Origin of the sequence: Alienimonas sp. DA493, assembly GCF_043951915.1 — a bacterium.
Taxonomy (GTDB): Bacteria; Planctomycetota; Planctomycetia; order Planctomycetales; family Planctomycetaceae; genus Alienimonas.
Window position 1 is genome coordinate 1 of sequence record NZ_JBINJD010000023.1, and the last position, 47709, is coordinate 47709.

Genomic DNA, 47709 nt, shown 5'->3' on the forward strand with positions numbered 1-47709 from the left:
CCCCTCGGGCCGCGACCGCAGAGGGACGCGCCGTGACGGTCGCGGCTCCCGGCCGGCGGCGGCGCGTCGGCTCACGGCAGTTTCGAAGCCTCGCCGCCGGCGACGTTGTGCTCCTGGGCCTGAATCATCCAGAGGTGCTCTTCCACCTGCTGGCTGATCGCGATCAGCAGGTCTTCGGTCATCGGGTCCGGGTCGGCGACGGTCTTCCGGGCGGTGCGGATCGTCTCGACGGCGGTGTGCAGCCGGTCGCCGACCAGGTGCAGGGCCTCCGGCACGGGCTGGAAGCCGGTGGGGTAGTTCTCCAGCGGGCTGCTCTCGGCGACGGTGTTGCGGCGCCCGTCCGGGGCGATACCGAGCTGGTTCATCCGCTCCGCGACCTCGTCGCTGCTCATGCGGGCGGTCTCGACGATCGCGTCCAGCTTCTCGTGCAGGCTTTGGAAGTCCGGACCGTACAGGTTCCAGTGCGCCTGCTTGCCCTGCAGGCCGAGGTCGATCAACGAGACGAGCACGTCCTGCAGCGCGGAGCAGACGACCTCGGCGTCGTCCTCGGGCAGGATATTCCGTTTCCAGAACGTCATGGCGGAGCTTTCGATAGGGGGGTGAGCGTCCGCGGCGGGGGGCCGGGGACGGCAATAGTTCAGGAGGACTGTAGAGCCGCCGCCCCGTTCTTCACCGGGCGGTCGCCGACGCGCCGGATCGGGAAGACGCCGAGAACTGCGGGGCGCTCCGCAATGCCGACCGGGCCGCGGGGCGCCGGACGGGCTGACGGACGGGACGACGGGGGCCGGTCGCGGTCGGCGCCGGGGCCTCGGCGGTCGGCACGTAGCTGCGGCCCCGCCACGCCGCCGGCCGGCCGAGCAGCTTGCGCCCCAGCGCGTACCACTGCACGATCAGGAAGAAGGCGACGCCGAACGGGTGTAGGGCGACCCCCCGCCACGGCTGCCGGTAAGCCAGCGCCAGCGCCGCCCGCGTGCCGAACGACAGCCCCGCCGCCGCCCACAGCGCCGCCGTCGCCCCGGCGGAGACGTCGATCAGTCCCAGTCCCCCGGCGATCAGCAGCGGAACCGGCGCGACCTGCCCGAGCCCCAGCACGAGCGTGAAGAACCCGATCAGCCCCGGGGCGGCGACGCCCTCGGTGGCGTTCTTGGCCAGGCCGGCGAAGGTCTCCGCGGCCCCGTGGTACATCCGGCAGACGGCCAGCTCCGCGGCGTCGACCACGTCGGTCGTCCGCCCCGCGGTCCGGTAGGCCCGGGGGAGGGTCAGCCCGTCGTGCAGGCTGGTCTTCACCGCGTCGTGCCCGCCGACGGCGGCGTAGGCGGAGCGGGTCGTCAAAAACAGTTGTCCGCACCCCGCCGCCCAAGCCGGTCCCCGCAGCCGCCGGGCGACGGCGATCGGCAGGAAGCCCAGCAGGACGAAGTGAATCAGCGGGATCACCGCGGCCTCGGTCGGCGTGCCGCAGGCTTCCCGGGGGAACCCGCCCAGCAGGCCGACGTTCTTCCGCGCCCGCTCCGCACAGAGCGTTCGCAGGGCGTCGGGGGCCAGCCGCACGTCAGCGTCGATGAAGCAGAGCAATTCCCGCGACGGGTCGGCCCGTTCGGCGAGCGTGCGGCAGGCCCACTGCTTCCCGCACCACCCGGCCGGCAACGGCGGGGCCTGCTCCAACCGCACCCGGCCGTCCTCCCGGGCGGCGGCGGCGACGATCTCCCCGGTGCCGTCGGTGGAGTGGTCGTCCAGCACGACCACCTCGAAATCCACCCCCTCGCTGCTCAACGCCGCGTGCAGGCACTCGCCGATCCCCGCCGCCTCGTTCCGGGCCGGGATGAGCAGGGAGACCCGCGGGAGGCGGGGCGAGACCGCGGGCAGCCGACGCTCCCCGTTCGCCTCGTCTCGCTTCGCCTCATCGCGCTTCGCCTTCGGGGCCCGGAAGGCGAACAGGTTCAGCAGGGTCAGCCCGGCAGGCAGCGCCGCACAGGCCAGGGCGCCCCAGGCGAGCCAGTCGGTCGCGTCCCGCGGCTCGAAGCCCCCCGGCGCGGCGGCGAGCGGCGGAGCGAGCATCGACATCGCGGACCGGGGCGGAAGAGCAAGGAGAGTCGGTCGGGAACCGGCGGGGCGGGGCGCCGGCGTCACGGCCCCCGTGGGAGGGTGCGAAAGCGGGCGGGATCGCGGGACGCGGACGCCCCGGCGAGGGCGTCCAGCATCGACTCCAGCCGACGTTCGAGGAACCGGGAGCAGTCCCCGACGTTCACGGGGGCGTTCCCCGCCGCGGCGCTCCGCCGCGGCTCCTCGCCGCTCACGTCCGCCCGCCGCACCGGCTCGCCGACGGCCAGCAGCAGTTCCGGGCGGCGTTCGGTCCAGAAGTCGTACCGCACCGCGACCGGCACGCAGGCCAGCGCCGGGTCGCGGCTGAGCAACCGGCCCAACCCCGGGGCGAACCGAAGTGGGCGCCGGTCCGGCGGGGCGAACGTCCCCTCCGGGGTGAGCCACAGGTCGCAGCCGGGGGCGTCCAGCGTCGCCCGGGCGGTCCGCAGAAACGCCTTCGCCCCGGCCGCCGTCGCATTGCCGGCGGCGTCCCGCTCGACGCCGAACATCCCCAACCAACGCAGGATCGGCGCCGCCGAGAGCACGTCCGCGTCGATCGGGGCGATGGGCACGCGGCCCGGCCGCAGATGCTCCGCCAGCGCCGCCGCCGCCAGAGGGTCCCACCAGCCGGGGTGGTTGAGATAGAACGCCCGCCGATCGTCCGGGCCGCCGTCGCTCAGCCCCTCCGGCAGCGGTTCGAGCAGCCGCACGGCGTGGAAGTTCCGGGCCAGCATCCCCCGGCCGAAGGGGAACCCGCCCAGTACGTACCGCCGAAACCCCCACCGCAGGAACCGGGAGGTGCGGGGCGGTGAGGTCATGCGGGACGGGGCGAGCGGCGGGACGTCAGTCCTCCGGCGGGGAGGCGTCCCCCGATTCTTCCCCCGCAACCGGGGGTGACGACCCCAGGAACTGGCCGACGCACGCCAGCGTCGCCAAGGCCGGGACCGCGATCACGAGAGGCCACGGCACGAGGACGCGCTCGCCGATCGCGTCCGGCCCGGCGAACAGTCGCGGCCAGCGGGATGCTTCGAGGGGCGAGATGGCGGCGCTCTCCACCCAGATTCCTGCGGACCAGCCGGATTCGTCCGGGTGGGGGGCGACAACCAGAACCGCCCCCAGCGCCGCCGCCGACCACAGCCACGCCCGCCCGATCCGGACAGCCAACCGCCGCTGCGGGGACGGCTCGGGGAGTCGGTTCGCCGCGTCGTGCGTCCACCACAGCCGCACGGCCCCGATCGCCAGCCCGGCGCCTAGCAGTATCCAGACGGGGACGGTCGCTGCCGTCGTCTGCGTGCCGCGGGCGGCCCCGAACCCGACGTACCACGCCGAACCGAGCCGCAATCCGGTCCACTCCTCCTCATAAATCCAGTTCCCGCTGCCGCGGGGGTTGGGGGCCGACCGGTCGTAGGCGTGGTGAACGAGCCTCAGGAACCGCGGCGGGGCGGGGACCCGCCCACGGTCGCCGGTGACGGCGGCGGTGGCTTCTGCCCCGCCGAACGCCGGCAGGAGGATCAGGGCGACGGCGATCGCCGCCAGCACGACGGCGACGCCCTCCGCCAGCACGAGCGCGGTCCGGCGGAGGCGATCGAACGAGGTGAGGCTACGGTGGTCCGCGCTCATGCGGAGCAGCGTACCGATCCAACTGCTCCCACGCGTTCCCCGGTTCGCCGGCGGCTCCCCGCGTACTACCGAATCAGCTGGAACAGGCGGGCGAAGTTCGGCAGGAAGGGGACGCCGTGTTCCTGGTAGCTGGTCACGATCCGGCCGTCGGTGCCGACGTGGTAGAACCAGCGGTTCAGGCCCGGGATGTCGGCGGCCCAGCCGCGGGTGAAGCCGTCGCCCACGCCGTCGCCGTCGTCGTCCGCTTCGAACCAGATTGGCTCCCCGTGCGGCCAGTAGATGGCGAAGGCGGTGCCCACCAGGGCGTCCCGCGGGACGGCGTGCCGCCGCGGGGCGCCGCGGGTGTTCGACCACAGCCGGCTGTCCAGACTGCTGGGCGAGTTGTCGCCGAGCATCAGGAACTCGTCCGGGCCGAGTCTCATCTCGTACACCCGGGGGTCCACCCGGGGGTCGCTCGCCAGCAGCGTGCTGCGGTAGCGGCGGGCGTAGGCCAGCGGGTCGTCCGCCAGCGAGGCCAGCTCGCTGAGCCGGCCCTCCTCCACGTCGTCGAACATCAGCCGACGGCCGCGGCCGTCCGTCTTGCGGCCCGACGGGCCGAGGTCGTCCGGGTCCCGGAAGCTGCCGCGGTAGTAGAGGTCCCGACGAATCGTCATCCCCTCCGCCCGGGCCGAGGCGTTCTTCACCGCGAAGCCGGCCGGGGTGAAGTCCCGTTCGGTCGGCTCCTGCACGGTCGTGGCGGTGTAGGGCGGGTAGGGAACCTGCTCCACCGCCCCGGCCCCGTCGGCGGGGACGAAGGCCACCGGTTCCCCGTCCACCCACAGCGTGAGGGCGTCGTCCACGTTGGCGAAGACGAGCTGGTACGCCCCGGCCTCCGCCACCTCGCACGGCCCCTCGGCGAGGACCGATTCAATGTCGGACAGCCGCCCGTCGGAGGCCGCCGCCGCCCGCTCCGCCCCGGGCAGGGTGTCGTAGTAGCTCAGCGTCGCCGTGCCGGTCGTCGCGTCGATCCGGCAGCGGTAGGTGCGGTCCCCCTCGACCAGTTCCAGCAGGACCCCGGCGCCGTCGGACAGGTCGGACAATTCCAGGTCGAGGGCCATCTCCAGATCGCCCACCCAGAAGGCGCCGTCCGGCTGCAACACGTCCGGGTTGTAGGCGCAGTGATCGAGAATCAGCTTCGGCGAGACGTCCTCCACCCGGGCGCCGACGATCGCTTGGCGCCACTGTTCGGCGGTGGGGCGGAGGTGGCGGTAGCGAATCCAGTCCCACTCCTCCCCGGCGCCCCCGTTGCCCGCGCCCGGGCTGCGACGCAGGGCCCGGGTCTCCGGCAGGGCGGTCCAGCCGGTGGCGTCCTCCACCCAGCCGGCGATCGCCCCGGGACCGGCGCTCTCCCCGCGGTAGCGCACCGGGGCGAACCGCTCCGGCACGCCGGCGGCCAGCAGCTCCGGGGCGGGACGGGCGTGGTCGTAGACCGGCAGGGTCATCGCCCGCTGCTTGGCCGGTTCCTTCCGCAGCATCTCGGCGACGCCGGCGGCCGGTCCCCCGTCCGGGCCGTTCGTGATCCGATACAGATCGCCCTGCCGCAGGGTCAGCGTCTCGCCCGGCAGGCCGACCATCCGTTTGACGTAGTTGGTGGTCGGGTTCTCCGGGAACTTGAAGACCGTCACGTCCCAGCGATCCGGCTCGCCCAGCAGGAAGGGCCATTTATTGACGAGGATGCGGTCCCCCGCGAACGGCGGCAGCGGGGTCAGGTCGACCGGCCGGTTGCAGTTCGGGCATTTCGCGGAACGGACCCGTTCCGTCGGCACCGGTCCGTCCGGGCCGCCGCGGACGTACAGGTAGCCGGCGTCGTCCACCTCCTGGCTGGCGCCGACGGCCCACTCCGTCCCGCAGCCGGGGCACTCGACGTCCTTGTGCCGGCCGTAGAGCGTGGGCGCCATCGACCCGGTCGGGATGACGAACGCTTCCGCCTCGAAGGTTTTGAACAGGAAGCAGAACACGAACGCGATCACGATGGACTCCATCGTTTCGCGCGTGCCGTCCTTCTTGGGCGGGGCTTCGGCTTCGGTCGGCTTCTCGGTCATCGGGGGGCGGGCTCGTCGAAAATCCAAGACCAAGAACTCAAGAACCAAAACGGTTCCGGGGCGTGATTGTAGGCGGGCGGGCAGTATGGGGCCGGGCGGCGAACGGTGCGAGACCGACTCCGCCGGCCCGTTTGGTGCTTGATTTCTTGGCGCTTGGAGCTTTCCGCCCCCGTCAACGGACGTACCGAATCCTCGCCGGGTCCGGGATGCGGACGGTCGTGGAGGCGTCGCCCCAGCTCAGCGTGCCGGGCTTGCTGGGCAGGTGCACGATGAAGGGTTTGCCGACCAGCAGGCGCTCCGGCACGGCGCCGTCGTTCCAGCCGCGGCTGTCCAGGCTGACCGGGCTGTTGTCGCCCAGCACGAACAGTTCGCCCTCGCCCAGGCGGTAATCCTCCTCCACCCCGTGCACCGCCCGGCCGCGGGTGTAGTGGACGTCGCGGTAGAGCATCAGGTCCGTGACGGCGACGGCCCCGCGGCCGCCGAGCAACGCCGGGCCGGGGCCCGGCGGGGGGGCGTCGTCGGGGCGGTCGAACTCCACCGGGGCGAACGGCTGCACGCCGTTCACCGCGGCGACCGCCTGCCGGTCGAACAGGCTGAACTCCAGCTCCACCGGCCCCGCCGCGACCGACGCCGGCAACGCGACCGACCGCAGCGCCGCTCCGAGCGGCCGGCCGGCGGCGTCCAGTTCGAACAGCGACAGCGTGCCGGTCGGGCGGCGGTCCCGGTCGGCCCGGTCGGCGACCAGCAGGAAGGTGCGGTTCCCGTCGGTCAGTTGCAGCGCCAGCGCCGCGTCGGGATCGCGGGAGAGGTCGGCGGAGAGGCTCAGGGCGAAGTCCAGCGCCCGGGCCTCGAATCGCGGGTCCGGGGCGTGGTTGTAGCCGTAGTCGTCCGTGATCGGGGCGAAATGACTGCGGGCGGCCAGTTCCTTCACCGCGTCCCGCCAGCGGGGATCGCGGGAGAGCCGCCGCAGCCGGCAGGCGTCCGCCCCGCTCAGCACGCCGCGGCAGGAGAGGGTGTTGGTGATCGGGTCGAAGTCGTAGGCGACCGGCAACCGGGGCTCGTCCCACTCGAAGCTCCGCGGCGGCGGATCGACCTGGACCGCGGTCTCGTGCGTCCCGCCGGCGGCGAGCACGTGGCGGTAGCTCAGCCGCCGCCATTCGGCGCGGGACGGTCCGTCCGCATCGGCGTCGGCCTGCGGGGCGGCGGCGTCGGGGGCGGCGTCGTACTCCGCGGTGGCGAACCGCACCGTCGGGGCGTCGCCGTCGGGCAGTTCCGTCCGCACCCAGCCGTCGCCGCTCCAGCGGGGTTCCGGGGCGTCGTCCGGACGGGGGGCGTGAGCGGGGTCGTAGACCGGGATTCGCACCGCCCGCTGGGTCGTCAGCGGCTTGCGGCACAGTTCGCCGTTCGCCCACACGTCCCCGCCGGCCACGCGGATCGCCTCCCCCGGCAGCCCCACGACCCGTTTGACGTACGCCTGCCGGGCGTCCTCCGGGTGGCGGAACACCACGACCTCCCACCGCCGCGGGTCCCGCCAGGCGAAGGCGTGCTTGAGCACGAGCAGTTGGTCGCCCTGGGTGTCCGGGGCGGCGGAGACGTCGATCTCCGGCTGACCGCAGTTCGGGCAGTGGGCGAAGGTGACCGGCCGGGCCGGGGTCCCGTCGCCGTCGCCCTCCCCGGCGGTCATGCGGCCGGGCAGGCCGGCGACGCCGTCGAAGCTCACCCCCCGGGCGAAGGAGTGCGTGCAGGAGGGGCAGGTCACCCGCTTGTGGTAGCCGAACAGCCCCGGGGCCATCGACCCGCTGCTGATCACGTAGCCCTCCACCAGGAAGGCGTGGGCGACCATCACCGCGACCGCCAGCAGGGCGAGGGAGTCCGCCGCCGTCCGGGCCGTCAGCGCCCAGCCGGAACGCGGCCGGCGCGCGGCCGGTTCGGGACCCGGCCCGGGCGCGCCGACGCGGGTCGTGGGCGGCGGGGGCGAGGCGGTCATACGCCCCCAGTGTAGTTCCCCGGCCGAACCGCGGGGAACCCGTCCCGCCGTCGCGTCCTCTTCCCCCGCCGTCGCGTCCTCCTCCCCCGCCGCGGCCGGGGCGGGTTCAATCCGGATCGGACAGCGTCAGCTCGATCGTGCGGCCCTCCCCGGCGGCGTTCCCGCCGGGGGGCGCCCCGTCCGTCGCCTCGCCCGCCGCGTTCTCCCCGCCGGCGTCGGTCAGGGTGAGGTCCGCGTCGAGGAACCCGCCGGCGTCGTCGTACCGCACCCGCAGCAGGCCGGAGGCCCGTTCGCCGACCGCGTCGTAGTAGTAGACGTCCCAAGGGGTGTCGTCGGCGTAGGTGCGGTCTTCGTTCACCGTCACGGCGGTCAGCGGCCCCAGGGCCTCGGTCGCGGCCGGCTCCGCGGCGAGCGCGGCCCGCACCCGGTCGACGTCCAGCTCGACCGCCGCCGTTTCCAAGTCCTCGAAGGCGTCGGCGGCGTCCTCCACCGCCTTCGCCCCCCACGCGACCGCGAACACCACGCCCCAGACGACCGACGCCGTCACCAACCCGAGCGTCGCGCCCGTCAGCAGCAGCGCCGCCCCCTTCCACGGGTTCGGCGGGGCGGGAACGTAGACCACCCGGTCCGCCGGCAGGACCGGCTGCATCGGGCGCCCCCCGACGGACGCCCGGACCGGGGCGCCGGACGGGCCGCGGACGGAGTCGTCCGCGAACGGGTCGGCGAAGTCGTCCCCGGAGCGGTCGTCGTCGGGGTCGGCGAACAGGTCGGCGGGGCGGGACATCGGGCGAACTCGGCGGTCGGCGGGCGGCGGTCAGTCTCGCGGCGCCGGGGCCGGCCCGGCGGGGGCGAGGTCCCCGCGGAGCCATTCCAGCAGCCGGGGCCCCGCCCGGTCGAGCGTCGACCCCTGGTTCCCCGACGCCACCCGCTGTTCCGGCACGACGGCCCCGGATCAGGGCGGCGGAGGATTTACTCCTCGATCGCCTGGTCGGCCACGCCGCGCTCCAACTCCGAAGGCTCGGCCGCGTCGGCTTCGAGCTCCGGCAGGTCGTACCGCAGCGTCGGCGGGGCCGGCGTCGGGGCGGGCGCCGGGGGGACGGCGCCGTCCTGCGGCGCGGGGGCGGCGTGCGTCCGGGCCGGCCCGGCAGTCCCGGCGTGGGGACCGCAGTCGACGCCGCAGCCGCCGACCGGCACGGCCTCCCACTTGCAGACGCAGCGTTCGCCGCATTCGTATTCGTGGGTGTCGAGGGTGTTCACGCAGCGAATCCCCCCGCAGCAACCGCGGCCGTGGTCGCACAGTTTGGCGAGCCACCCGGCCTTGCGGGGACGGCCCCCGTGCAGGCCGCAGCCGCCGTCGCAGCCGGCGGCCGTGCAGCCGTCGGCGCCGCAGCCGTGACCGTGGCCGCCGCGGGACTTTTTGCCGCGGAACAGGTCGCGGACGCAGTCGAACGGCGAGGTCGTAATCGGCGGGATGCAGACCGCCTCCGGTTCAATGAGGTAGCACTCCTTTTCGATCGGCTCGGTCTCCACCGTCACCCGGCAGGCGTAGCGGGCGGGGCGGCGGCAGGCGTCGGCGGAGCAGCGGCCGTCGGCGTCGCAGGGCGGGCCGGCGAGGGCCGCCGGGGCGAGGAGGCCGGACAGCAACGCCGCCGGGAGCGACGAGGAGAAAACGTGGATCAGGCGAACGAACATCCGTGCGGCTTGGGGAGAGGGGGAATTGTGCGGGGAAAGAAGCGGGGCCGGCGGCCCGGCGAAGATTTAGAAGTCCACGCGGAAGCGGACGCCGAGGATGTCGTAGCGGCTGTCGATCGGCTCGCCTTCGCCGCCGTCGCCCTCGACGACCGAAGAGTCTGTAATATTGCCGTTCACCCAGTTGAACTGCATGCCGGCGTTGTCGTTCCAATACCAGTTCAAGCCGAGGGTGAAGCTGTCCGCCGTGCCGCCGAAGACGTCGGCGTCGTTCAGGTCGAGGTAGGAGTATCGGGCGGCGATCTGCCAGGCGCCCCACCCGCCGCCGACGTCGCCGTGGCAGGTGTTGACCAGGAAGAAGTCCTCGTGCGGCTTAATGCGCCCCAGCGTGCCGCTCTCGCGGCTCCAGGGCATATGTTCGCCTGTCAGGAAATAACTGACGTACGTGTAGCCGCCCCAGAAGTCGGCGTCCTCCGAGCCATCGTTCCGGTTGTTCCACAGGCCCTGCACCTCCGTGACCCACTGCACCGGGCCGTAGTTTAAAACATGCTCCACGCCGAGCAGACCGAATCGCTCCACGTCGTCGATGCGCCCGGTGTTGAGCCAGCGGTCGCCGGTGCGGGCCTCGGGCCGGGTGCGGAAGCGGGCCTCGTTATTATTGAGCGGCCCGCCGGTCTCGTCCGGGTCGGCGACCGTACCGGCGACGGCGAAGTGGCCGTAGCCGCGGCCGTCGGAACACTCGTCCCACCAGTAGGTCGTGGCCAGCCGGCCGGCGACCTGCAACTGATAGGCGTCGCCGACGTAGATGCCGTCGTCCTGGATCCGCTCCAGGTTATAAACTCCGTAGCGCCAGTTATAGCGGAGGTCGTCGGAGACGCCGTAGACGACCGCACCCAGCCGGCGGGCGTCTTCGTTGAACGCTTCGATGACGTTCGGGCGAGCGATAAAGACGTTGTACCGGCTGCTGTTCAAGTGGTCCAAGCCGTACGGCCGCTTCTGGTTCCCGATCGTGAAGGACTGGGTGGACCCGTCGAAGCTGGGGATGTCGCGGAAACCGAAATAGACGTCGCGGATTTCGAAGTCGTTCACCGAGGCGAACTCCGTCTCCATCTTATAATACATGTTTGTGCGGACGTCCCCCTGCACCCCGATCCGCAGCCGGCGGAACAGGAAGCGGTCCTGCGGGTTTTCTCCCTCGAACCGGGCGGCGCCCTCGTCCGTGCTGGGGAAGGCGTAGTAATCCGCGTGCAGCCGGCCGAATAATTTGGCGGTGGCGTTGGAGGTGCCGCGGGTGACGAAGTCCGGCAGCGTGTCCTCGACCTCGCCGAGCCGCTCGTCCAGCGCCACGAAGCGGTCGGCGACCTCGCCGCCGTCGTCGTCGAATAACTCTTCCAGGTCCCGCAGCCGGGCGTCGAATTCGGCGTTGAAATCCACGTCGTCGCCGGGGCCCTGGTTCGCCTCGTCGGGGACCTCCAGCGACTGATCCGCCACGCCGCGGTCCGGGGGGCTCGGGTCCTGGAAGGCGGTCGTGTGAAACAGCGGGGCCGGCGGGAGGGCGTCCCGTTCGGCGGGGGCGAAGGGGGCGTCCAGCCGGCCCCGCAGCGAGCGGACCTCCGCCTCGGCCCGGTCGAGCCGCTCGACGAGGGCCCGGAACTCCGCGGCGGAAATCGCGTCGTCAGCCCCGGGCTTGGCCGCGGCGATCGGCGGGGCGGCGGGCTCGGGTTCGGCGGCGACCCCAACGGAACAGAGGGCGGCGGGGGCGAGAAACGCCCCGCGGGCGATCCAGCGCGCGGGCGAACGGGACATAGGGGAACGACCTCCTTGCAGGGCGAGTACGTACGACCCTCCTGGTCGCACCGCCGTGAACATCGGTCGCGTCCCCCACGACCCAAACCGCCGGCACGGGCGTTCCCGCGGAAAGTGCGGTTCGCCCTCTTCACAGTCGCGATCCACCGGCGCCGCCGGCACAACCGGACCGCCGCAATCGTTCGCCCCCGAACCGCCGGGGCCGTCCCCGGCGCCGACCGCCGGGACCTCCACTAAGAAACGATGAAAGCGGAGAGGGGGGGATTCGAACCCCCGGTACCCATGCGGGCACACCGGTTTTCGAGACCGGCCCGTTCGACCACTCCGGCACCTCTCCGGGGCTCCGCGCGGCGAACGGGCGTTCGACGCGACGGGAAGTGGGGACGAAGAATACCCGCCCGCCGGACACGCCCCAAGTCCGCGGCGTTCGCCGGGCGGCGGATTTGACGGTCCGAGCCGTTCCCCCGACGTCCGCTACCATGTCGCCCCGCCCCGTCCGGCTCCCCCCGCAGGTCCCGCGAACTGCATGTTGAACGCCGTCATTCGCACCGCCCTGCGGAATCGGGCCGCGACGCTGGCCCTCGCCGCGGCGCTGCTGGTCATCGGCGGCTGGCAGACCGCGCACCTGCCGATCGACGTCTTCCCCGACCTCGACCGCCCCCGCGTGGTCGTGCTCACCGAGGCCCCCGGCATGGCCCCGGAGGAGGTCGAAGCCCTCATCACCTTCCCGCTGGAAACCACCCTCAACGGGGCGACCGGCGTGGAGGCGGTCCGTAGCAGCAGCGGCGTGGGCATCAGCGTCATCAACGTGGAATTCGCCTACGGCACGGACGTCTACACTGACCGCCAGATCGTCACCGAGCGCATCGCCGCCGTCGCCGACCGCATGCCGGAGGGCGTCGAACCCTCGCTGGCCCCGGTCAGTTCGATCATGGGGCAGGTGCTGATCCTCGGGCTGTGGGCGGACCCGGAGGAAGCCGTCGGCGGGGACGCCACCGATCCGCTGGAGCTGCGCACGCTGGCGGACTGGGTGATCCGGCAGCGCCTGCTGACGGTGCCCGGCGTGGCCCAGGTGTTCACGATGGGCGGCGGGCGGTTGCAGTATCAGGTCCTCGTCGACCCGGACGCCCTGCGGACGCACGGGGTGACGCTGGAAGAGGTCGTCGCCGCCGCCGAACAGGCCAACCGCAACGCGACCGGCGGTTATCTGGACGACCGGGGGCCGACGGAGCTGCTGGTCCGCGGCCTCGGCCGGGCGACGACCGCCGAGGACCTGCGGCTGGTGCCGGTCGCCACCCGCGGCGGGGTGCCGGTCACGCTGGGGGAGGTCGCCACGATCACCACCGCCGCCCAGGTGAAGCGGGGCGACTCCGCCGCCTTCGTGCGGGTCGCGGTCGAGGGGGAGGAGAGCGACGAAGAGGAGAGCGACGAGCCCGCCGACGCGGGGGCGTTCGAGGGCGGTCCGGCCGTCGCCCTGACGGTCACCAAGCAGCCGGGCGCCGACACCCGGGCCGTCGCCGCCGCGGTCAACGCGGCCCTGGCCGACCTCGCCCCCACGCTGCCGGCGGACGTGCGGTACGAGACGGTCTATTCGCAGCGGTCCTTCATCGACCGGGCGGTGGAGAACGTCGCCGAGGCCCTCGCCGACGGCGGCACGCTGGTGGTGGTGATCCTGTTCGCCTTCCTGCTGAACCTGCGGACGACGCTGGTCACGCTCACGGCGATCCCGCTGAGCGTCGTGGCGACCGCGACCGTCTTCGCCGGGTTCGACCTCGGCATCAACACGATGACGCTCGGCGGGTTGGCCGTTGCCGTGGGCGAACTGGTGGACGACGCGATCGTCGACGTGGAGAACGTCCACCGCCGGCTCAAGGAGAACCGGCTCCGACCGCCGGACGACCGGCTCCACCCGTTGCGGGTGGTGTACGGGGCGAGCGCGGAGATTCGCGGGTCGATCGTCTACGGCACCGCGGTGGTCGTGCTGGTGTTCCTGCCGCTGTTCGCCCTGCAGGGGATGGAAGGCCGGCTGTTCGCCCCGCTGGCGGCGGCCTACGTGGTGAGCATCCTGGCCTCGCTGGCGGTCTCGCTGACCGTCACGCCCGTGCTGTGCTCCCTGCTGCTGATCGGGCGGGCGGGCTGGCTGGTCGCCGCCCCGCTGCTGGGGTTGGCCCTGAGCGCCGCGTCCTTCCACTGGATCTTGCCCCGGGCGGCGGAGATCACCGGGCTGCACGGGCTCGCGTTCGACGATCCCTGGTGGTGGACGCTCGCGGCGGCGCCGGCCTTTTGGCTGGGGGCGTTGGCGCTGGACGCCGTGCTGGGCGACGCCGGCGAGGGGCCGCTGCTGCGGGGCCTGCAATGGGCGGCCGGGGGAGTGATCCGATTCTCCACCGTGGCGGCGGGGCCGGTGCTGCTGATCGCCGCCGGGGCGGTGATCGCCGCCGGGGTGGCGGTCAGCCGGTTGGAACGCGACTTCCTCCCGCCGTTCAACGAAGGCGCCGTGCAGGTCAACGTGCTGCTGGCCCCCGGCACGAGCCTGAAAAGCAGCGGCGAGATCGCCGAGGCCGTGGAGAAACGCCTGATGCGCGTCGAGGGCGTCCACACCCTCGTCCGCCGCACCGGCCGGGCGGAGCTGGACGAGCACGCCGAGGGGGTGAACGTCTCGGAGATCATCGTCGAGATGGACCCCGAGGCCTCCCGCGAACGGGTGCTGCACGACCTCCGCGAGGCGATCGCCGACGTGCCCGGGGCCGTCGGCAGCGTGGAGGGACCGCTGGCGCACCTCATCTCCCACATGATCAGCGGGGTGAAGGCGCAGGTCGGCATCAAGCTGTACGGCGACGACTTGGACACGCTTCGCCGCCTCGGCGAGCGGATGCAAACGGCGATCTCCGACGTGCCCGGCCTGACGGACGTCGTCCTCGAACCGCAGGTGACGATCCCGCAGCTCCGCATCGAACTGGACCGCCCGGCCCTGGCCCGCACCGGCCTGACGCCCGGCGAGGTGATGGCGTTCGTGGAGACGGCGATGAACGGGGAGGTCGTCTCCGAGATCCTCGTCGGCCAACGCACCTTCGACCTGGTCGTCCGGCTGGACGAACCGTTCCGCGAGGACCTGGAGGCGGTCCGCCGGCTGACGCTCGTCGCCCCGGACGGCGCCGAGGTGCCGCTGGGGGCGGTCGCGGACATCTATCAGGGCGGCGGGCCGAACACGATCAACCGGGAGAACGTCCGCCGGCGGATCGTGTTGGCCGCGAACGTGGAGGGCCGCGGGCTGGTCGACGCGGTGACCGACGTGAAGGCCCGCCTCGCCGCGATCGAGCTGCCGCCGGGCTACTTCATCGAATACAGCGGCCAGTTCGAGAGTCAGCAGAGCGCGACGAACCGGCTGGCGGCGCTGACGGCGGCGGCGGTGCTGGGCGTGTTTCTCACGCTGAACACCCTGTTCCGCAGCGCCAACTTCGCGTTGCAGGTGATGGCCGCCCTGCCGGCGGCGTTCGTCGGCGGGGCGGTGGCGCTGGTCCTCACGGAGCAGACGCTCACCGTGGCGGCGCTGGTCGGGTTCATTTCGCTGGCCGGCATCGCCAGTCGCAACGGGATTCTGCTGCTCTCCCACTACCTCCACCTCGTGCGGGAGGAGGGGGAGGATTGGACCCGCGACATGCTGGTGCACGCCGGCCGGGACCGCCTCGCCCCGGTGCTGATGACCGCCCTGACCAGCGGCATCGGGTTGGTCCCGCTGGCGCTCAGCGCCGGCGAGCCCGGCAAGGAGATTTTGTACCCGGTGGCGACGGTGATTGTCGGCGGGCTGATCAGCAGCACGGCGGCGGAGTTCGTCGTGCGGCCGGCGCTATTCTGGGCCGTCGGCCGCGGGGCGGGGCGGAAGCTCACCGCCGCGGACGCGGCGGCCGACCCGCTGGCGTAGGGTCCGCTCCGCGGACCCTCCTCGGAGACGCCGCCGGTGCGTGGGCGGTCCGCACCGCGGACCCTACCGCTTGCCCGGACGCCGCTTAGACTGAGCGATCCCCCCGTTCCCGATCTTCGGAAGGAGTCGTTCATGCGTCGTTCGCCCCTGTTCCCCGCCGCTCTTGCGCTCTGCGGCGCCCTGACCCTCGGCTGCCAGTCCGAGAGCGAAGATATGGACGCCGTCGGCACGCCGGGCGTCGAAGCCCCCGACGACCACCCCCACGACGACGACCACGCCCACGACGGCCACGACGATCACGACGGCCACGACCACGGCGACGAGCACGCCCACCCGACAGAGGGCCCCCACGGCGGGGAGTTGATCGAACTGGGCGCCGAGGAATACCACGGCGAACTGCTGCACGACGAAGCGGCCGGGACCGTGACCGTCTACCTGCTGGACGGCGCCGCGACCGGGGCCGCGACCACCGACGCGACGGAGTTGACCGTGAACCTGTCCCACGAGGGCGAGCGGAAGACGTTCGTCCTCGCCGCCGAGCCGCAGGAGGGCGACGCGGAGGGCCGCAGCTCCAAGTTCGTCTCCCGCGACGCCGCCCTGGGCGAGGAACTCGACCACGGCCACGACGACGCCAAGCTGATGGTCAAGATCGACGGCCGGGCCTACTCCGGCTCGATCCGCCACAACGAGGCCAGCCACGACGTGGACCACAGCGACCACGATCACGAATAGGCCGCTTTTCCGTTTGCCGCCGCCGTGGGCCGCGCCAGCGTCCCGGACCCTGCAAGGGTCCGGGACGCTCCGTTTTCGGGGCGATCGGCCCGCTCAGTCGTAGCTCAGCTGGGCGGTCGCCGTGGCGTCGGCGTCGGCGGTGACGCGCACCCAATAGGCGTGGAACGCCTCCGGGAACGTGTGCTCCGCCGGGGCGTCCGGCGTCACGCGGAAGGTCTCGTACGGCAGCCACGTGCCGTTGCCGGCGACGTCGACCTCGACGGTGATCTCCGTCGGCCGGTCGGCGGAGAGCGTCAGCGATTTGCGGTCGTAGCCGGTCATCAGGTACGGGTCGGAGGGCTCGCCGGCGGTCACCGGCGTGTTCTGCCACGGCCCGCCGCGGCCGACCGGCTTGCCGAGCTTCCACGCCTCGTCGATCGCCCCGACCCACACCGCCGCCTTGCCGTCGGCGCTGCGGAGGACCCGGGGGTTCTCGCCGGCGTCCGCCAGGTCGATCCCGGAGAGGACGAACAGGCCGCGGTAGCTGCAGTAATCGTGAATCCGCCGGCCGTGGGTGGCGACGGGGCGAACCCGGGCGAAGCCGCCGGCGTTGCGGGCGGGCAGCTCGTAGAAGGTGCCGTGGCAGTTGAAGAGGTCCCGCTCCGTGGCGACCTCCCGGGCCAGCCGGCCGAAGCCCGTGCCGCCGAACGCCGCGGGGCCGGGCTTGGCGAAGCGGTCGTCCTTCGGCAGGCGGTAACGCGAGCCGTCGTCGTCCACGTACAGCACGCTGGCGGCGTCGACCGTGAGGATGCCGGTGCGGTCCGGGATCGCCGCGTTCTTCTTCAGATAGGCGACGGCCTTGGGGTCTTCCTCGTGGGTGAGGTTCATGTCGGCGTCCAGCACGTAGTGGCCGGGGTCGCCGTCCCCGTCGTCGGCGGCGATGTGCAGGGTGCGCTCGTTGCCGCCGCGGGCCCGCATCACCCCGGCGGTGACGCGTTCATCCCCCGGCTTCGCCAGCCCGGCGAACAGGGCGGCGTCGCCGGCGGGCAGCTCGTCGGCCGTCGGTCGGTCGTCGCGGTTCGCGTATTGGAATTGGGCGGTGACGGTCGCCGGTTCGCTCAGACGCACGCGGATCCACTCCCCGTCGGCGTCCGCCGGGAAGCCGTGCCACGCGGCGCCGTCGACCTTCACGCTCTCCAGCGCGGTCCACGCGCCGGTCCCGTGGCGGTCGATTTCAAACGTAAAGGTCGTGGGCCGGTCGGTCGCCAGGTGCACGCCGCGGCGGTCGTAGCCGGCGAACAGGAAGGGGGCGGACGGCTCGTCCGCGGCGATCTCCTCGTTCATCCAAACCGCCCCCCGGCCCAGCGCCGGGCCGAAGGCGTCGAGGGCCTCCGGCTCCACGAACCAGAGGTTCGACTGACTCTGCGGGGCGGCGATCTCGCCCTTCGCCCGGCGCGTGTTGAGGAACTCGTTGTGGGCGGTGTCGTCGCAGCCCATCACCACCCGATCGCCCCAGCGGCAGAAGTCGCCGATCACCTTCAGGTAGTTCGACCGCGGCCGAATCCCCGCGGCGTTCCCCGGCCGAAAGCCCTTCGGAAAGGTCCAGAAGGAGCCGTGCATGGTCATCAGCAGGTCGTCGCCGGTCCCGATCTCGCGGATGCGGGGCCACTCCGTGTTCCAGCCGTGGGCGCCGTCGTAGCTGTGCGAGGCCTTCGGCAGCCGGTAGGTCGTCCATTCGCCGCCGTGCAGGACCATCAGGATCAGCGATTTGGCGTCCCAGCCGACCGTCCAGACGGGGTCGGTGGCCGGGTCCGGGTTCCCCTCGATGCCGCCGGGGCCGGTGACCTCCGTGAATTGATTGCGCCGCACCAGCGTCCAGGCGTCGTCGCCGGTCGCCTTGCCGTCCCAGGTGGCCAGCGCCCCGGAGGGGGTGGTGGGATCGCTCTGGGCGGCCCGGCCGTGCTCGCCGTTGTTGGCGTAGATCACGCGGCCCTGACCGGAATACAGCCCCTTGCCGTGGTAGCCCGGCAGGTCCATCCGCGGGCCGGGGGTCTTGTCGGCTTCGTCCCGGAACAGCGGGGTGACGGCGAGGGTGTCGACGTCAATTTCATAGAGGGCCTCCTCCATCGAGGCGCAATAAATCTTGCCCGCCGGATCGAACAGGTGCCGGGCGTTGCCGGTGGGGCGGCCGAACATCTCCGTGTAGGGGACGACCCGCACCTCGCCGTCGCCGCGGATGGCGTAGGGGCCGATGAACAGTTGGTCGCTTTCGCGATGAATCATGCGGTTGGCGGGGGTGCCGCCGATCGACTCGGGCCGCACGATCTGTTCGAGGTCCGGGGTGAACTCGTACAGCTTGTCCGAGGAGCCGCGGGGCGAGTGCGGGGCGTAGGTGACGGCCCACAGCCGCCCGGCCCAGGGCACGACGGCCCCGGTGCCGCATTCGCCCTCGTTATTGAAGTAGGCCAGGTGCGGATAAATCCCGCCGAACTCCGGCCGGTCGATTGCCTCGTAATCGGGAACCGCCGCGGGGGCCGGATCGGCGGCGGGGGCCGAGGCGGCGGCGAGGGCGAGGCCGCCGAGGGCGAGAACGAAACGACGCATCAACGAAACTCCGGGCGACGGGCGAGCGGTCGGACACGATGCCCGCCCGCCGCCCGGCTCACAACTGCCCGGCCGTCCCGCGGGCGCGGCGGAGGACGAGATGGCGACGGTTCGGCGGGGTTCTCACAATCGACCGGTTCGCCCCGCTCGCCCCGAAACGCCGATGTTCGCCGCTTCCCTCCTGCTCGCCGGCACGCTGACGGCCGCCGCCCCGTCCCCGGACGCCCCGCAGCCGGCCGCCGATCCGCCGCCGAACGTGCTGCTGATCTGCATCGACGACCTCCGGCCGGAGCTGGCCAGCTTCGGGGCGGACTGGATCGAATCGCCGAACATCGACGCCCTCGCCGCCCGCGGCCGGGCGTTCCACCGGCACTACGTGCAGGCCCCCACCTGCGGGGCCTCGCGGTACGCCCTGCTGACGGGCAATTACGGCCCCGCCGGCAACGGGGCCCTGTTCCAGCGGGCCAGGAAGCTGCGGGAGAACCCGGAGGCCGTCTCCCCCAGCCTGCCGGCCTGGTTTCGGCGGCACGGCTACACGACGGTTTCGGTCGGGAAAGTCTCCCACCACCCCGGCGGCCGCGGCGGGGGGAACTGGGACGACGACGCCCAGCCGGAGATGCCGGATTCCTGGGACCGCCACCTCATGCCGACCGGCCCCTGGCAGCACCCCCGAGGGGCGATGCACGGACTGGCGAACGGCGAGATCCGCACCAACGCCGGCAAAATGGCCGTGGTGCAGTCGACCCCCGGCCCGGACACCACCTACCCCGACGGCCTGACCACGGACGAGGCCCTCGCGCAGCTCGATCAGCTCAGCGAAGCCCGCACCGCGGAGGGGACGCCGTTCTTCCTCGCCGTCGGCCTGATCCGCCCGCACCTGCCCTTCGGCGCCCCGGCGGACGACATGACGCCCTACGCCGACGCGACCCTCCCGCCCACGCCCCACCCGGAGAAGCCGGCCGGCAAAACGACCTGGCACGGCTCCGGCGAGTTCATGAAGTACGACCGCTTCGGCCGGAACCCCAACGAGGACCCCGCCTTCGCCGAGGCCGTCCGCAAGCACTACGCCGCCTGCGTGACCTACGCCGACCGGCTCGCCGGCCGACTGCTCGATCGGCTGGACGAGGCCGGGCAGCGGGAGAACACGATCGTCGTGCTGTGGGGCGACCACGGCTGGCACCTGGGCGAGCACGCGATCTGGGGCAAGCACGCCCTGTTCGAGGAGTCGCTGCGGTCGCCGCTGATCGTGGCCTACCCCGGCCTGCCGCAGCCCGGGGAGCCGTCGCGGGCGATCGTGGAGTCGATCGACCTGTTCCCCACCCTCTGCGACCTCGCCGCCCTGCCGGCGCCGACGGGGGAGGACGGCGAACCGTTCGTCGACGGCCAATCGCTGCGCCCGTTGCTGGAGGACCCCGCCGCCGAGCCGCCCGGGGGCGGTTCCGCCTGCGCCTACACCGGCCGGGCAGAGACGATCCGCACCGACGCCTACCGCCTGATCGCCCACCGCGACGGCCATCTGGAGCTGTACGACCACCGCACGCCGGAGGCCGAGACGCAGAACCGCGCCGAGGCCGAACCGGAGACCGCCGCCCGCCTGCTCGCCCGGCTCCGCGAGCGGCTGGCGGACCGGTAAAGCGCCGTTCGACGAGGCGTCGCGTCGAGTACCAGCCCGGAGCGCAAGCTCCGGCCGTGCATCGTGCCGCCTGACGGCGGCGACGGCGGCCGACGCTTGCGCGTCGGGCTGGTATAGAACCCGCATCGGGGCGGAGGTTCCGGGAGCGGCGGCCAGTCACTAGAGTGCCGGCCGACTGTTCGACGGATCAACGTTCAGAACCGCGCTCGCCGCGGCCCGCCCCCGCCATGACGGCCCCCAGTTCGCCGCCCGCCCCGTCGGCCCCGGACCGGCCGCGGTTCGGCATCGTGACGCCCAGTTACAACCAGGGGGCGTACCTGCGCGAAACGATCGAGAGCGTGCTGTCCCAAGAGGGCCTCGGCACGGAGTTCGACCTCGACTACGCCGTGATCGACGGCGGCAGCACGGACGGCTCCGCGGAGATCATTCGCGAATACGAAGACCGCCTCACCTTTTGGTGCAGCGAGAAGGACCGCGGTCAAAGCCACGCGATCAATAAGGGATTCGACCACGTCACCAAGGACCCCGCCGCGATCGCCGCGTGGCTCAACAGCGACGACGTCTATCTGCCGGGGGCGTTGAAGAAGGTCGCCGCCTACTGGCGGGAACACGCCCCCGACGCCCTGATCGGCCACGGCCGCAAGGTGGACGCGGACGGAACCGTCGACACCGAAACCCGCTTCGGGGACTACTCCCGCGAGGGGCTCATGGACTGGGGCCAGAACTCGTTCATGCAGCCGGCCTGCTTCATGTCCCGCCGGGTGTGGGACGACGTCGGCGGGCTGGACGAGTCCCTGGATCAGTGCCTGGACGTGAACCTGTGGCTGCGGATCGCGGAGCGGTATCGGTTCGAAACGCTGCGGGAACCGCTGGCGGAGGCGAAGGCCCACGCCGCAGCGAAGACCTCCAACGCCTGCACGGCGGCGGAGGGGTTCGCGGAGCTGTCCCTGATGATCCTCCGCCACGGCGGCGAGGACGTGGTGCGACGCAAGCTGGCCGAGCACAACCTCCGCCTCCGCCTCCTCGACATGGAACTGCGCACCGCGAGCGCCCTGCCGGTCCTCGGCCTGATCGTGCGGGCGGCCCGGCGCATCGCTCGGGGGCGGTTGGCCCGGGATCCGCGGTTCCGCCGGCCCGGCGGGGCGGCCGCGGCGGGAGGCGGGACCGATGGCGGCTGAGCCCCTCCGCGTCCATCACCTCTCCCGCGAGGCCCCGCTGCACACCGTCGCGGAGATGGTCCGCGGGCAGCGGCTCGTCGGGCTGACGACCGGCATCGGCCGCGAGCCGCTGGCGGAGGGCGCCGCCCCCTGCGACGCGGACGTCGTCCACCTGCACTGGCCGGAGGAACTCGTCGGCTGGGGCCGGCCGGTCACGGCGGAATCGATCGCCGCCGCCCTGCGGGCGGTCGACCGGGCGGCGGGCGGGGCGAAGGTCGTGATGACGGTGCACAACCTCGTCCCGCACCACCCGACGCCCCTCGGAACTGACCTCTACCGGGCGTTTCTGGAGCGGGCCGACGGGCTGGTCCACCTGGGCGAACGCTCGATCAGGCTGACCGCGGAGGCGTTTCCCGGCGTCGCTTCGAAGCCGCAGGTCGTCGTCCCCCACCCGAACTACGACGGCCTGCGGACGCTGTTGGAGCCCGAGGAACTGCCCGGCGGCCCGCGGCCGGGGGGCGATCCGGTGGTGATGTCGTTCGGGGCGATCCGGTCGGCGGCGGAGGAGGCGTTCCTCCGGGACGTGCGCCGCCGGCTGAAAACCCGCGGCGCCCGGGCGGTGCTGCACGTCCGCACGTTGGAGGGCCGCCTGAAGCCGCTCCGCCGGCTGCGGCGCCGGCTGCTCAGTCTGGGGTGCGGGCCGATCGAGTACCGCGACGGCTTCGTCCCGGACGAGCAGGTCCTCGCCACCTTCGCCGAGGCCCACGCCGTGCTGCTGGGCCGGCGGGGGCAGCTGAACTCCGCGGTGGTCCCGCTGGCCTTCACCCTCTCCCGCCGAATCGCCGGCCCGGACGAAATGGTGATCGGCGAACTGCTGCGGGCCGGCGACAACGCCCCGTACCCGCCCGGCGACCCGGCCGCCGCCGCGGAGGCCGTCGACCGCCTGCTGGCCCTGCCGGACCCCGATTCGCCGGTCAACCGGGCGCTGGCGGACGAATGGTCCGTGGAGCGGAACGGGGCCGCCCACGCCGCGTTCTACGCCGCGCTGCTGGGCCGGGAGTGGACCCCGTCCCCCGCCGGCGCTCCGACGGCGGCGAGCGCATGACGGCCGGGCCGGTCACCGTCGTCGTCCCCAACCGCAACGGGGTTGCGTTCGTGGAGGAGGCCGTGGGCAGCGCCCTCGCGGACCCCGCCGTGGGCCGGGTGGTGGCGGTCGACGACGGTTCGACCGACGGCAGCCTGCGCGTGCTGGACGCCCTGGCGGAACGAAACCCGGACCGGCTGCGGGTCCTCCGGCAGGCGGGCGGCGGGGCCTGCGTCGCCCGCAACGCCGGGCTGGCCCTGGCGGAGGGGCCGCTCGTGAAGTTCCTCGACGGGGACGACGCGCTCGAGCCGGGCGCCGTCAGCCGACAGGTCGAACAGATGGCGGCGTTCGCCGGGCAGGCCGTCAGCGTCTACGGGGACGTGCGGTGGGTGAACGAGCGGGGCGAACCGCTGCCGGACCCGTCCCCGCCGGCGGCGTCGTTGTCCGATCTGCCGGAGGCGGTGCGGATGATCGAACACCCCCCGCTGACCGCCGCCCCGCTGCACCGGGCGGAGGACGTGCGGCTGGTCGACGGGTTCGACCCCCGCGTGCCCCGCGGGCAGGAGCACGACCTGCACCTGCGGATGTGGCTGGCGGGCGTGCGGTTCGAACACCGTCCCGGCGTCGTCTATTCCTACCGGCAGCACGGCGGCGGGCGGATCAGCGACGCCGACGGGCAGGCCGCGGTCGCCCGTGGACGGTACGAGGCGCTCTCCCGGCACGTGGCGACGGCCCGGAAGACGCTGGGCGAGCCGTTGGCCCCCGAGGTCGCCGCCGCCTTCGGCCGGCAGTTCTGGCGGGTCGGCCGCCGCTGTTTGCAGACCGGGGCGCCCGCCGCCGCGGCCGCTCCGTTCTTTCACGCGGCGAAGGAGCTGGCCGGGGATGGGGCGATCGTCGGCGGCCGCGCCTATCGGGCGCTCTGCCGGGTCGTCGGTCCGACGCTCGCCGAACGCCTCGGCCGGCGGGGGTGAGGCCGGATCGAACCGCTCGTCCCGCCGCCGCGACTCCCGGCGATCCGGCTGGCCGCCCGCGGCCGGCCGGCGCTAGCCTCCCGACCCGCCCCCGATCGCCTCTCCGTACGATGTTCGCCGGCCTGACTTTTCCGACGCCGCCGGGGTTCCCGACGTCGATGTGGTTCCCGACGCCGACGGGGTTCCCATGGTGAAAGCCCGATTGTCGCGGATCGCCGACCGCGCCCGGGTGCTGGCCGGCGGCCGGCCGCACCCGCTCACGAAGCGGCTGGTGGTGAAGGGGATGGCGGGGCTCGGCAACCGCCTGTGGTACCTGCTGACGGCCAAGGCCTTCGCCGACCGCTGGGGGCTGCAGCTCTGCCCGGACTGGCGCGAGGGCTGGTACGGGCCGGTCGGGGAGAACGCGTTCTTCGACCTGTTCGAACTGGACGGCGCCGGCGAACCGCCGGCGGACTTCGGTCCGGTCTACCCGTCGTTCTGGGAGGGCCGGACGGACCGGACGATCTACGAGTGCATCGCCGCCGTGCAGCAGGACCGCGGGGCGCCGGTCTCCCCGGACGACATGATGTGGCCGCTGTACCGCGTCCTCCTGGAGCGGCCGGCGGCGGAGTCGTTGTTCAACGTCGGCTGGGGCGAACTGCCGGACGACATGCGGGTCGCCCGCGTCCCCTACGACCGCCGTGCGGTCGGCGCCGCCCTGCGGCCGAGCGCCCGCTGCCGGCGGGTGATCGCGGACGAACTGCCCCCGCTGGCCGACTGCACCGGGGTGCACGTCCGCCGCACCGACGCCCCCGGTCAACTCCCGTTGGAAAATTACTTCCGGCACGTGGGGGAGGACGACCGGCCGATCTTCGTCTGCACCGACGACCACGAGGTCGAAGCGGCCTTCCGCGAGCGCTACGGCGCTCGGGTGCACGACGTGCCGCGGTACTACCACGAGGACGGCGCCGCCCTGCATTACGGCGCCCTGATCCGCGAGGAGCCGGACGGGGCGGCCCCGCCGCCGGACCGCGGCCGGCTGGCCGCCGAGGCGGTCCGCGACCTGTTCGGGCTGGGCGGCTGCGGGCGGATCGTGCACGCGGGGAACTCCTCGTTCAGCCGCTTCGCCGTGCAGGTGATCGCCGACGAACGGACCGACGTGCGGTTCGTCACATGACGGCTCCCGCCCCCGAACCCGGCGCCCCCGACGCCGGCTCCCCCGAAACCGGCGCGGCCGGCGCGTACTTCAGCGCCAACGACGCCGTCTTCGACTGGACCGTGGGCTTCCTGGAGAGCTTTCGCGTCCACAACCCGACGTTGCCGCTGCTCTGGATCCCGTTCGACGACCGCGGCGACCGCATCGCCGCCCTGGCCGACGAGTACGATTTCGCCCCGTGGGAAGACCCGGCCTTCGGGCGGCTCGAAGCGATCGGGCGGAGCCTGGAGATCGGCCTCACCCCGTACGGGCCGCACTGGTTCCGACGGTTCGCGGCGTTCTGGGGGCCGCTGGAGCGGTTCCTGTACCTCGACTCCCGCCAACTCGTGCTGTGCGATCTGGCGGAGTTCGTCGCGGCCCCGGCGGAGTACGGGTTCGACCTGATGCACTTCGATTGCACCCTCGATCAGGTGTACGAACCGGGCGAGGTGCGGCGGGCGTTCCTGCGGCGGGGCCGCGGCCGCGGGTTCAACTCCGGCCGCTGGGCCAGCCGGCGGGGGCTGTTCGACCTGGAAACGCTGGAACGCGTCGGAGCGGAGTGCCTGGCCGTCCGCGATCAGATGAACCCCCGCAACACCGATCAATTCTTCCTCAATTACGCCTGCGACTCGGGAAGCGTGCGGGAGGGGCGGAACGAACGGCCGATCGTCGCGGGGCACTTTGCGGAGGTTCTGGGCGACCTGTGCCGCGACGCCTGGTCCCGGCAGCCGGGGCGGGTGTATCGAGACGCCGCGGGCGTTTATCGACGCTGGGACCACGGCGGCGCCGATCACGCCAAACGCGTGCCGATCCTGCACTGGGCCGGCATCAAACTGTCCCCGGCGATGCCGGAGGCGGAATTGTTTTATTCCTATCGCAACCGCGGGGAGTCCGGCGGCCGGCGGGCGCTGCGGTCGCTGCGGCGGCGGGCGGAGCGCCCGGCGCTGCGGTGGGCCGATCGGCTCCGACGGCAACGGCACCTGAATACCCTTTGGCACCGGCTCCGCGGGGACGCCCGATGACCGCCCCCGACGCCCTCGTTCCCACCGCCGAGCGCCCGCTGCGCGTGCGGACCTATTTGCAGGTCGGCCGCACGCTGGAGCCGGTCACCGGCACCGGCCGGCACGTCAACGCGATGGTGGACGAATTAAATCGTCGGCCGGACGTGGCCCTGGACCTGCTGTTCTCCCGTCGCTGGCTGGGGCCGGACGGCAAGCTGCCGGCGAATTGTCCCCTGCGGGACCTACCGTTCTCCACCTATCAACTGCCGGAGCGGCTGTCCGAACGCGTCCGCAAGTTGATCGAGCGGCCTTCGATCGCCCCGCACCTGGCGGGGTCGGACGTGCTCTACGCCCCGGCGGACGTGGTCGTGCCCGCGGCGCCGTACCCGACGGTGGTCACGCTGCACGACATGTTCGCCGTGGACCCGGAGTTCCCGCTCCACCGCTCCTCCGCGTTCTTCCGCCGATTGGAACGCCGCTGGCGGGCCTGGCTGCCGAAGCTGTTCGCCCATTCGGACGCGATCGTGACCAGCTCGAACCACAGCCGGCGCCGCATGCGCGAACTGACGGACACCGCCGACACCCCGGTGATCGTCGTCGGCAACGGCGTGGCGCCGGTGTTTTACGAGATCGGCGAGAAGAACCCCGCGGACTGCCGCCGCCCCGGCCCCTGGCCGTACGCGCTGGCGGTGGGCGGCCTGCAGAAACGGAAGGGGGCCGCGGAGATGCTGGCCGTCGCCGCGGAACTGCACCGTCGCGGCTCCGAGGTGCGGGTGGTGTTCGTCGGCCGGCCGGAGCCGGATTGGGAGGCGGCCGCGAAAGAGACCCCAAACGCGGTGGTCGCCGGCCCGATCGCGGACGATTTGATGGCGGAGTATCTGCGGGCCGCGGACGCCCAGTTATTTCTCTCCCATTACGAAGGCTTCGGGTTGCCGGCGTTGGAGGCGATGGCGGCGGGCGTCCCGGTCGTCGCCGCGAACAACACCAGCATCCCGGAGGTCGTGGGCGACGCCGGCGTCAGCCTGTCGCCGGCGGACACCGGCCCGGCGACGGACGCGATCATCGCGTTCGCCGAACGCGGCGCCGTGCGGGAGGAGTACGTCCGCAAGGGCCGCGAACGGGCCGCCCGCTTCACCTGGGCGGACTGCGCCGAGCGGGCGTTCCGGGTGCTGGTCGCCGCCGCCAATCGGGACGCCGCCCGGCTCCGCGAACTCGCCGAACGCCCGCTGACCGACGGCGGGTGAGGGCTCAGGCGGCGACCGTCCGCCGGGTTTCGTTCAGGTACGCCGTGTAACGGTCCGCCCAGACCTGCGTGGAATACGCCGCAGCGAGGGCGTTGGAGCGGCGGCCGTATTCGGGCAGTTCGGCGTGGCGGTCGTGCAGGAACCGCAGGCCGCGGGCGAGGGCGGCGGCGTCGTCGGTCGCCACGGCGAGGCCGTTGTAATACGGGCGGACCAATTCCACGCTCGACCCGCAGGCCTCCGTGCAGAGGATCGGCAGCCCGGCCGCGGCGGATTCGACCACCGCCAGCGGCCACGGATCGAACCGGCTGGGCAACACCAGCGTTCCGGCCGCGGCGAATCGATCCCGCATCGCGGACGGCTGCACGAACCCGCGGTTCTCGACGCCCTCCCGGCCGGCGATCAGTTCTTCCCGCGGTCCGGTCCCGCAGCATTCCAGCGTCCACGGTTCGCCGGCGCCGTCGCGCTGCACCCCGTCCCGGTAGCGGGCGTAGGCGTCGGCGAGCACGTCCAGGCCCTTTTCGTCGGCGTAGCGGCCGACGAACAGGAACCGCCGCGGCCATTCGCCCCCCTCCCGCCGCCGCAGGCACTCAGTCAGCCCGGCGTGGTCGACGCCGTACATCCCCCGCCGCAAACGGGCCTCCGGGATGCCCAGGCGTTTGCCGAACTGCCAACTGCGTTCGCCGGTGACGACGGTGATCGCACAGCGGTCCAGGAGGCTCGCCAACCGAAACCGCGCGAGCCGCTGGCGGACGGAACCCTGCCACGGCGTGTCGAACGTCATCAGGAACCCCGGCTCGCCGCCCCCCCCGGCGTCGCGGAGCGGCTCGCCGAAGGGCAGGCGACGGTAGGCGGCGTATCGCCAACCGTTGATGACGACCACGTCCGGATTCCGCTCCGCGACGAGCCCCCGGACGAGGTCGGGGTCGTCCAGCTCCGCGGGTTCGAGCAGCCGGCAGGGCAGTCCTGCGACGACGTCGTCTGCGTACGCCGCTTCCGTGCCGGTGGATCGGCCCGACGCCAGAGCGAGGAAATACGGGTCGACGTCCGCCCGCCCGGCCAATTCCCGGAAGCAGGCGGCCATGTAGCCGTTGATCTCCGACCAGCAGAAGACCGCCCGCAGTGGAGCGGGGCTCCCGGACGCGGCGGCGGCGGTGGAGGCGGCAGTCACGACCGAGGCCGGGAAAGGACGGGAATCAGACCGCCGCAGCGGGCGGGCATCCTAACTTTTTAAGGCTCGCCCGCACACCCATCACGGCGGACGATCCCGTCACGCGGTTGCCGAGATGGCAATCCGACGCTCGCGGGTCGACACTCTCGTTTCCGGTCCCAGCGTTCGGTCGATCATGACGCTCCCCCCGCCGACCCGTCCGGCTCGCTTCCGTCCACGCCGCGACCGCCGCGGGCTGGTTCTCGCGAGTTGCTTCGCCCTCCTGTCGACGACGGCGATCGCGGGCGAGGACGAATCCGCGTTCGGTCCGGACGCGTCCCCCGCGGTTGAGGGCTATCGAACGCAGCGCGTGCGGGGATGGACGGTTCACTTCAGCGAGGCGCTCCTGGCGGATCAGCCGGAGGCCGTCGCAAAGGCGCTGCCGTTAATCGACGAACAACTGGCCCGGGTGGTTCGTGCGCTTCCAAAGGAGCCGCTGGCGGCGGTGCGACGCGTGCCCGTCTGGCTGTCGCCCCCCTACGACGGCTTCCGCCCGACCGCGGAGTATCACCCGAACGTCGATTGGCTGATCCGGAACGGGCGCCGCAAAGAATTGGCTCGGTCGGTCGAGTTGACCAACGTCGGCATCTTTCCTCGCGAACACGAACGGATGCCGATGCTCATGCTGCACGAATTCGCCCACGCCTATCACGACCAGACCCTGGGGTTCGACGACCCGCGGGTGATTCAAGCCTACGACGCCGCGAAGCGGGGCGGGGGCTACGACGCCGTCGAACGGGGCGACGGCCGCGTCGAACGGGCCTACGCGATCACGAATCATAAAGAGTACTTCGCCGAGTCGACGGAGGCGTATTTCGGTCGCAACGACTTTTATCCGTTCGACCGGGACGAACTCCGGCGGCACGATCCGCGGATGCACGACCTCCTGGTTCAATTATGGTCGGCCGAGACCGACGACGCCGAGCCGGCCGATCCGCGTTAGCGACGCCGGCCGACCCGCTTCGCCCGGCACGCCCCCTCGCGGCCGGTCGGAAACGCAGCTGGCGTGCAGGGGGGGGAGCCGTGGGGTACGATCGGCGTCTGCCAATCCGTCGCCCCGGACCTTCCACGCTATGTCGTCGCGCCTCTGCCGTCTCGCCCCGGTTCTGTTGTTGTTCGCCTCGGCTCGGCCGGCGACGGCCGAGGAGGTGACTTTCGAGAAAGGCGACCACGTCGCCTACATCGGCAACACCCTCGCCGATCGGATGCAGCATCACGCCTGGCTGGAGACCTACCTCCACGCCCTGATGCCGGACAAGGAACTGACGTTCCGCAACCTCGGCTTTTCCGGAGACGAATTAAAAAGACGGCAGCGGGCCGATAACTTCGGCGACGCCGACCAGTGGCTGACCAAGGTCGAAGCGGACGTGATCTTCGGCTTCTTCGGTTATAACGAGGCGCTGAAGGGCGAGGGCGGACTGGCGTCGTTCAAGAAAGATCTTGAAGACGTGATCGAGGGGATGCGGGCGCATCAATACAACGGGGAGTCCGCCCCGCGGCTGGTGATGTTCTCGCCGATCGCCCACGAGGACCTGGACAGCCCCCACCTGCCGGACGGGGCGGCGAACAACGCCAACCTCGCCCGCTACACCGAGGCGATGCGGGCCGTCTGCGAGGCGAAGGGGGTGCCCTTCGTGGACCTGTTCTCCCTCTCGCAGCGGCTTTACGCCGAGGCCGACGAGCCGCTGACGACCAACGGCGTGCACCTGCTCGACCGCGGCAACCGCCTGCTCGCCCGGGCGATCCTCACCGCCCCGGGCTCCCCGCTGGCCCGCCTGACGGACGGCCCGCTGCCCTCCGACGAAGAGATCGCCAAGCTGCGCGAGGCGGTGCTCGACAAGAACTATCACTGGTTCAGCCGGTATCGCGTCGTGGACGAATACAACGTCTTCGGCGGCCGCTCCAAGCTGGCCTGGTTCGGGCAGTCGAACGCCGACGTGATGATGCGGGAGATGGAGATCTTCGACGTCAAAACCGCGAACCGGGACCGCGTCGTCTGGGCGATCGCCCAAGGCTCGGATGCGGACCCGCAGGACGACAATTTGCCGGAGGAGCTGGTCGTCAAACCGAACAAGGAGGGCCCGCTGGACGGCGGCGCCTTCCCCTACCTGGGCGGCGAGGAGGCGATCTCGCAGATGACCGTTCAGGACGGGCTGGAGGTCGAGCTGTTCGCCTCGGAAGAGGAGTTCCCCCGGCTGATCAACCCGGTGCAGATGTCCGTCGATCCCGACGGGCGGCTGTGGGCGTCGGTGTGGCCGTCCTATCCCCACTGGAACCCGACGGAGCCGCGGCGGGACGCGATCGTGATCCTGCCGGACGAGGACCGCGACGGCAAAGCGGACGACTGCATCGTCTTCGCCGACGAATTGAACAGCGTGACCGGCTTTGAGTTCTGGAACGGCGGCGTTCTGGTCGCGGCCCTGCCGGAACTGTGGTTCCTCAAGGACACCGACGGCGACAATAAAGCCGACCTGAAGATCCGCATGTTGCAGGGGCTCTCCAGCGCCGACTCCCACCACAGCGCCAACGCGATGCTGCTGGGGCCGGACGGCTGGCTGTATTGGTCGCGGGGCATCTTCAACGTGGCGGCGATCGAAACCCCCACGCACACCTACCGCAGCGGCCGGTCCGGCGTGCACCGGTTCAACCCCCGCACCTTCGAGATGGAGTTCCACTACCCCATCGGCCCCAACCCCCACGGGGACGTGTTCGACCAGTGGGGTTATCAATTCGCCAACGACGGCACCACCGGCACCGGCGGGTACGTCAGCATCGGCAAGGGGAAGCGGCCGGGGGACCGGCAGTGGTTCAAAAAGGAATGGCGCCCCGTCGCCGCCACCGGGCTGCTCGCCAGCGAGCACTTCCCGGAGGATCAGCAGGGCAACTTTCTGATCTGCAACACGATCGGCTTCCTCGGCGTGCTGCAATATGAGGTGCAATACAACGGCGCCGAAATCACCGCCGTCCGCACCGACGACCTGCTGCAATCGACCGACCCGAACTTCCGCCCCGTCGACGTGGAGATCGGCGGCGACGGCGCCCTCTACGTGGCCGACTGGCAGAACACGCTGATCGGCCACATGCAGCACAACGTCCGGGACCCCAACCGCGACCACGAGCACGGCCGCATCTATCGGGTGACCGCCAAGGGCCGCGACCTCATCCCGGCCGTGACGATGAGCGACGACTCGATCGCCGAGGTGTTGCAAAACTTCTTCAGCGAGACGAACAACGTCCGTTACCGGGCCCGCATTGAATTGAGCGGCCGCGAGACCGCCGACGTGCTCCGCGAAGCGGCGGAGTTCGCCGCCTCGCTGGACCCGAAGCAGGACGCCCCCGGCCGCGACGAGGCCCAGGCCCTGCTGGAGTGCCTGTGGGTTCATGAGGAACACCGCGTGCCCAATATGGACCTCGTGAAGAAGACCTTCCGGGCCGAGGAGCCCCGCGTGCGGGCCGCGGCGATTCGGACGCTGGGCCACTGGGCGCAGCACCTGCAAGAGGGCAAGCCGCTGACCGGTCACCTGCCGGGCTGGGACGCGCTGCTGATTGAAGCGGCGACGGACGACTCCGCCCTGGTGCGGGCCGAGGCCGTCAAATCGGCGGTCGAGTTCGCCGATTATCAAAGCGCCGCCCCCGCCGAGGCGATCTTCGCGGCGGCCACGCGGCCGACGGACCCGGAATTGAACGACGTGCTGGAGTACGCCCGCGGGGCGATCGACGTGAAGGGGATGCTCGCCGAAGCGATCCGCTCCGGCAAGTCGCTCTCCCCCGCGGCGGAGGCCTACGCCCTGGCGAACGCCTCCCCGGCGCTGCTGTTGGAACTGGAACGCTCCCCCGCGGTCTATCAGGCCCTGCTGACCCGCGCCCGCATTCCGGACGAGTTCCGTCTGGAAGCCGTCGAGGCGACGGCTCAAACCGCCGGCCGCACGCCGCTGGCCCAGTTGGCGGCGAGCCTGCGGACCGCGGAGGCGGAGCAGTGGGCCAGCCTGGAGGACCTCGCCGGCCTGCTGCCGGAGCTCGTCGGCGATTCCGCGGCGGATCAGGACGTGCTGCGACAAATCCTGGACGACACGCGGTCGGACGACGTCCGCGAGGCCGCCTACGCCGCCTGGCTGCCGGCCGGCGACGCGGAGGCGATCTGGAACCACGCCACGCAGTCCCGGGAGCGGCTCGGCGCTCTGCTGACGAGCCTCGGCGCCAGCGGCGACCCGGCCGTCCGCGAGCGGTTCGCCCCGCGGGTCCGGCCGCTGATGTTCGAGACGCCCGCGGCCCTGCGGAGCGACGCCGACCGCCAGATCGTCAAACCCGGCCCCGCGGTCTCGTTCGAGTACTTCGCCCCCAACCCCAAGAACGTGCGGAACGAAACGCTCGACGAATTGAAGCCGACGCTGACCGGCGAGCTGGATCAATTCGAGAAGTTCGTGCCCGGCGGCGCCCAGGACGCCTTCGCCACCCGGCAGACGGCCGGCCTCGTCGTGCCCGTCAGCGGCGACTACACGTTCCACCTCCGCTCCGACGACGGCTCGCGGCTGTATCTCGACGGCGAGGAGGTCGTGAACCACGACGGGCTGCACGGCTTCAACGAGAAACGCGGGACCGTCCGCCTGGACGCCGGCGTGCACGAGATCGTGCTGAACTACTTCGACAACGGCGGCAACGACGGCCTGTCGCTCGCCTGGGAGGGCCCCGGGTTCTCGAAGCGGCCGATCGATTCGACCGTGCTCCGCAACGCCCGCAGCGGCAACCTGCGGCAGCAGGCCCTCGGCGTGATCGCCGACTGGCCGGAGAATCCCGAACGGAAGATCGACGACTTCGCCCGCCTGATCGCCGACGGCGACCTGCTCGGCCCGGCGTTGCGGTCGCTGGCGGCGCTGCCCGGCGAACGGGTCGCCGAACGCCTGCCGAAGGAACGGGCCAAAGCGGTTCTCGACGCCCTGCTCGAACAGGCCGACGCCGCCACGCCGGTCGAACGGCAGAGCCCGGAGTTCTCCAACCTGCTGACCCTCGCCGGCGAGCTGGCGACCGCCCACCGGGTTCCGGTCGGCAAACGGCTGGCCGATCTGCGGGCCAGCATTCCGGTCGAGGCCGACCCGAAGGTGATGGCCCTCGGGGCCGAGGTCTATGCCCGCGAGAGCCACTGCGCCACCTGCCACCAGCCCAGCGGGCAGGGGCTGCCCAACCTCTACCCGCCGATCGACGGCACCCTGTGGGCCACCGGCGACGAGGAGCGGCTCATCCGTCTGGTGCTCGACGGCATGCACGGGGCGATCGAGGTGAAGGGCAAGCGGTACAGCTCCCCGCCGCTGCCCCCGATGACCGGCTTCCGCCAACTGCTGACCGACGAGGAGATCGCCGCCGTCCTCACCTACGTGCGGAACTCCTGGTCGAACCGGGCGACGCCGATCGAGCCGGCGAAGGTCGCCGAGATGCGGGCGATCGACCGCGGCGAGGACGCCAGCTTCTGGGCCGCCGTGGACCTGCTGAAGGAGTACCCGCTGGAGGACGGGCGCCAGCCGATCGAACAGCCGTCGCTGGACGGCTGGGTGCCGCGGCTGGTCCGCGAGTGGAAGGCGAACGACTTCACCGAGGCCGACCTGGCCGCGGGCGGGCGCTCCTACGACTCCGGCAAGCTGGCCTTCAAACGGATCGGCTGCACGCAGTGTCACCAGATCGAGGGGGAGGGCGGCGAGTTCGGCCCGAACCTCGCCCAGCTCGAACCGAAAAAGCGGACCGCCGCGTTCGTGCTCGAATCGCTGCTCAATCCCTCCAAGGAGATCGAGCCGAAGTACGCGATGCGGACCTACCTCACCGCCTCCGGCGAGGTCGCCTCCGGCTTCGTGATCGCGGAGACCGACGACGAAGTCCGCCTGAAATCGGACCCGCTGGCCCGGGACGAGCCGACGGTCGTTCTGAAAAGCGAAATCGTGGACGAGATGACGAGCGACCAGTCGGCGATGCCGAACGGGTTGCTCAACTACTTCACGAAGGAGGAGGTGCTGGACCTCGTCGCCTACGTCCGGGCCGGCGGGGAGAAGGACTCCGAGGTCTACGACGAGTAGCCCGCGGCGTCCGGTGAGCGCTCGTTCCGCGTCCGTCGCGTCCCGGACCCTCGGAGGGTCCGGGACGCTGACGTTTCGGCCCGGGGGGGCGACCCGCGGTCAGGCCTCGCGGATCCAGGCTTTCGCCGCGGCCAGTTCGGAGGTGTCGAAGTATTTGATCGTCGCGGTGGTGAACGGCTTGCAGAACGCGGCCATCCCCTTCTCCCACTTGGAGTCGCCGACGATCGCCAGCCGTTCCAGATCGTTGAAGTGCTTCACGTCGAACTTCACGTCCTCCCACAGGGCGCCGGCGTCCCAGCCGTGGAAGTCGTGCAGCTCGACCAGCATCCGCACCTTGCCGTATTTCTTGATCAGGGCTTCCGTCTGCGGCACGAACCGCTCGTAGGCCTCCTCGGACAGCGTGCCGGAAACCCGGACCTCCAGCACGTTCCCGTCCGGGTCTTCGGTGACGTGGTAGGACATCGGGACGGCTCCTCAGGCGGACGGAAACGGGCGAGAACGTACGGCCGCACCGTGGGCGACGGGCGGCGGAGCGTCAATCCCCGGATTCCCCCGCCCGGCGGTGGGTGATCCGCGGCGGGCTCCCCGTGCGATTAATCCTCGGCCGCGTCCGTCGCCGCGTCGGTCTCGCCGAGCGGGTACAGCTGCACGGCGTCCGCGATGGCGTATCCCTCCTCGGCCGCCCCGATCGTCACGGTGAACCGCTCGCCGGGGGCGCCGACGACGTAGGAGGCGACGTATCCCGGCCCGGCTTCGCCGGCCCGGGGCTGGCGCTGGTTGAGGGCGTAGGTCGCCGTGCCGCCGTCGCCCCGGCGGACGGTCACCGGCGCCGCGGTCGCCCGGTTCGGGTGCGGCACGCAACTGATCCGCAGCCCGTACGACCCCGCGTGCGGGGCGGTGAGCGTGAACGTCGCCGTCGGCCGTTCCCCCCGGCCGTCCCACTCCGCGGCCCGGTAGCCGCGGTCCACGTAGGGGCCGACATGCACGCTGTGCTCCCACTCGCCGGTGAACGTCGCCGCCTCGTCGTCCGCGACGACGCCTTTCAGCGACTTCGCCGCGACCCGCTCGGCCCGGCCGCCGCCGCCGGTCCATTCGAGGATCTGCCCGTCCGCCAGCAGACGCTCGCGGAGGGCGGCGTAGTCGACTTCTTGAACGGGAACGTCCTGTTCGGCGGCCATCACCGCGGCGGTCGCGGCGCTTTGGCCGAGGACCATGAAGACCGGCTCCATGCGGATTGAACCGTAGGCGATGTGCGAGGCGGAGACCGCCACCGGCACCAGCAGGTTCGTCGCCTCCTCCCGCCGGGGCACGATGGAGCGGTAGCTAATGGGGTAGGGGGGGAAACCGCCTCTTTGAACGTCGCCTTCGTTCTGTACGTGGCCGGTCTCGTCGATATATCGCCAGACGTTGTGCGAGTCCATGTTGTAGGCGGCGAGGCCGACCGGGTCCTCGGCCGCCGTGCGGCCCTGGCAGTCCGCCTGCGTCATCACCCGCTCGCCGATCATTCGGCGGGCCTCGCGAACGTAAAGCTGCGGCGGCCAGCCCCCGGTCGCCTCGAACTCGTCCTTCGGCAGGCCCCACTGGGAATAATACTCGCGGATTTCCGCCGGCACCCGCGGGTGGTTCGCCAGGGACCACATCAGGCCCTTCTGGTAGTTCTCGTGGGCGGCGATAATTTCCGCCCGCTCCTCGTCCGTGGCTTCCGGATAATCGTGGTTCTGGCCGATCCAGTCGGTGGAGATCGCGTATTTATTGTTCGAGTCCGATTTGCGGTTCGGCATCATCTTGTGCAGCCAGGGAATCCGTAAATCGCCGGCCTCGAAGTTGCGGAACAGCAGTTCGTACAGGCTCTCGTCGTAGCCCTCGGGCTTGGGCCAGGGGATGCGGTTGGACGGCACGTCGGTGGCGCAGAGGCGGAAGCAGTAGGCCTGCACGCCGTCGTCGCCGGAGCCGACCGGCGGCAGCGGCTCGCTCCGCACCTGCGGGAGCACGCCGGAGGACGGGTCGCCCGGCACGACGTACGGGTCGACCGGTTTGATGAAGTAGTGGCTCCGCACGCGGCCTTGATAGGGCATCTCCGGCCGCACGCCGTTATAGGATTCGCCGTAGACCGAGGACGCCTCCCGGCCGACGTGGTAGCTCACGCCGGCGGCGGCCATCAGGTCGCCCTCGTAGGTCGCGTCGATAAACACGTCCCCGCGGACCGTGCGGCCGTCCTTCAATTTGATCGCCGTGATCCGGCCGTCCCGCATCGTCACGCCGCCTTCGCTCCGGTCGAGCGGGCTCTCCGTCAGCGGTTCGACGCCGACCTCCTTGAGCCATTTCTCGTAGACGTTCGTCGCCACGTGGGGCTCGAACGTCCAGAACGGTTCGGGGTTCTCCGGGTCGAGTCGGACCTTGTTCTTCCCGCTCCGGTACTGCTCCGGCCGCTGATAAACCCAGTGTTCCGGGTGGGCGTAATGCTCGCCGACGGCGGTGTAAAACTCGCGGGAGAGCCCGCCGATCGCCGCTTTGTTGCCGATGTCCGTGGCACCCAGCCCGCCGGTCGTCAGGCCGCCGAGGTGCGAGGAGGGTTCGATCAAGAGGACGGACTTGTCCATCCGGCGGACCTGCACGGCCGCGGCGATCCCGCCGCTGGTCGCCCCGTAGATCACCACGTCCGCCGGCGGCGGATCGGCGGCGGCCCCGGGCGAGACGAGGGCGGCGAGCAGAACGGCGGACGCGAGCATGCGGGACGACTCCGGACGAAAACGGGCGTCGGATCATGCCGGCCCGATGCGTCCCCCGCCACCGCCGCCGGGGCGGGACCGTACCGGCCGGACCGTACCGGCCGGACCGTACCGGCCGGACCGTACCGGCCGGACCGTACCGGCCGGACGCCGGATCGGGCGGCGACTGGCTCCGGTCGGCGGCGGCGGGGCGGGCGGCAGTTCGGTTCCCGAACCGGCCGGGCGGGCAGGGGGTTGGGCGAAAACAGGTCCCGGGCGGCGCTGGGGTGGGGACGCGACCGCGACGCCGCGGTTCGCCCCCCGCCCCGTTGACGAACGCCGGACGGCCCCCGCGGCCGGCGGCTCCCCGCCCGCCGGTCGCCTCGGCGGACCGACGTTCCCGCCCCCGATTCCTTTCCGATCACGCACCCTCATGACCGATTCTCAATCTCCCGGCCGCCACGGCGGACCCGACAAAACCCTCGTCAAGACGACCGCCCGCGGACGCTGGCCGACCCTGCTGCCGGAGGCGACCGGGATCGACCCGGCGCTGCTGGACGGCCGCGGGCGTCCCTGTCCCCGGTGCGGCGGGGACGACCGGTTCCACGCCGCCGCCGACTTCGCCGAGACCGGCGGCGTGTTCTGCCGGCGGTGCTTCGCCGGCCGGGCCGACGGCAACGGCGGAACCGGGATCGACGCGGTGATGTGGCTGTGCGGGCTCGACTTCCCCGCCGCCCTCGCCCTTCTCGCGGACCGGCTGGGCCTGCCGACCGCAATCCCGTCCGCACCGCCCCGAAAAGCGCCCGACACGCCCGCCAGTTCTCTCCCCCCGAACCCGTCGCCGGGAGAGCCGAACCCGTCGCCGGGAGAGCCGAACCGGGCGCCGGGGACGGCGGCGGCGCCGGAGACGGCGGCGGCGGCGGGGACGTTCCCGAACGCGGAGGCCGCCGTGCGGTCGCTGGCGTCGCGGATGGGGGGGGCGCCGGACGTGCGTCACCCCTACCGGGACGCGGCCGGGGCGTTGGTGGGGCTGACGCTGCGGTGGGAGCGGGCCGACGGCGGCAAGGAGATCCGTCAGGCGTGTCGGGTCCCTTCGGCGGGGTCCGGGGGCGGCTGGGCCTGCCGGGCGATGCCGAAGCCCCGGCCGCTGTACCGGCTGCCGGACCTGCTCGCCGCCGACCCGGATGAGCCCGTGCTGGTCGTGGAGGGGGAGAAGGCCGCGGACGCGCTGGCGTCGCTGGGCCTGACCGTCACCACCTCGCCGGGCGGCTCGAACGCGGCCTCCGCGGCGGACTGGTCGCCGCTGGCGGGCCGCGACGTGACGCTCTGGCCGGACGCCGACGAGCCCGGGGCGAAGTACGCCGCGGGCGTGGCGGAGACGCTGACGGCCCTCACGCCGCCGGCGACGGTGCGAATCCTCGACCCCGCGGCGCTGTACGACCCGCCGTTCGTCCCGGCCGGCGCCGCGGCGGCGGACGACGGTCCCGCCCCAACCGGCCCGCCGGCGAAGTGGGACGCGGCGGACTTCGTCGAGGACCGCGACGCCGTCGAACCGGCCGCCCTCGCCGACCGCGTGCGGGCCGCCGCGGACTCCGCCCCCCCGTTCGTCCCCCCGGGGTTCGTCCCCCCGCCCGCCGGGTCGCCGGTCGCCGGGTCGCCGGTCGCCGGACTGACGGTCGCCGGGTCGCCGGTCGCGGCGGCCGACGACTGGCCGGACCCCAAGCCGATTCCCGGGCTGCCGCCGGTTCCCGCGTTCGACCCGGACCTGCTGCCCGGTCCGTTCCGGGCGTGGGTGACGGACGTGGCGGAGCGGATGCAGTGCCCGCCGGACTATCCCGCGGTCGGGGCGATGGTGTCGCTGGCCGGGATCGTGGGGCGGCGGATCGGGATTCGTCCGTTGGAGTTCGACGACTGGCAGGTCGTGCCGAACCTGTACGGGGGGATCGTGGGGCCGCCGTCGTTCCTGAAGTCCCCGGCGCTGGCGGAGATGATGAAGCCGCTCCGCCGGTTGGAGGCCGCCGCGTGGGAGGACCACGACGCCGCCGTGCGGGAGCACGAGGCCGGCGCCATCGTCGCCAAGCAGACCCGCAGTCTGTTGGAGACGCAGATCAAGCAGAAGGAAAAGTCCGGCGACCACGCCGGCGCGATGGACCTCGCCCGGCAGATCGCCGCCGCCGAGGCGGCCGAACCGCCCGCCCCCAAGCGGTACGTCGTCAACGACTTCACGGTCGAGAAGCTGGGGGAGATCCTCGCCGCCAACCCGAACGGCGTGCTGGCCTTCCGCGACGAACTGACGGGGCTGCTGCGGAATCTGGACAAGGACGGGCAGGAGTCCGCCCGGGGGTTCGTGCTGGAGGCGTGGAACGGGAACGGCGGGCCGTACGCCTTCGACCGGATCATGCGGGGCTCGGTGCGGCTGGACTCCCCCTGCCTGTCGATTCTGGGGGGCATCCAGCCCGGCCCGCTGGGCGACTACCAGCGGGCCGCCTGCGGAGCGGGCCGGGGGGCCGACGGCCTGTTGCAGCGGTTCCAACTGGTCGTCTGGCCGGACCTCGACCCGACGTGGAGAAAGGTCCGCCGCTGGCCCGACACGCCCGCCAAATCCGCCGCCCACGCGGCGTTCGACCGGCTGGACGCGCTGGACGCCGTCGCGGTCGGGGCGGAGACGCCGGCGGGCGGCGGCGTGCCGTTCCTCCGGTTCGACGCGGAGGCGCAGGCGATCTTCGACCCGTGGCGGGACGCGCTGGAGGTGCGGGTTCGCTCCGGCGAGTTGCCCCGCGGGCTGGACGCCCACCTGGGCAAGTACCGCTCGCTGGTGCCCTCGCTGGCGCTGCTGTGCCACCTCGCCGACGGCGGGACCGGCCCGGTCCCCGCGACCGCCGCCCGCCGGGCCGTCGCCTGGGCGGACTACCTGGAGGGCCACGCCGGCCGCGTCTATTCCGCCACCGCCCGGCCGGAGTTGAAGGCCGCCGCCGACCTGCTGCGGCGCCTCGAACGCGACGCCGCCGACCCGCACGGCCGCCTGCGGGACGGGTTTCAGGCCCGCGACGTGTACCGCAACGGCGTCGCCGGCCTGGGCAGCGCCGGCGAGGCGGCCCCGGTCCTCGCCCTGCTGTGCGACCTGGACGTGCTGGACGAGCAGCGGGTCGAAACCGCCACCAAGCCCCGCACCGTCTACCGCGTGAACCCCAAGCTGACCCCCCGCCGCCGCCCGCAGCCGCGACCGCAGCCGCGACCGCAGCCGCAATCGCAGCCGCGACCGCAGCCGCGATCGCAGCGATAACGAACCGCCCGCCCCGCCCGCCCGGCGAATCCGTCGGGCCGGTCGGGCCGCCCCCGCCGCCCCTTCGCTCGGGCCGCTCGGGCCGCTCGGGCCGCTCGGCCGACAACCGCACGACGCTTCCACGCGCCCTCAAAAGTGCCGGAGGTGGGACTCGAACCCACACTCGGGTTTCCCCGAAAAGGATTTTGAATCCGGTCCGGTTCCGGCGCCCGTTCGCCGCCCGAACGGCGATTGGCTATCAGTACAGCGTTTCCCGCACCGTCGCCGAGCGTTTGCGTGGCGTCCGTACACCGTCCGGGGAGCGGTCGGCGGCCGGCGTTGCTAACGATCTTGCTAACGCCTGCCTGCGGCCGTGGACCTGCGGGCGTAGCGTCAGACGCCGCGGGACGGGCCTAGAATGCCCTGTGCCTCGCCCCCGCTGCTAACGCCGCCATGCCGACCGCCGACTGCCCGGACCGGGAGACGAACGACGCCCCCCGCGGCCCTCGGCAGGCGGTCGAGGATCGCATCGAACAGGCCCGGGACCGGCTGGCGTTGGGATTCTCCCGCGGGGAACTGACACGGGAACTGGCGGACGAGTGGAACCTCACCCGCCGGACCGTTCGTCGCTATCTGGACCGGGCGGGCCGACGGAACCGGGAACTGGTCGGTAAGGCCCCGGCGGACGCGCTCGCCGACGCCCTGACGTTCTGGCGGGGGCTGCTGCGGGATGCGATGGAGGAACGCGACGCCGGGCGGGCGGGCCTCGCCGACGGGGACGGGGCGGCAGGCCGGGACGCGGACCGCCTCGCCAAGCGGGTGCGGGACGCCGAGCGGCGGGCGGCGACGTACCGGGATCGCATCGACCGGCTGCTGGGCCTGCACAGTTCGGCGACGACGGCGGACCGGCTGACGGTCGCGGGGACCGCCCCGGACGGCGGCGCCGGACCGCGGGCGAAGGAGCCGGCCGACCCGGACCGGGCGATCCGCGACCTGCTGAAGGTCGTCGGCTGACGGTTTCAGGCGGTCAACGCTGCCGGAGAGCGGGGCCGTTTCGCCCGATAAGCGTCGAGGCGGACGGGATTCATGCGTCGCCCTGCCTAATGATTTTGGCAAGACGGCCGCGGTTTCGCTGCGGGCCAGCAGCAGCGTGTCCGCGACAGTCGAGTCAGCGGGAAGAGTTGAACCCCGAATGGACGGGATTCGGATACTGACCAAGTGGACATGTGAAAACGGGCGGGTATGGTCTCGCGTGCACGGGTGTCCACATCATGCCGTACCTCATTCCATTTTCCTCCCCTACCGGTTGCGGGTCCGTCGCTGAGGACCCGCGGCGGGATCGGCAAAGCGATCCTCGTGTGCGGGCGTTGCGAGAGCGAGTGCGGGAACTCGAAGCGGTCGCTCCCCCTGCACGCCGTCAGCGGGTCGGCCGTCGGCGTGACGGCGGGGCGTGGGCAGAGTTGCTGGGCGAATCTGCGCGGCTGGTTGAACTGACACCGGCCGGCGGCAGCGGATCGCTCCCGTGGGCCGCGGCCTGGACGCTCGCGGCAGAATATGCCGGCCGGACCGCGGCGGTCGCCGGGGGCGGGTCCTTCGGCTTCCCACCGGCTTGGGCGAGCCTGGGAGCCGGCCGCGTGTTGCTGATCCGCCCCGAGTCCGACCGGGAACGGCTGTGGGTGATCGAGCGGTGCCTGCGGTGCCCCGGGCTGGCGGCGACGGTCGCGTCCCTGCCGGCGGGGGTCGACCCGGTCGCGGCCCGTCGGTTGGCGTTGGCCGCGGAGGCCGGGGGCGGGGTCGGCGTGCTGATGCGGCCGGCAGCGGCAAGCCGGGAGGCCTGCTGGGCGGACGTGCGGCTGGAGGTCTCCCCGGTTCCCGGCCCCGGCGTGCGGAACTGCGACACGCTCCGCCCCCGCTGGCGGGTCCGCACGCTGCGGCGGCGGGGGGCCGTTTGGACGGGCGATTCTGACGATTCGATCTTGGAACTGACTGATGACGCGCGTCTTGTGCCTGTGGCTGCCGGACTGGCCGGTGCAGCGGGTCCGCCGCGACGCCGCGGCCGACGGAGCCGAAGTCGGGAGTTCACCCGTGCCGGCTGACGGATCGTCCCGCCCCCCGCTGGTCCTGTACCGGTCCGGTCGACGCGGCAAAGAGGTGGCGGCGTGCTGCCGGGCCTGCCGGCGGGCCGGGGTGCGGGTCGGCACGCCGCTGGCGGAAGTCCCGCTGTGCGTCCCCGACGCCTTATGCGAGGAACACGACCCGGCCGCCGACCGGGCGGCGCTGGCGGACCTCGCGGATCTGTTCTCCCGGCGGCTCTCCCCGCGGGTGGGTCTCGCCGACGCCGGGGAGGACGACGAACCCTGCGGGCTGGCCGCGGACGTGACCGGCTGCGGGCACCTATTCAACGGCGAGCGGGCGCTGACGCGGTTCGCCGTCCGACTGGCGAGGGGCGAAGGGCTGGCCGCCCGGGCGGCGACGGCGGGTTGCGCCGGGGCGGCGTGGGGGCTGGCCCGGTTCGGCCCGGACCGGGCGGCCGTGCTCGGCGAGAACGAGGATGACGGACGCCTGCTCACCCTGCCCGCCGCTGCGTTGCGGCTGCCGGCGAAGCTGTTGCGGACGCTGCGGGAGTTGGGGGTGACGACCGTCGGCGGGGTGCGGGCGCTGCCGCGGGCGTCGCTGCCCAGCCGGTTTGGCCCGGCCGTCGCAGAGCGGCTGGATCAGTTCTTCGGCGGCGGCGCCGAGCCTGTCGAACCGGTCCGCCCGCCGGCCCCGGTCGTCGCGACGTGGGAGGGAGAACACGCCCCGGCCGCCCGGGACGCCGTCGGGCGGGTGTGCGACCGGCTGCTCGCCGACGCCCTCGCCCGTCTACCGGTCGGACGGGGCGTGCGGGAGGCGACGTTCGTCTTCACACCCGACGGTCGCGGCCCGGAGGTCACCGTCCCGCTGGCGACGGCCCGGCCGACGGCGGAGGCGGGGAGGCTGTCGAAGCTGCTCACGCTCCGACTGGACCGTCACAAACTACCCCCGCCGCGACGCGTCGTGCTGACAGTTACGGCCCACGAGCGGTTGCGGGTCTCCCGGGGGACGCTGTTCGGCGACGGCGGCGAGGGCGAAGGGGAACTCGCCGACCTGATCGAAACGCTCTCCGGCCGACTGGGGGCGGACCGCGTCTGCGTCGCCGAACCGACCGGCGATCCGCTACCGGAGCGGTCGTTTCGACTCGTCCCTGCGCTGACGGCGGGACTCGCGGATTACCCCGTCCCGTCCGAATGGCTGCCCGGCACACGGCCGGCGACGCTGCTGGACCCGCCGGAGCCGGTGCGGGTGTTGTCGCTGGTCCCGGACGGCCCCCCCTTCCGGCTAACGCGGCGGGGCCGCGGCAAGATCGACCTGCCCGCCGTGTGGGGGCCGGAGCGAATCGAGAGCGGGTGGTGGGACGGACCCGACGTGCGGCGGGACTATTGGCGGGCGGAAACGGAGAGCGGCGAACGGATTTGGCTGTTCCGCGATCTGCGGACCGGCAAATGGTTCCTGCACGGCCTGTTCGCGTAACGGAGGAAGTGCCGTGCCGGACCCGTCGCACCCGCCGTCACGTCTGCGGACGAACCCGCCGCGGAAGGGCGTCGTGAAGTTCACGAAAGCCGGGCTGACGCCGCCGTCGGGGACGCTGTACCCGGCCCAGGCGTCGCGGCAGCCCTCCGGCGCGTCGCCTCTCGGCGACGGCGAACCGGAACGGATTGAACCGGCCAACTTCGCGGAACTGCGGTGCCGGTCGAACTTCACGTTCCTCGAAGGCGCCAGCCACCCGGACGAACTGGTTGGGACCGCGGCCGCGTTCCGCTACGCCGCCCTCGCCGTAACCGACGTAAATACGCTGGCCGGGGTGGTCCGCGCCCACGTCGCCGCGAAGGCGGCCGGCTTGAAGCTGCTGGTGGGGGCGGAGGTCCGGTGCCGCGACGCCCCGCCCTGCGTGCTGCTGGCGGAGAGCCGGGCCGGGTATGCGAACCTGTCGAAGCTACTGACCGTCGGCCGTCGGCGGGCGCCGAAGGGGGAGTGCGACCTGCGAAGGGACGACCTCGCCGACCACGCCGCCGGGCTGCTATGCGGCGTGTCGCTGCCGGGGGCCGATCCTGCCGCGACGGCCGCGGTGCGAGAGACGTTCGCCGGCCGGTGCTGGGGTCTGGTCGAACTGACCCGCGGGCCGGAGGACCGGAGGGCGCTGTCGGTGCAACTGGCCGCCGCGAAGGCCGCCGGGGCGCCTCCCGTCGCGTCGGTCGGGCCGCGGTATCACGAACCCGGCCGGCGGTATCTGCACGACGTGCTGACGGCGACGCGGCTGGGACGGCCGGTGTCGCAACTCGCCGCCGAACTGGCCGCCAACGGCGAGCGACACCTGAAAACCCGCGGCGACCTGCTCCGCACCTTCCACGGCCGAGGCGACCTGCTCGACCGCACCCTCGAAGTCGCTGACCGCTGCCGGTTCAGCCTGGACGAACTGCGATACGAGTACCCGGACGAGATCGTCCCGTCCGGCGAAACGCCCGTCGGCTACCTCTCGCGGCTGACGTGGGCCGGCGCCGCCAAGCGCTACCCGAACGGGGTGCCGGACGCCGTGAAAACGGCGCTGGGCCACGAACTCTGGCTGATCGAGAAGCTGAACTACGCGGCGTATTTCCTGACGGTGTTCGACATCGTCAAGTTCGCCCGCGGCCGCGGCATCCTCTGCCAAGGCCGCGGGAGTGCCGCGAACAGTGCCGTTTGCTATTGCCTGGGCGTCACCGCCGTCGACCCGGCGGAGCATCACCTGTTCTTCGAGCGGTTCCTGTCGGCGGAGCGGAACGAACCGCCCGACATCGACATCGACTTTGAACACGAACGGCGGGAGGAGGTGATCCAGTACCTCTACCGCAAATACGGCCGCGACCGGGCGGGCATTGCGGCGACGGTGATTACTTACCGCCCGCGGTCGGCAATCCGGGACGTGGGCAAGGCGCTGGGCCTGTCGCTGGACCGGATTGACGCTCTGGCGAAGTCGATCGGCCGCTACGGGGAGGAAGGCACCGGCGACAAACTCAAAGAACGCTTCCGCGAGGCGGGGTTCGACCCGGACGCGCGGATCGCCAAGCAATTGATCGTTCTCGTTCGTCAACTGCTCGGCTTCCCGCGTCACCTGTCGCAGCACAGCGGCGGGATGGTGGTCACCCGCGGACGGTTGGACGAACTGGTTCCGGTCGAGAACGCCAGCATGGTCGACCGCACCGTCGTCCAATGGGACAAGGACGATCTGGAAGCGTTGGGGCTCCTGAAGGTCGACGTGCTGGCCCTCGGGATGCTGACCGCGATCCGCAAGGCGTTCCGCCTGCTGGACGCCCACCGGCTCGCTCCGGAACTACGGCGGTCGGCGAAGGGAACCGCCGGCCGCGGGTCGACGCTGGACCTCGCCGACGTGCCGACCGACGACCCGGCGACCTACCGCATGATCCGCCGGGCGGAGACGGTGGGGGTCTTTCAGGTCGAATCTAGAGCCCAGCGGGCCACGCTGCCCCGCACCCGGCCGGCGAAGTATTACGACCTCGTCATCGAAGTCGCCCTAATTCGTCCGGGGCCGATCCAAGGCGGGATGGTGCACCCATTCATCCGCCGCCGGCGGGGCGAGGAACCGGTCACCTACCCGGACGACCGGGTCAAGGCCGTGCTGGAACGCACGCTGGGGGTGCCGATCTTTCAGGAACAGTGCATGAAGCTCGCCGAGGTCGCCGCCGGCTTCACCCCCGGCGAGGCCGACCAACTTCGGCGGGCGCTGGCCGGCTGGCGGAAGAGCGGCCGGGACATCGGCGATTTCGAGCAGAAGCTGAAAAACGGTCTGCGGGCGAACGGCTACGACGGCGACTTCGCCGACCGGCTGTTCTCGCAGATTCAGGGGTTCGGCGAGTACGGCTTCCCCGAGAGCCACGCGGCGTCCTTCGCCTGTCTCGTCATCGTCTCCTGCTACCTGAAGTGCCGGCACCCGGCGGCGTTCTTCGCGTCGGTCCTGAACAGCCAGCCGATGGGCTTTTATCAACCGGCCCAACTGGTGAAGGAAGCCCGGCGGCAGGGGGTGATCGTGCGGCCGGTTTGCGTGAACGCCTCCGACTGGGACTGCACGCTGGAAGCCCCCGACGCGGAGGGCCACGCCGGCGGCGCCCCGCTGCCGGCCCGCCCGGCCCTGCGGTTGGGCCTGCGGCAGATCGCCGGGCTGCGAGAGGTTCACGCCGAAGCGGTTTCGGCGGCGAGAGCGGCCGGCGGGCCGTTCGTCTCCGTCGCGGACTGCGCCCGCCGAGCCGGGCTGCCGCGGACGGCCTGCGATCGGCTCGCCGGGGCCGGGGCGTTCGCGGCGCTGGGGCTGGACCGCCGCCAAGCCCGCTGGCACGCCCTGCCGGACCGCCGGGCCGCTCCGCTCCCGGACGCCACCGCGGGGACCGCCGAGCCGCACGACCCCACGCCCCCCCTGCCGACCCTTACCCCGCACGAAACGGTCATGGAAGACTACGCACGCTCCGGCATGAGCCTGAACGGGCACCCGCTGGCCGCCGTCCGCGGCCGACTGGACGAACGCCGCGTGCTGCCCTGCCGCCGGCTCGCCGGACTGAAGGACGGGGCGGCCGCGACCGTGGCCGGACTGGTGCTCATGCGGCAGCGGCCCGGCTCGGCGAAAGGCGTGACGTTCGTCACGATCGAAGACGAGACCGGCGAGGCGAACCTCGTCCTCTGGCCGACGATCTGGGAGAAATACCACCGCCCCGCCCGCACCGCCGCGGCGTTGCTGGTCACGGGCGCCGTGCAGCGGGACGACAGCCGGAAGACGCTGCACCTCGTGGCGAGCCGCCTCGCCGACCTGCGGGACGTGCTGCGGACCGCTCCCGCCGGCGGGCGGCTGCGAAGCCGGGACTTTCACTGACCGCCGGCCGTTCCCGGCCCGCAGTCAGACGTGCGGCGTCCCGCGTTGTCCGACGCTGCTAAAATAGGGGGCGGCGCGGCGTTCGCGTCGCCCCGCCTATTGATTTTGGCAAGACGCGCACACTCGGGAGACGGCCGTGGCCCGCGGGGACTGGCATCGGTACGACGCGAAGACGGCGGCGGAGGACTGCCTGGACCTGGACGTGAACTACCTCAACCGCACCGGCGTGCTGATCGACGGCATGGTCGGGTCGCTGTGGTGGACCAGCAGCGCCACCGGGGAGCGGCGGGGAACGGTCGGCTACCGGACGACCGGCGACCTGTTCACGCTGTCCTACGCCCGCAACGGCGAGCCGGTGACGCTTCCGGTGCGGCTGCTGTACACGACGCCGCACTACGGCGGCCGGCGGCCGTGGTTCCGCTGCCCGCTGATCGTCGCCGGCGTCCCCTGCGAACGACGGGTCGGCAAGCTGTATCTGCGGAGCAAGCTGTTCGGCTGCCGGCATTGTCACGACCTGACGTATCGCAGCGTGCAGGAAGCCCACGCCGACGAGCGGGCGTTCGCCGGCTGCGGGCTGGACCCGCGGGGGGCGAAGTGGCTGCGGGAGGACGCCCGATTCATGGAGGCGTTGAAGCGGAAGAAACGGCATCGGGCGGAGCGGGCGCAGGGCAACGCCCGGCGGGCGGCGGAACGGCGCAGACGTAGCAGGCGTTCACCGGTTACGCTGGCCCCCGATTCGTGAGCGTGCCGGGTGCGGGCTGATCCCCCCGGGCCGG

30 protein-coding genes and 1 tRNA gene are annotated in these 47709 nt (G+C 72.3%); 17 read left to right on the top strand and 14 right to left on the bottom strand.

Annotated features, from left to right (window positions below):
• Positions 1 to 71 precede the first annotated feature (71 nt).
• The 10 genes from ACG2DA_RS05530 to ACG2DA_RS05575 form a co-directional block, all read right to left on the bottom strand.
• On the bottom strand, positions 72 to 578 hold the full coding sequence (locus ACG2DA_RS05530) for a Dps family protein (protein WP_395254478.1): 507 nt from the start codon (positions 576 to 578) through the stop codon (positions 72 to 74).
• Positions 579 to 669: 91 nt separating this feature from the next.
• A complete protein-coding gene (locus ACG2DA_RS05535; RefSeq protein WP_395254479.1) occupies positions 670 to 2055 on the bottom strand; it encodes a glycosyltransferase in 1386 nt (461 codons plus the stop codon).
• 68 nt (positions 2056 to 2123) lie between these two features.
• Positions 2124 to 2897 carry a lysophospholipid acyltransferase family protein gene (locus ACG2DA_RS05540; protein WP_395254480.1) on the bottom strand — a complete coding sequence of 258 codons (774 nt, stop codon included), beginning with the start codon at positions 2895 to 2897 and terminating at the stop codon, positions 2124 to 2126.
• A 25-nt stretch (positions 2898 to 2922) separates the two neighbouring features.
• Positions 2923 to 3699, bottom strand: a complete 777-nt coding sequence (locus ACG2DA_RS05545) for a hypothetical protein (protein WP_395254481.1) — start codon at positions 3697 to 3699, stop codon at positions 2923 to 2925.
• Between the two features lie 65 nt (positions 3700 to 3764).
• Positions 3765 to 5780, bottom strand: coding sequence for a S26 family signal peptidase (locus ACG2DA_RS05550; protein WP_395254482.1), 2016 nt, complete (start codon positions 5778 to 5780; stop codon positions 3765 to 3767).
• Positions 5781 to 5952: 172 nt separating this feature from the next.
• Positions 5953 to 7767: a signal peptidase I gene (gene lepB / locus ACG2DA_RS05555; RefSeq protein ID WP_395254483.1), complete on the bottom strand. Its 1815-nt coding sequence runs from the start codon at positions 7765 to 7767 to the stop codon at positions 5953 to 5955.
• Positions 7768 to 7873: 106 nt separating this feature from the next.
• On the bottom strand, positions 7874 to 8551 hold the full coding sequence (locus tag ACG2DA_RS05560; protein ID WP_395254484.1) for a hypothetical protein: 678 nt from the start codon (positions 8549 to 8551) through the stop codon (positions 7874 to 7876).
• Positions 8552 to 8736: 185 nt separating this feature from the next.
• Entirely contained in the window at positions 8737 to 9459 is a 723-nt protein-coding gene (locus ACG2DA_RS05565) for a hypothetical protein (RefSeq protein ID WP_395254485.1), read from the bottom strand.
• A gap of 66 nt (positions 9460 to 9525) precedes the next feature.
• A complete protein-coding gene (locus tag ACG2DA_RS05570; RefSeq protein ID WP_395254487.1) occupies positions 9526 to 11262 on the bottom strand; it encodes an OprO/OprP family phosphate-selective porin in 1737 nt (578 codons plus the stop codon).
• A gap of 250 nt (positions 11263 to 11512) precedes the next feature.
• Positions 11513 to 11599, bottom strand: a tRNA-Ser gene (locus tag ACG2DA_RS05575).
• A 189-nt stretch (positions 11600 to 11788) separates the two neighbouring features.
• Here ACG2DA_RS05575 and ACG2DA_RS05580 point away from each other — a divergent pair.
• Together ACG2DA_RS05580 and ACG2DA_RS05585 are read left to right on the top strand one after the other, a co-directional pair.
• Positions 11789 to 15184: an efflux RND transporter permease subunit gene (locus tag ACG2DA_RS05580; protein ID WP_395254488.1), complete on the top strand. Its 3396-nt coding sequence runs from the start codon at positions 11789 to 11791 to the stop codon at positions 15182 to 15184.
• A 132-nt stretch (positions 15185 to 15316) separates the two neighbouring features.
• Complete coding sequence (locus ACG2DA_RS05585; protein WP_395254489.1) at positions 15317 to 15916, top strand: hypothetical protein; 600 nt, start codon at positions 15317 to 15319, stop codon at positions 15914 to 15916.
• 93 nt (positions 15917 to 16009) lie between these two features.
• Here ACG2DA_RS05585 and ACG2DA_RS05590 read toward each other — a convergent pair whose 3' ends face one another.
• Positions 16010 to 18499: a hypothetical protein gene (locus tag ACG2DA_RS05590; protein WP_395254490.1), complete on the bottom strand. Its 2490-nt coding sequence runs from the start codon at positions 18497 to 18499 to the stop codon at positions 16010 to 16012.
• 163 nt (positions 18500 to 18662) lie between these two features.
• On the opposite strand from ACG2DA_RS05590, the gene ACG2DA_RS05595 reads away from it, so the two are divergent.
• From ACG2DA_RS05595 to ACG2DA_RS05625, 7 genes are all read left to right on the top strand, one after another.
• Entirely contained in the window at positions 18663 to 20132 is a 1470-nt protein-coding gene (locus ACG2DA_RS05595; RefSeq protein ID WP_395254491.1) for a sulfatase, read from the top strand.
• Positions 20133 to 20359: 227 nt separating this feature from the next.
• On the top strand, positions 20360 to 21310 hold the full coding sequence (locus tag ACG2DA_RS05600) for a glycosyltransferase family 2 protein (RefSeq protein ID WP_395254492.1): 951 nt from the start codon (positions 20360 to 20362) through the stop codon (positions 21308 to 21310).
• Positions 21300 to 22394, top strand: a complete 1095-nt coding sequence (locus tag ACG2DA_RS05605; RefSeq protein WP_395254493.1) for a hypothetical protein — start codon at positions 21300 to 21302, stop codon at positions 22392 to 22394. Before ACG2DA_RS05600 ends, ACG2DA_RS05605 begins: the two co-directional genes overlap by 11 nt.
• Positions 22391 to 23344 (top strand): glycosyltransferase family 2 protein, encoded by a 954-nt coding sequence (locus ACG2DA_RS05610; RefSeq protein ID WP_395254494.1) that lies wholly within the window; start codon positions 22391 to 22393, stop codon positions 23342 to 23344. Before ACG2DA_RS05605 ends, ACG2DA_RS05610 begins: the two co-directional genes overlap by 4 nt.
• Positions 23345 to 23531: 187 nt before the next feature.
• On the top strand, positions 23532 to 24500 hold the full coding sequence (locus ACG2DA_RS05615; protein WP_395254495.1) for a hypothetical protein: 969 nt from the start codon (positions 23532 to 23534) through the stop codon (positions 24498 to 24500).
• The gene (locus tag ACG2DA_RS05620) at positions 24497 to 25540 is read left to right on the top strand and encodes a hypothetical protein (RefSeq protein ID WP_395254496.1); all 1044 of its coding nucleotides are present in this window, start codon (positions 24497 to 24499) and stop codon (positions 25538 to 25540) included. The genes ACG2DA_RS05615 and ACG2DA_RS05620 overlap by 4 nt, the downstream gene beginning before the upstream one ends.
• Positions 25537 to 26763, top strand: coding sequence for a glycosyltransferase family 4 protein (locus tag ACG2DA_RS05625; protein ID WP_395254497.1), 1227 nt, complete (start codon positions 25537 to 25539; stop codon positions 26761 to 26763). Before ACG2DA_RS05620 ends, ACG2DA_RS05625 begins: the two co-directional genes overlap by 4 nt.
• 4 nt (positions 26764 to 26767) lie before the next feature.
• Here the strand turns inward: ACG2DA_RS05625 and ACG2DA_RS05630 are convergent, their stop codons facing one another.
• On the bottom strand, positions 26768 to 27931 hold the full coding sequence (locus ACG2DA_RS05630) for a glycosyltransferase family 4 protein (protein WP_395254498.1): 1164 nt from the start codon (positions 27929 to 27931) through the stop codon (positions 26768 to 26770).
• A 175-nt stretch (positions 27932 to 28106) separates the two neighbouring features.
• Here ACG2DA_RS05630 and ACG2DA_RS05635 point away from each other — a divergent pair, with 175 nt between their 5' ends.
• On the top strand, positions 28107 to 28913 hold the full coding sequence (locus ACG2DA_RS05635) for a hypothetical protein (protein ID WP_395254499.1): 807 nt from the start codon (positions 28107 to 28109) through the stop codon (positions 28911 to 28913).
• Positions 28914 to 29043: 130 nt separating this feature from the next.
• Positions 29044 to 34029: a PVC-type heme-binding CxxCH protein gene (locus ACG2DA_RS05640; RefSeq protein ID WP_395254500.1), complete on the top strand. Its 4986-nt coding sequence runs from the start codon at positions 29044 to 29046 to the stop codon at positions 34027 to 34029.
• Between the two features lie 99 nt (positions 34030 to 34128).
• On the opposite strand, the gene ACG2DA_RS05645 is transcribed toward ACG2DA_RS05640, so the two are convergent.
• Entirely contained in the window at positions 34129 to 34491 is a 363-nt protein-coding gene (locus ACG2DA_RS05645) for an STAS/SEC14 domain-containing protein (protein ID WP_395254501.1), read from the bottom strand.
• 131 nt (positions 34492 to 34622) lie between these two features.
• Complete coding sequence (locus tag ACG2DA_RS05650) at positions 34623 to 36758, bottom strand: FAD-dependent oxidoreductase (RefSeq protein ID WP_395254502.1); 2136 nt, start codon at positions 36756 to 36758, stop codon at positions 34623 to 34625.
• A gap of 412 nt (positions 36759 to 37170) precedes the next feature.
• Between ACG2DA_RS05650 and ACG2DA_RS05655 the strand changes: the two genes are divergently transcribed.
• From ACG2DA_RS05655 to ACG2DA_RS05680, 6 genes are all read left to right on the top strand, one after another.
• Positions 37171 to 40020 (top strand): DUF3987 domain-containing protein, encoded by a 2850-nt coding sequence (locus tag ACG2DA_RS05655; protein ID WP_395254503.1) that lies wholly within the window; start codon positions 37171 to 37173, stop codon positions 40018 to 40020.
• Between the two features lie 432 nt (positions 40021 to 40452).
• Positions 40453 to 41013, top strand: a complete 561-nt coding sequence (locus ACG2DA_RS05660; protein ID WP_395254504.1) for a hypothetical protein — start codon at positions 40453 to 40455, stop codon at positions 41011 to 41013.
• 620 nt (positions 41014 to 41633) lie between these two features.
• A complete protein-coding gene (locus tag ACG2DA_RS05665; RefSeq protein ID WP_395254505.1) occupies positions 41634 to 42095 on the top strand; it encodes a hypothetical protein in 462 nt (153 codons plus the stop codon).
• Positions 41989 to 43548: a hypothetical protein gene (locus ACG2DA_RS05670; RefSeq protein ID WP_395254506.1), complete on the top strand. Its 1560-nt coding sequence runs from the start codon at positions 41989 to 41991 to the stop codon at positions 43546 to 43548. Before ACG2DA_RS05665 ends, ACG2DA_RS05670 begins: the two co-directional genes overlap by 107 nt.
• 73 nt (positions 43549 to 43621) lie before the next feature.
• The gene (locus ACG2DA_RS05675; RefSeq protein WP_395254507.1) at positions 43622 to 46933 is read left to right on the top strand and encodes an error-prone DNA polymerase; all 3312 of its coding nucleotides are present in this window, start codon (positions 43622 to 43624) and stop codon (positions 46931 to 46933) included.
• 136 nt (positions 46934 to 47069) lie between these two features.
• The gene (locus tag ACG2DA_RS05680; protein WP_395254508.1) at positions 47070 to 47675 is read left to right on the top strand and encodes a hypothetical protein; all 606 of its coding nucleotides are present in this window, start codon (positions 47070 to 47072) and stop codon (positions 47673 to 47675) included.
• The last annotated feature ends 34 nt before the right edge of the window (positions 47676 to 47709 follow it).

Bases quoted from the DNA above. Each gene is read 5' to 3' on its own strand.
- ACG2DA_RS05530 (WP_395254478.1), bottom strand. From the start codon at position 578: ATGACGTTCTGGAAACGGAATATCCTGCCCGAGGACGACGCCGAGGTC.
- ACG2DA_RS05535 (WP_395254479.1), bottom strand. From the start codon at position 2,055: ATGCTCGCTCCGCCGCTCGCCGCCGCGCCGGGGGGCTTCGAGCCGCGG.
- ACG2DA_RS05540 (WP_395254480.1), bottom strand. From the start codon at position 2,897: ATGACCTCACCGCCCCGCACCTCCCGGTTCCTGCGGTGGGGGTTTCGG.
- ACG2DA_RS05545 (WP_395254481.1), bottom strand. From the start codon at position 3,699: ATGAGCGCGGACCACCGTAGCCTCACCTCGTTCGATCGCCTCCGCCGG.
- ACG2DA_RS05550 (WP_395254482.1), bottom strand. From the start codon at position 5,780: ATGACCGAGAAGCCGACCGAAGCCGAAGCCCCGCCCAAGAAGGACGGC.
- lepB (WP_395254483.1), bottom strand. From the start codon at position 7,767: ATGACCGCCTCGCCCCCGCCGCCCACGACCCGCGTCGGCGCGCCCGGG.
- ACG2DA_RS05560 (WP_395254484.1), bottom strand. From the start codon at position 8,551: ATGTCCCGCCCCGCCGACCTGTTCGCCGACCCCGACGACGACCGCTCC.
- ACG2DA_RS05565 (WP_395254485.1), bottom strand. From the start codon at position 9,459: ATGTTCGTTCGCCTGATCCACGTTTTCTCCTCGTCGCTCCCGGCGGCG.
- ACG2DA_RS05570 (WP_395254487.1), bottom strand. From the start codon at position 11,262: ATGTCCCGTTCGCCCGCGCGCTGGATCGCCCGCGGGGCGTTTCTCGCC.
- ACG2DA_RS05580 (WP_395254488.1), top strand. From the start codon at position 11,789: ATGTTGAACGCCGTCATTCGCACCGCCCTGCGGAATCGGGCCGCGACG.
- ACG2DA_RS05585 (WP_395254489.1), top strand. From the start codon at position 15,317: ATGCGTCGTTCGCCCCTGTTCCCCGCCGCTCTTGCGCTCTGCGGCGCC.
- ACG2DA_RS05590 (WP_395254490.1), bottom strand. From the start codon at position 18,499: ATGCGTCGTTTCGTTCTCGCCCTCGGCGGCCTCGCCCTCGCCGCCGCC.
- ACG2DA_RS05595 (WP_395254491.1), top strand. From the start codon at position 18,663: ATGTTCGCCGCTTCCCTCCTGCTCGCCGGCACGCTGACGGCCGCCGCC.
- ACG2DA_RS05600 (WP_395254492.1), top strand. From the start codon at position 20,360: ATGACGGCCCCCAGTTCGCCGCCCGCCCCGTCGGCCCCGGACCGGCCG.
- ACG2DA_RS05605 (WP_395254493.1), top strand. From the start codon at position 21,300: ATGGCGGCTGAGCCCCTCCGCGTCCATCACCTCTCCCGCGAGGCCCCG.
- ACG2DA_RS05610 (WP_395254494.1), top strand. From the start codon at position 22,391: ATGACGGCCGGGCCGGTCACCGTCGTCGTCCCCAACCGCAACGGGGTT.
- ACG2DA_RS05615 (WP_395254495.1), top strand. From the start codon at position 23,532: ATGGTGAAAGCCCGATTGTCGCGGATCGCCGACCGCGCCCGGGTGCTG.
- ACG2DA_RS05620 (WP_395254496.1), top strand. From the start codon at position 24,497: ATGACGGCTCCCGCCCCCGAACCCGGCGCCCCCGACGCCGGCTCCCCC.
- ACG2DA_RS05625 (WP_395254497.1), top strand. From the start codon at position 25,537: ATGACCGCCCCCGACGCCCTCGTTCCCACCGCCGAGCGCCCGCTGCGC.
- ACG2DA_RS05635 (WP_395254499.1), top strand. From the start codon at position 28,107: ATGACGCTCCCCCCGCCGACCCGTCCGGCTCGCTTCCGTCCACGCCGC.
- ACG2DA_RS05640 (WP_395254500.1), top strand. From the start codon at position 29,044: ATGTCGTCGCGCCTCTGCCGTCTCGCCCCGGTTCTGTTGTTGTTCGCC.
- ACG2DA_RS05645 (WP_395254501.1), bottom strand. From the start codon at position 34,491: ATGTCCTACCACGTCACCGAAGACCCGGACGGGAACGTGCTGGAGGTC.
- ACG2DA_RS05650 (WP_395254502.1), bottom strand. From the start codon at position 36,758: ATGCTCGCGTCCGCCGTTCTGCTCGCCGCCCTCGTCTCGCCCGGGGCC.
- ACG2DA_RS05655 (WP_395254503.1), top strand. From the start codon at position 37,171: ATGACCGATTCTCAATCTCCCGGCCGCCACGGCGGACCCGACAAAACC.
- ACG2DA_RS05660 (WP_395254504.1), top strand. From the start codon at position 40,453: ATGCCGACCGCCGACTGCCCGGACCGGGAGACGAACGACGCCCCCCGC.
- ACG2DA_RS05670 (WP_395254506.1), top strand. From the start codon at position 41,989: ATGACGCGCGTCTTGTGCCTGTGGCTGCCGGACTGGCCGGTGCAGCGG.